We start from the raw sequence: 57,671 nt of genomic DNA on the forward strand, positions 1-57,671 counted from the left end.
CGAGCAGGGCTGTCCGAGGCGTGATCAAAAGAGCAAGGAGCGCCTCTGACTTGGGACGATGGGACTTGTCTAGGGACCCGGTCGTCGTCAAGAAAGCTGCACATCTCAGGGGACTGCCTGGCCGATGTCGCGATGCTGCAGGCCGAATCCGCCGTGTTCGGGCCGGTGGCCTCGGATCCGACCGTCTCCCGCTTGGTCGACACCTTCGCTGCGGCCGGGCCTCGTGCGCTAGCGGCGATCAGGCGGCCACGGACCGAATTCCGCGCGCACGACGGCCCCGGACGCGGGCGGCGACGTGCTCGTGGAGCGGGGCCGGTGTGGGGTCCAGGCAGGAGGCTGTCTCGCTTTATCGGTGCTGTACGGGTGCACCTTGTGGGGCGATCGCTCTGGTCGTCTGGAGCCGGCACCTAGGGTGCCCAACGACGGCACAGCTACTACGGGTTGACCGCCAGGAGCGAAGCCGGCATCGGTGGGTGATTGGAGGTCGGTGACCAGGGCGGCGAGCTGCACCAGCAGCCGTTCGCGGGCGATGAGCTCGGAAGAGACCGCGCGAGTGTCGTGATGGACCAGCAGGCCGGCGGCATCCCATAGCTGGTGTCGGCCGATCTCGGCGGAGCGCCGTGCCTGGTCCAGGTCGCTGTCGGCGGCGACCTGGATGAGATGGTTATGCAGGCCAGCCAGGCGCTGCAGGTACCGGCAGGCGGCGTCGCCCTCAACCATCCGGACGTGCTCGCCTGCGCGGGCATCCAGCCGGTCGGGCACGTGCTCGGTCAGCAGCGGCAACAGCAACATCAGCGGCACCGCCACACCGATCGGTGTGCCGTGGCTGATGGCGGCCGCGGCGGCGACCAGGCCGAGCACGGCAACGGCTGCCGCCGAGCAACGCACGGAGGCGGGCAGCAGGGGCAGACGCTGGGCGGGGCGTCGGCTCAGCCAGCGCAGTGCGAGCCGCTGCAAGCGGGTGGCCGCCGGTGTGAGGACGCCGATGCGGTGGGGGCGTTCGGGCAGACAGTCGCCTGCGGGGACGGTCCAGTCCACAAAACCCCAGCAGGTCCGCTCCCGGATCAGCACGGGCTCGCATGTCTGCGTGCACCAGGTGCCGCAGCACAGGTGACCGGTGCGCCGGGCACGGGTTCGCAACTGCTCCCAGTGGCCAGGTTGCTGGTCGAAGGGCCGCAGCCCGGGAGCGGGTGCCGCGGGCGGTGGCGTGCGGCTCGTCATGCGCTGGTGCCTTCCAGTCGGCGAGTTGAGGCGGTGGCGCAGGTGGTGCAGGTGGTGCAGCGGCCGTCGCTGTCGGGGTGGGCGCGTCGAGGTGTGGGGCCGGTGCAGCAGCGGCACAGCGGCCAATTCAGGCAGGTGGGGCAGAGGTTCTCGCCTGGGGCGCATCCGGGCAGGCCGCAGCCAGCGCATTCGGCGAGCGCCCGGTAAGCCAGCGCCTCGCGTACCGGGCGGTGGTCGGCGAGGGCGGTTTGGGAGGGCCGCGCCGCAGGGCCGGTATCCGGGCAGGCGGCCGGGGGCGGGTAGACGTGGACGGCGTTCAGTCGGGCGGCGACGATCGCGTCGACGGAGCTGCGGATCCGGCCCGGCAGCGGTCGGCTGGCAACGATGCGGCGCACCTGCTCGGGGCTCCAGCCCGTCTCCAGCATCGCGGTCACGACCTGGCCCTGGTCCCGCAATGCGGGTCCAGTCAGCAGCAGTTCAGGATGCTCAACGCCGATCGACAGCAGCAGTTGGGCGCCGGCAGAGGGCTCCCCCGGTGGCGTGTGACGGGATGGGCTTTGCCTGCCGTCGGGCGGTGTTTGTGTGGCGTCGTCGTTCTCGCGCCTGTGCGCGTGAGGGGCGGATGGACGGAGGGGGTTGGTGTTCTGGCGGGTGGTCTTCTTTCTGTTGGTGTTCTTTGTGGGCGGTCCAGCCTGCGCAGGTTCAGCCTGCGCAGGCTTTTCCGGCTCTGGCTCCGACCTGCGATTGTCTTGGCCGGTGGCCGGCGGCGTAGTGGAAGGCGGTGGTGCCGGGTTGAGGCCGCGGGGGGCGGGGGGTTCGGGCATGTCCGTGATGAAGTAGGCGGCGGCGCCGAGCGTGCCGTCCGCGCGTCGTTCACGCTCGCGGACCAGGTAGCCGTGCCGCTCCAACTCCTTGAGCGCGACGGTGACGGCGTCCTTCCCCTCCGGGCCCTGCCGGGCCAGTTCGGCCACGCTGACCCGCCAGCCGTCCCGGTGGGTGGAGATGAGCCCGAAGACTCCTTTGGCGCGGTAGGAGATCTTCGGGTCGCGGAAGAGGCCGTTGCGGATCTGGGTGAACCGGTCCGCCGCCATCGCCCCGCGGCGGATTCCCGCGCCGTAGCCACTCATCACGCCCTCGCCCGCACGAACCGCGCACGGCGGCGAGGACGGCGAGCAGACTGCGCGAACAGGAGGCGGCCGGTGCCGGCGGGTGCGGAAACGGGCGTGGGTTTCATGCCGTCAGCTCACGCGGCACCCCCGACCAGGCCGTCGGCCACAACCCCCGACCAGCGGTCACAATCGGACAACAGGTCCGGTGTACTGCCGTGGTCCACCTCGTGGCCGGACCGACCATGTGCGCTTCCGTGGCGGCTTGGCACCACCGAGACGTCCTGAGCGACGATCCCGTTCCGAGAAGTGGCTTCGTTCACTCCAACCGACGGCAGTCGTGTTCCGGCGCCGTCGGCTTCCCTGCTTGTCCTGTGTGGCGGATCGGTCGTAATCATGGACGCATAATGATTGCTGCCCCGCCTTCGCGCAGTGCTTGCGCCGCCGCCACCTTCCAGCGCTCTCTTCGAGGTCGAGCCATCACGGAGCGTCACTCTGCACGGAAGTCGAGCCAGAACCGCAACTCGTGCACAAAGCCAGAGAAGACGCCCGCAGGGCTGCCGTTGATCGGGCCCATGGTCGGGCCGACACGCTGTGTTCGGCGTGCCTTGGCAGTCCGCCCCCGGAACCGAGGCGCTCCAGGACCGGCTGCGACGGTGTTCAAGCTTGTCGACTCCGCGGGGACCCGCTGGTACGCGATTGCGGGAGCGCACCTGGCGCCCCGGGCCCGGGGCGCCAGACTCGGGCATGGCGTCCTGGCCAGCCGCCAAGAGCAGGCCAGGTCATTGGGAGGATGGCCCCGAGCTGGGCCCGTCTCGCCAGACTGCCTATTCGGTTGTCCAGTCCCTCAACGTCCACGACCGAAACAAGGGTGATCAGACATGGTTCCTCGGATCGGCGGAGAAGTGATCATCTCCTGTGCGCCTGCAACCGCTCGGGTGGCCGGGGTACGTCGCTACATCACTTTGGAATGGCCATGGAGAGCAATCGACAATTCCTCCAATGTCCGATGGAACGGGCAAGTCGCTCTCCCGCACGGCGATGCCCACCAGGAATGGAGCCCCTACCGTCTTGAGCCGGCAGCTTCCGCCCTCCGCGTGGGAGACACTTGCACCGTGTCCATCCCGCCGACCCGGCTCTACGTGGGGCACTACGAGGAGTACGACCCTCCACGCCACCTCGGCTGGGCTCCCGCACCCACCGCAGGGATCTACGTCATCCCTCCAGAGAGGATGGACGTGGACCTGGAGAACGCGGGGTGCATGCTGTACCTGGGCGGTGCTGACCCCCTACACGTGGAACCGGTCAAGGACTGAAGTCGCGGCGCACCGGGCTCCAGCACCACAGCGGCCAACATTGCCGTATCTGGGAAGCGCCGTCGCGGTAACAGCGACTCACACAGTGAGGCGCGGATGGCTCCTGGTGGGCACAGCCGCAGGACGAGTCTCGGCTGGTAGTGAGGCGTCAGTCAGGGGCCGCTACTTGGCCACAGGAAGGCCTCTTGCCCAGCTGAGCTGTCAGCGGAGGTAAAGCCGCGACACCCCACCGCCGATGAACCTCGGGGCATCCTTGTCGCCGTGCTTTGAACCCTGACCCTCAGCGGGGCCGTTGCCGCGGCAGTGGAGGTCGCACAGCACAGATCCGGCTGTCACGCATCGCTGAGCCACCTGGTCAACATGAATGAGAGCCAACCAAGCAGCCTGGTGAGCGACGCCTCTGAAAGGACGCCTCGTGCTGATCGCCGAAGCCGACATCCGAACCGAGCGGCCGAGCCGGTACCTGGAAGAGCTGCGTGAGCACTCCATCGAGGTGTGCGGCCACATACCCCACCGGCTCCACCCGCACCACGATGGCACAGCACCGCCCCAGATCCGAAACGTCGAATGGACCGACACAGGCGGGACTATCGACCTCGTTGAGGGCCGTTGCACCCTACAAGCCGGCCCCGACTCGCTGACACTCCGTGTCGAAGCCGCCGACCGGGACAGCCTGCAGCGTATCCAGCACCTGGTCACAGGACGCATGCAGAAGGTCGGCAAGCGCGATGCACTGCAGGTCACCTGGCGACAGGCCGACGCCGATCACCAGCCCGATGATCCCGTTACTGCTACTACCGACTCGGCGAGGAAGGCGGCGTCCCCTCCGCGACGCCGGGCGGCGCTCGGCCTCATAGCCATCATCGTGTTGGTCGTGGCCGTCCATCTCGGCCTAGGCGGACTTCTGATGGCGTCCAGTCCGGGGACGCACTGGGTCATCGGAGTCGTAATGGCAATTATTCTGCTCCATGTCCTCAGCGGCTTCGTCATACGCCGCAGGAAGACTCGCAGAACCCGCTGACCGCACCGTGCGAGAAATCGGCTTCTGAATCGCCGCCAGCCCGATGGCCTGAAAGGTCGTTTTCTCCCTTCGTCATCCCGTGATGCAGAGTGAGTCCGGGGGTGTCGACTCGCGCCAGGAGACGGCGTTCTCGCCGGTGAGAGTGAAGGCCCCGCGCTCCCTACCGACCGAGCTGCCTGCTGTGGTGTGCGCGCGTGTTCTCCCCCCTGCTGCTGGTCGGCGGGGCCGCCGTATCCCCGGCGCGGTCCCGCTCCGGCTGGACGCCCGGAGGGTCGCCCCCCTTGGTCGGGCTGATGGTCGGGCCGACCAAAGGGGCGGCCCCGGCAGGCTTGTCGGTGCGCCTGGGAGTGCGCATCGGGGGCGGGCGGCGTGCGCAATGAGCCTGCGCACTCGGCTGCGGACCGGTGCGCAGCCGCATGACGAAGTGCTGATGCGCATCCCAGCTCGGCCCGGGTGCGCACGCCGGCGGCCGACTGCGCAGCCTTCCTGGGGTGCCGCGTTCCGTGCGCAGCCGGACCGCAGTCTGCTTGCCCGATAGCAGTGCGCATTATCTACGGCAGGGGTGGCCTGGGCAGTGCGGTCTGTCGCCGGTTCGTGGTCGGGGCTGTGGTCGGGCCGACCATGGAGGCCACCACGGGTTTCGTATCCCTGTCGTGACTGTGGTCGGGGCTTGGTGGTCGGTGGTCGGGTCGGGGTGGGCGGGTTTCCTCAAGGTCAGCAACAACCGTTCTGACCTGGGAGTGTGGAATGTCTCCTGGCAAGCAGGCCCCCGAGGGCCAAGCTGCTGCCGCGGGCGCCCGGCTGGAGGCGATGCGGCGCCGCGTACGCCTGTCGCGTCTGGTGGTGTGGGCGGCCATCGCGGCCGGGCCCGTCGCTCTGACCGTCGCGGTCACGTCCGCCCCGGCCGTCGTCGAAGCAGCAGCTCCGGCCAAACCCGCCACGGTGCGCACCGGGTCCGGTGCCGCCGATCCGGGCGGGTATGCGCAGCTGTTCGTGGGCGCGTGGCTGCGCAGCAGCGCGGGCGATGCCACCCGTTGGCAGGCGCGGCTTGCGCAGTCGATGGCGCCGGACGTCGATCTGCCCGACCCGGCCTCCGGTGCGCAGCTCAGGCCTCAGTCGGTGACGGCGGTGCGCAGTGCGCAGCGTGAGGCCGGCGGGTGGTCGGTGACGGTGGCTGCGCAGTACGCCGAGGCGCCGGTGCGCTACTACGTGGTGCCGGTGGCCGTCGACGACGATGGCGGCTCGTTCGTGGTGACCGGTGCTCCCGCTGTGGTGGCCGGCCCGGACCGCGCCCAGGTGCCTGCCTCGCCGTACTCGGTGAGCGTCCCGTCGGGGAGTGGTCTAGCCGTCGGTATCGGGGAGTTCTTCGCCGCGTACCTGACGGGGGCCGGGGAGGTGGACCGCTATCTGGCGCCCGGCGTGCGCCTGTCGGCTGTCACCCCTGCCCCCTACACGGCGGTCACGGTGCAGCAGTTGCTCGCCGTCCAGGATGCGGCGGCCGCCGAGCGGGTCCCGGCCGACGGCACGACGGTCCGCGTATGCGCGCAGGTAGAGGCCCGGGATGCCGCAGGGCGGTGGCCGCTGGCCTACGAGCTCACGCTGAAGGCCCGCTCCGGGCGGTGGGAAGTCACAGCGCTCGAGACCCCAGCACCGTCCGGCGGGGGTGGTGGGGTGTGATGGCGGTGCACAGCCTGGTGCTCGCCGGGCAGCTCAACGACCTCGGCAACTCGTGGATCACCATGTTCCGGGACTGGGCAACCAAGGGCCTGCAGGCCGGTCTGGTCGTCCTGGTCGTCGTCATCATGATCCAGCGGTTCTCTCTGAAAGCCGGCATCGGCGCGCTGCTGCTGATGGTGATCGCTCTGGGTTTGTACAACGCGCGCAACGACCTGGCGACCATGGTCACCGACGAGGTCAAGCACCCCTCCCGGGGCGCGCCCGCCCTTCCCCACCTCGTGGACGGCACCGGTCCGCACGCGCACGACCGCTCCGCCCGTACAGGGGGCTGGCAATGAGCGCGGCAACTGCGGGGCGGGTGGGGCGGTTCTATACCGCCGCCCGCCGCCATCCTTGGGTGTTGGGGAAGGTGGCCGACTGGCGTATCCCCCTCGGCCCCTACACGCCCGCGCAGCTCACGGTCGCGGTCGGCGGCGGCTTTGTCCTGGTCAAGACGATTCCCTGGTGGTCGTGGATGGGCCCGGTCCCGATCGCCGGCTGGCTGCTGGCGATCTGGATGGTGCGCCGTGCGAAGGTCAAGGGGCGTGCTCCGCTACAGGCGGCGTGGGGCTGGGTGCTGCTTGCATGCCAGCCGCCCGGCGGCCGGATCGGCGGCCGCGCGGCCCGCGACCGTGCCTGTCGCGCGCTGCTCGGCGGTTTCACCCTCGAAGACGCCCCACCCAGCGCCAGGTCCGCATCGCCCCACGCGGCCGTGCCCGTGCCCAAGGCTGCACGGCCGCCGCGACTCCACGCCGGTACGGCCCGCGTGTCCGTGCGGCGCCGGCCGCCGGCTGAGGACCCTTTGCTGGTGCAGCCGGTGTCGGGTGTGCAACAACTGCTGGCCTGCGCCGAGCCGAGGGGTGTGCGGTGAGGGTGCCGATCCGTCACATCGCCGGCCATCTGGTGTGGTCGATCCAAGGGGGCGTGTGGGCCCTGTACCGGCTGCATCCCGGCCCGGATGAACAGGGCCGCCGCGAGGAGACGGTCCAAGGCACCTACGTGCCGGCCGCCGTCCGCGACGAGCAGCTCGCCCAAACCACCCATCTGATCCGCTCACTGCCGGGGGCACCGCGCCTGTTCGGCCTGTGCGCGCAGGTCGATCCGGGCGAGATCGCCCTGCGCATGATCGACGGCCTCGAACCGGCCGACCAGCAGCCGGGCGAGGATGTGCATCCATGGGTGGAGAACGTCGAAGCCACTCTGGACCTGCTCACCGGGCAGGAGATGCACCGCCGCACGCTGTGGCTGGCCGTGCCCCTGACCACCGACACCACCAGCGGACAGGTGACCGCCTCGCTGGGTGCCGTGTGGGCGGATATGGCCCCGCTGCTGGGCGTTCGGCCCGCGCCGGTGGCCCGGCGCGAGGTGGCCGCCTACCGCGAGCAGGCGGCGGCCGTGGAGGCCGCGCTCGCCGGCGGTATTGCGTTGCGTGCGGCACATCCGGCGGAGATCGTCTGGATGATCCAGCACGCCCTGCATCGCGGTCTGGCCGAGCCGTTGCTGGCCGAGGCCGAGGCCAGCGACCTGTACGAAGGGCGCTTGCGTGCTGGCACGCTGTACTCCCCCAGTTACGCCGACCTCGGCCAGGTCCGCCTGCAGGAGGGCGGCCTGGACCCGCACCAGGACAGCGATCCGGGCAGCGCGGATCGCCTCACGCGGTCGGGCCGCACGGCCTGGTGGCGTCGGACAACGTCCTCGCCGCTGCGGCGGCGCTGGCTGCAGGTGGAGTCCGAGACGGGGATCGGCTACCAGGCCCACCTGGCGTTGGCGGAGTGCCCGCCCGCGGTCAGCCAGGAGGCCGCCGACCTGTTCGCCCAGTTGGAAAGGCTCGACTTCCCCGTCGACTACACCGTCGACCTCACGCTGGTGCCCGCGGAGAAGGCGCGGGATCAGGTACGGCGCAAGAAGAACGAACTGATCGACCAGGCCGACCAGTACGACGCCCGCCCTACCGGCATGCCCGCCTCCTTGACCGACGCCGCCCGCGATTTGGGCGAGCTGGATGCCCGCCTGTCCCGCACCAGCGTGGAGGTGGAGGTGCAGTCCGTGACCGTGCTGACGGTGTGGGGGCCGACCGCCGCCGTCTGCGACGGGCGGGCCAGGGCGTTGGCGGCGCTGCTGTCCGGCGCCGACTACCGGGCGGTGCGCCCGGCCGGCCTGCAGGAGGCCCTGTTCACCCTGGGGCTGCCCGGCACGGTGCGACCCGGGACAGCACGGGAGTTCACGCAGCATCAGGTCTCCGAGGACTGGGCGCTGTCCGGCGCTTTCACCACCCTCGAGGTTGGTGATCCGGGCGGGATGTTCCTCGGCATCGATCTGGACTGCGGCACGACCCGCCCGGTGATGATCAACGTGGCGGATGCGCCGAAGCAGGATGCGTCCGCGTCCCTGGGGATCGTCGGGGATCTCGGGGCGGGCAAGAGCGTGCTGCAGAAGCTGATCGCGGAAGCGGTGTGGGCGCGTGGCGGGGTCGCGATCTGCATCGACCGCACCCCGGTGCGCGAGTGGGCCACCTTCGCGCAGGCGGCCACCCAGGGCCGGTGCCAGATCATCGACGCCGCCCGGGCGAAGGTGTCCATCGACCCGCTGCGCATGTTCGACGGCCCCACAGGCCGCCACTACGCGCTGTCCTACCTCACCCTCCAACTCGGGATCGGGCCGATGAGCCAAGGCGGTGAAGTCCTGCACCACGCCGTCGAACAGGCCGCCGACAGTGACGCCCCTTCCATGCACCGCGTGCTTCAGGTCCTTCAGGAGATGGCCGGCCGTGAGGGGGGCAAGCGGCAGGATGCGGCCGCCACGTTGGCCGGCCTCATCCGAGTCGTCGCCGGCAATCCCCTTTCCGCGATGGTGTTCGACCCGGCGCTGCCGCCGGTACAGCTGGACGCCTCCCCTCACACCGACATGATCGTCATCACGACGGCCGGTCTGCGGCTGCCGCCGAAGGCAGCGTTCGACCAGCCCGAGGTGCTGCGCCAGCAGCCGCTGGAGGCCCTCATCGGGCGGGCGGTGCTCTACCTGATCGCGGCGATCGCCCGGCAAACCGCGTTCGAGGACCCCAGCCGGTTCACGGCGGTGGTGCTGGACGAGCTGTACTGGCTGACCTCGTCGGCCGAAGGCACCGCCCTGGTCCACGAGATCCTCCACGACGGCCGCAAGCACGGCGCAGGCCTGCTCGCTGGCAGCCACGACGCCGAGGAACTCGGCCCCGACCGCGGCCTGATGGCCTACCGGGCCCTGGCCCGCACCACCAACCGCGAACGCGCCCGCCGGGGACTGGAGTTCGTCGGACTGAACCCGGACGACCCGGAGTTGCTGCGGCTGGTGACCACCGGCCTGTCCCCTGTCGGGCACCAGGGCCGCGAGGGCGAGTTCCTGCTGACCTGCCCGCGGCAGAACACCGGCCGCATCAAGACGATCATCCCCGCTCTCCCGCGTATCGCCGCCTCCATCACCACCACGCCGCAAGCCCGCACCGACACGGGCGCGCCCCCGGCCCGCCCGTCGGCGCCTGCGGCTGACGGTGAAGCGGCCGGTGGGCGCCGTGGATAGGGGCGGTGCTGAGATGCGGCGGTTGGATCGCGGCACGGTGCGTGCTGCCGGTTTCGTGGCGCTGCTTACGGCCGTGTTCGTCATGGTCAACAGCCAGGTCGTGTATGCGGCCACGAGCAGCAGCGGTGGAAGCGGGGATCTGCTGGCCCCGCTGAACATCACCTCCTCCGAGGGGGTGCCGATCGACGGCTACGAGCTCACTGCCGATGGCGGCTCCATCGTCGCCTTCACCTCCCAGGCCCTCGCCTTCGCCCTGTCCGGCCTGTTCACGTTGATCCGGCTGCTGGTCGGCCTGGCGGGGTGGGCGATCGAGCTGGCGTTCCGCTTCCCCCTGTTGAAGATCCTCCTGCAGCCGGCGCAGAAGACCGCCGACGCATATGAGCATGTGGTCGTTGACGCGCTCGGGCTGAAGGGGCTTCTGCTGGCCTGGGCGTTCGTGTTCGCCTCCTTCATGATCGTGCGGGGGAAGGTGGGCCGCGGCCTGGGCGAGATCTTCCTGACTCTGCTTCTGGGCGCCCTGGCCGCATCCGTGTTCGTCCGCCCCGACTACCTCCTCGCCCCAGGCGGTCCGCTGGGGCAGGGCCAGCAGGTGGCCGCCGAGGTCGCCCAGCAGAGCGTCAACTCCTACGACTGGGGCGGCAAGATCGCCAGCCGGGGGCCGTGTGAGGGCATGGCCGGCAACGCCGAACGCGCCTGTCTCGAGCGGGAGGGCGAGGGTCCTGTCTCCGCGGCCGAGGTGGCCCGCCCGATCCAGGACTCGATTACCAATGCGCTGATCGTCAAGCCGTACATGCTGCTGCAGTACGGGCGCATCCTCGACCCCGGTAAGCCGTCCGATCGCGCGGCCTATGCCGTCCACCTGAAGTGGATCACCGGCGGCTACCAGCCGGGCGCCACCTCGCAGAGCAGGAGGAAGGCGTGCTCGCTGGTCCACGGCCCCGGCAAGCAGTACTGCCAGCGCGACACCGGCGACGGCCCCCACCGGAGCACCGGCCTTCCCTCCCTCACCCCGGGAGGTGAGCTGCTGGATACGGCCAGCCCCCTGGTCACCGAACAGGACCAGCAGTTCGCCGCGTTCCTCGCCGACCTGAAGAAGGCGGGCCTGGTCGGCAAGGATTGCGCCGACTACGCACAGGAGCCCACCTGGTGGCGGGTCGGCGGCGCGGTGCTGCTGCTGATCGCCGCGCTGTTCATCTGCGGCATGCTGCTGTCCTGCGTGATCGTGCTGCTGGGCACCCAGGGCATCTGCGCGGCCGCCGCGGCCGCCGGAGGAGTGACCTTCATCGCCGGCATGCTGCCCGGCCCCGCCCGGCAGGCGGTGTGGAAGTGGCTGTCGTGGTGGGGCATCGCGATCCTGGCCATGGTCGGCGTGTGCGCCTTCATCCCGTTCTTCGGCATCGCCGTCGACGCCACGATCACGAACGGGCCCGACCTGGTCGTGGAGCGGATCCTGCTGATCGACGTGCTGGCCATCGCCGGTACGGCCGGGCACCGCCGGCTCCTGGCCGGCATCACCTCCTTCGGCCGGCGCATGGCCCTGCGGATGCGCTACGCCAAGGTCGGCGGCACCCACCTGCCCGGCGACACCTCCGACCTCGGCGCCGCCCTCGCCCTCAACTCCCCCACCCTCGGCTCGGGCGGCGGGCTGCGTGCCGTCACCGGAGGCGGCCGGTACAGCAGGCTCGGCACCCGCCACCGGCTGATGAACGCGCTGACGGCGATGGCCGACGGCACGGGCATGCCGGTGGACACCGGCAGAATGCTCGCGGATGCCACTGCCGAAGCCGGACGCGGTCTCGCCCCGCTCACCGCTGCCGCGGTGGGCGCCGGGATGGCGGCACGGCTGGGCGCGAGGGGTGCGCACGGGCTGCTGATCGGCACGCAGCCCAACGAGGACCGGTTGGCCAGGTGGCGCAAGCCCACCGCTGGCGGCGACGCCCCGGCAGGTGGCGCACCGGGCAGCGGCGGGCCGGTAGGCCCGGGCAGTAGTGGCGGGCCGGGCGGCCGGGGTGGTTCCGGTCCGGGCAGGCCCAGCGGGCCCTCCGACCGCTACCGCAACCCGGAAGGCCGGATCATCGACCCCGTCTCCGGTCGGGTCCTGCACGACCAGAACACCGACCGCACCCTGCTGTCCACCCGCGCCCACAACCGGCTGGTGCGCTACCGGGGTTACCGCATCCTCCACCGCACCGGCCGCGCCGCCTACGGCACCACCTTCGGCCTGCCGGCCGGCTTTCGCCGCGCCGGCTCGGGCGGCTCCCGCTACGCCCAGGACGCACGCCAGCAGGTACGGGTGTGGGGGAACACGCTGCGCGAGGACGGCCGGGCCTGGGCCGATGCCGGACGCCACGCCTCCCGCGTCGTGCGGGAGGAGAGCGACGACCGCGGCGGGATGGGCCCGTTCCTCAGCGGTCGCCTGCCCACCCGCACGGCACCGGCCGCACCCGCACGCAACCCCACCGCGCGGCCCGGCACACCCCCGTCCCCGCCCTCGTCGGCCGGGAATCCTCCCGCACCCACCCCCGCGCCCGATCCTGGTTTTGGTTCTGGTGCCGGCGCGGCCTTGCGGCGGGAGGCCGGGCCGGTTCTGCCCGGCGGACGCGGCGCCGGCGATGCCACGCGCGACCAGGCACGCGCCCGGTTTCAGGACCTGCTGCGCAGGACCGCGCCCGACGCCGAGCGGCGCCGCCAGGAGCAAGCCCGGCGCCGGGGAGAGGGCGGTGAGGGCGCGTGAAGTCCCAACGTCGCCGCACCCGGCGTGCAGGATGCGCGGCCGTGGTGGTGCTGGTGCTGTTCGCCGCCCTGTGCTGCGCCGCTCCCCTGTCCGGCGCGATCAGCGCCGTCATCGCCCTGCAGACACGTGCCCAGGCAAGCGACGTCACTGGCGGCAGCGCGGCGGACATCCCTGCGCGCATGCTCACGGCCTACCAAAAAGCCGTCCACCTCATCGGCCGGTACGTGCCCGCGTGCCGGGGCATGCGCTGGCCGATCCTCGCCGGGATCGCGAAGGTCGAGTCCAACCACGCCATCGGCCACACCATCACTGCGGGCGGGGACATCCACCCGAAAATTTATGGGGTGCTCCTGAACGGCTCCGGCGCCGGCGGCAACACCACCGCCTTCCCGGACACCGACGGCGGCAGGTGGGACGGCACCGCCCACGGGGAACGGGCTGTGGGCCCCTTCCAGTTCCTGCCCGCCACCTGGGAGTCGACCGGCAAGGACGCAAGCGGTGATCACGTCGCCGACCCGCACAACGCCGACGACGCCGCCCTCGGTGCCGCCGCCTATCTGTGCGGCCACGGCCGTGACCTGACCCGACGCGCCCAACTGAGGGCGGCGATCTGGCAGTACAACCACTCCGCGCCCTACCTGTCGACTGTGCTGGGCTGGATCGACCAGTACACGGCGGCCGCCTCACGCCCGGACCTCACCGGCGTGTCCGCGACGGTCCGCACGGTGCTCCAGGCGGCGCTGTCCCAGCGGGGTGTGCCCTACTCGTGGGGCGGCGGCAGCCCCCACGGGCCCAGCACCGGCAGCTGCTGCTCCCCAGGCGGCAAAAGCGGCACGCGCATCACGGGCTTCGACTGCTCGGGCCTGACCCTGTACGCGTACGCCAAGGCCGGCATCCGGCTGCCGCGCACCGCGGCTGCACAGGCCGGCATCGGCCACAGGATCCCCGCCAGCCGCGGCATCCGCGCGCTCAAGCCGGGCGACCTCGTCTTCTACGCCTACGTCCCCGGCCGCGACACGACGATCTACCACGTCGGTATCTACACCGGCGGCGGCCAGATGATCAACGCCGCCCGGCCCGGCACCCTCGTCCGCCTCGACGCGGTCGCTGCACTGTCCGGCTATGCGGGAGGAGCACGCCTGCCGTGACCACGCCACCGCCGCGCTCCCCGCGCCTGCTGCTGATCACCACCGTGCTGCTGGCCCTCGCCGGCACCCTCCTGCTCACCCTGCCCCACGACCCGAACTCCCCCGCCGCCCGGCCGCCGACCGCCGCCGCTCAAGGACGCCCGACCGCGCGCACCACCCCGGCCAGCCATCTGCCGCCGGCCGGCAAGCCCCCGGGGACGGCCCCGGCCAAACCGTCAGCGTCCTCGTCTTCCGGAGCGGCGCTGCCGCCGCACGGCGACGGGACCGCAGGCGACCGGGCGATCCAAGAGGCCCTCGAGGCCGCATGGCCCGCGGACCTACCGGCGGGCGACGCACGGCGCCTGCTCACGCTGGGCTGTGCGCTGCTGCGCGCGGACGCCACCGGCATCGGCCGCACCGCTTGGCCCGCCCTCTTCCCCGACCGCCAGCAGGCGGTGACACCACCGGCGTTCACCCGGTTCCGGATCCAGGCAAGCATCGCGCGCCGGGGCCCCAGCCCCCGTCAGGCGGTGGTGCACCTGGTGTGGGCGGGCGCCGACCGCGGCGGCACCTATACGGACGGCCGCATCACCGACTGGCACTTCACTCGCACACGGAAGGGGGGATCCGCGTGGACGGTGCAGCCGCCCCGTATCTGACCCAGCAGGCCGCGATCACCGGCCCTGGGCCCGTCCTCGGCCCGATCACCTCTATCGCTCAGATCGCAAACTGGCTGGCCGCCCACTGGTACCTCCTCGCGGTGGCCCTCGCCGCTGCTTGGGGTGCGGGCGAAGCTCTCTTGCGGTACCTGGCCAGGCGGGCCTCGGCCGAGCGGATGGCCCTCGAGCTCGTGCCCGACCGGCACTTCGACCCGAGCCTTGAGGAGATCTTCCGGCGCGGGGTGCAACTCGCCCGGGCCTCCACCAGCATGCCGTGGTGGGCGCCGCGCCGATCGAAGGCGGTGCAGATCCGGCTGCGGGCGGACGGGACCCGCCCGCTGCGCTACCGCATCGAGGGCCCGGCCGGCGGCGAACGCCTGCTGTCCATCACCCCCTTCGGCGCGCACGTGGCTGTAAGCCGGGCGCGGCCGATCGCGGACAAGCCGCGCGAGCACGTGGTCCGCGCGGAATTCCTCCTGCGCGGTAAGCCCACGGCCCCGCTGCGGGAGGTGCCGCTGGATCCCGACCCGCTGCAGCCGCTGGTCGACGCCGTCTGCGACCTGCGCGCCGAACTCGGGGACCTGGCCGAGATCCGCCTGGACATCCAGCGCGCCCCCAAATGGGCCCTGCGCGCCCGCCGCCTGCAGCTGATGACCGCCGCCCGCCGTGCCGAACAGAAGGAAGCCCAGCGCGCCGCCCGCTGGATACGGCGGGACGCCGCCGGCTTGGAGGACTCGCTGGCCTGGCAGCTGCAGCAACTGCTCCACGGCACCCGGCGGCCGGCCGGCGAGCGGCGTCTGGTCATGCCGCCCATCCCGCGCCGGGTGGATCCGGCGCAGGCGTTGGGCAAACTCGCCGAGGACGACCAGCTCGTGCGCGTCCAGCTGCTGGTGATGTGCGCCTCCCATATCGAAGGCCGCGCCGAGGCCCGCCTCGCCCAACTCCAGGCCGCCCTGGATGTGTTCGGTGGCCACTCGAGGTGGGCCATGCGCGGGCTGCACGTCGGCCCGTGGCGTCTGGGCGCCGACCGCTGGCCCAGTCGCCGCGGCTTCGAACGCCGCTGGAAGCTGGGGCACTGCCAGCCGCCGCGGGCGAACTGGGTCCGCCTGGAAGAGCTGACCGGCCTGCTCAAGCCGCCCACCGTCCAATGCCGGCTGCCGCTGCTCGCCGACTCCCTGCCTACCTTCACCTTCGGCGACCCCGACCTGCTGCTGCAGGGCATCTACCGCAGCCCCGACGGGCGCAGGCGGCTGGTCGCCACCCACGCCACAGAGACCCTGTTCGAATGCGCGGTCGGGCGGGCGGGCGGCGGAAAGACCGAACGCGCCCTGGCCCAGGCGATCGGCTGGGCCCACGCCGGCGGCGCACTGATGTTCCTCGACCCGCACCGCGACTCCTGGCCGCGCGCCGCCCCCTTCCTGGCCCACGACCCCCTGATGCAGCGCATCGCCCTGATCGACCTCAACACGGTCGGTCCGACACCGCTGTTGAGTTCGTGGAATCCGCTGGCCATGCAGCACGGGCCGGCACCGCACGACGTCATCGAGGCGGTCACCGACGCCTTCGCCTCCGTGCTCGGCTGGGACGACGCATCAGCCCCCCGGGCGATCACCATCCTCACCGCATGCCTGACCGTCCTGGTTACCGTCAACCAAGCCGCCTGCCACGCCGGCCGCCCCCGGGACCAGGCCACCCTCTTCCACGTGCGCGCGCTCCTGGGCGACCCCGCCTTCCGCACGGCCGCGCTCACCGCCGTGTCCGGCCGACTCAGCGAGGAGATCCGCGCGTGGTGGCAGACCGTCTTCCCCACGTTGCCCTCCGACGCATTCGCCGTCGTCCTCAACCCCCTCGCCCGCCTGGCCGCCCACCCCGTCACCCGCGCCTTCCTCGGCCAGCCGACCGGCATCTACAACAGCCGCGCCGCCATGGACAGCGGACTGATCGTATGGATCTGCCCCGCCGGCAACGGCCCCACCGACCGCCTGCTGACCGCCCTGCTCGCCCGGGACCTACTCCGCGCCGTGCGCTCCCGCCGCGACACCCCCGAACACCACCGCAGGCCCTTCCGCCTCTACTTCGACGAACTGATCACCCTCACCGGCGCCGCCCCCGACACCATCGCCTCCATGTTCGAGGACTTCCGCAAATACAAGGTCACCGTGCACGGCATGACCCAGCTCCTGGCCCGCCTGCCCGCCCCGGTCCGCATGTCGCTGACCCAGAACGCCTCCACCCTCGCCTCAACGGCCGGTTCCACCACCGCCATCGCCCCCATCACCGCCGAATGGGGCGACACCCCCAGCCCCGCCGAGGTCGCAGCACTGGACCGGTACGAGCACTACATGACCCTCACCGTCCACGGCCGCCGCATCGGCCCCGTCCAGGTCACCGGCCCGCACCTGGACGACGTCTTCGCCGACTACGCCCGCCCCCGCGACGTCGCCCGCCTCGAGCACACGGCCCGCACCACCGCCGGAGCACAACCCCTCGACCAGCTCACCGAACGGGCCGCCACCCAACTGGACCGCGTCAACGCCTTCCTCGCCCAGCACACCCCCACCCGCCGCACGCCGGCCGTATCACTGGACAAAGCAAAGGAATACACATGACCCTCACGCCCGCCCTCGAACCCGTGCATGCCCGGCACACGCCGCGTCCCGGCGAACGGCTGCCCCACCAGCTCCTGGCCGCGCTCGCCCAGCACCGCATGGCCACCACCAGCCAACTCCACACCCTGCTCCGGCCCGAAGCCACCCGCCAGAGCATCTCCGCCCCGCTGAACAAACTGCGCCGCCACCACCTGGTCGACTACACCGTGCTGCCCCAGTCGAACCGCACCCGCGCCTGGTACCTCACCAGCGAAGGCGCCCGACTGGCCCGCGACTTCCCCGAGATGCGAGGCCGACCCCCCTACCCCGTCACCTCCGCCACCGCCGCCTCCCTGAAGACCCCGCACACCCTCACCGCGGTCCGCGCCCACCTCGCCTTCGCCCAAGACGCCCGCCGCCGCGGCGACGAACACGGCCACCTCGACTGGACACCCGAGGTCGCCCACCCCTTGAGCGACGGCGAGAAAGTCATCACGGACGCCGTCCTGCACTACACCCTCATCCGCGGCGAACAGCGCACGAAACTGCGGGCCTTCATCGAAGTCGACCGGGCCACCATGGGCAGCGAACGCCTCGCCACCAAGCTCATCGAATACGCCCGGCTCTGGACCTACGAACCCCAGCCCGCCGGCCGCCAGCGCGCCCGCCAGCCATCCGGCGCCGCCTGGCTGCGCTGGTACCCCGTCTTCCCCCGAGTCCTGTTCGTACTGACCGGCGCCTCCCCATACGTCCTGCACCACCGGATCAGTGATCTCCAAGCCATGGCCGCCCAGCACCCCCTCGTCGCCGCCCTCGCCCGCGACGTGCCCCTCGGCGCAGCCGTGCTCGAGGACCTCGAAGCACACGGACCCTCCGCAGACGTATGGACACCGCTCGCCGGAGGCGAGGACCAGTGCCCGTGGTACGCCCTTTAGTGGCGTCTGAACCCGAGCAGCCGACAGCGAAGGCAGTACAGAGACGCTGCGGTCGTATCCGGCACCTGCAAAGCCTCCATCACCCCTCACACAGTCCCGCCGAGCAGGGATAACTACGGGCCGACGAAAGGGATGAAGTGGGCTGCCGGGTGGTCGAATGGGCAGGTCGGGACGCCAGACGGTCCGGACCTGCGCGCTACGCAGAGGCTGCCGGGAGCCACCGAACAGCACGAAACCCCTGCCGACGACCGAGCAGCAGGGGCTCCCTCTCGCCCGGCTACAACCACCGCTCCCTCACACGTAGGTCTGGGCCTGCCCTCCAACGGGATGTGATCGAAGCTACAGCAAACCGCCGGGCTTCCCGAGCGGCAGCGAGCTGACCTCGTAGACCTCCCCGTTGTCCTTGTGACCTCTGACAGCCACGTTCCCGACCTGTAGGAACTCTGGCTCTCTGACCGCGTCCCCCCGCCATATCACCGCTGCCGCTACTGATAGTTCCGGTCCCCCCAAGTCCCGTTCGGGCGAGCCGAGATGTAGTGCGTGCGGCTGGACGGCTGGTGTTGTCGGCGATTCGATCACGCTGTTACGCTGCGCTAGCGTCCTCGATCGCAAAAGGAGGTGGGAACCGTGAGCCAGCTGACTCTCATGCGCTCCCACCCCGTTCCGAGGGCGCCGAGGATCTGAACGGGAGCGCATCGCTGCCCGAAAGGACCTCTCACATGACCGATCTGGTCATCCGCCCCCTCGCCGCGGGCGAGGAAGCACTTTTCGAATCTCTGCCCGATCCCGGTCTGGTCGGCTTTGCCGCCTTCGGTGACACCTACAGTGGGATGGCCGCCGCCGGCGAGTACCGCCCCGAGTGGACCTGGGTGGCTCTGCGCGACGGTATCGTCGTCGCGCGCGCCGCCTGGTGGGCCGGGCCGGAGGACGACAACCCGGTTGCTCTGGACTGGTTCGACTTCACGGATGCCAGTGCAGCCGCACAACTGCTCCGCGCCTCGCCGCTGTACGCCCAGTACTCCCTCAAACTGCCGCCCGGCTGGCGCGACATCCCCGCGGTCCGGGAACAAGCCCAGGCCCGGATCGACGCGGCCGTCGCCGCGGGTCTGTCCCCTCTGGTCGAGCGCTTCCGCTACCGCTGGACACCGGACTGCGGCGTGCCCGTGCGCCCGGACCGCCTCGAATTCCGTCCCGAGCCCGACGACGCGGCGGTCCTCGACGTCTTCCGCCGTATCCACCAGGGCAGTCTCGACGCCCATGTGCGCCGCACCATCGCCACATCAGGGCTGGAAGCCGCCGCCCAGGAAGAACTCGACTATCTACGCTGGTTGCCGAGCCCGCGCGAGTGGTGGCGCCTGGCCTATGACCCCGCCGGGGAACTCGTCGGCCTGAGCGTCCCCGGCCGCCACTATGGCGACCCTCTCATCGGCTACATCGGCGTGGTGCCCGAGCACCGCGGCCACGGATACGCCTACGACCTGCTCGTCGAGGCCACGCACAAGCTCGCCGACGAGGGCGTGGACCGCATCGTGGCCGGGACGGACCAGACCAATGTCCCGATGGCCGCCCACTTCGCGAGGGCCGGTTACCCAATCGCCCAGGAACGCATCGACCTGATGTAGCCCCGACCTCGCGAGACAGGAAGCGGGTGCGGGACTCCGGCTGCGACAACCGAGTCCCGCACCCTCGCTGCTGCGGCTCCTACGTCGCCGATGCATTCGCCGACCAAGAGGGCACGTCACTCTCTGCAGTTGATGTACGCAGTGACCTGAGGAACTCGCGACAGTTGAATATGTGAGCCCACCAGTACCAAGGGGCCTATCTGCGTGACCTCTAACGACTTCGGGGGAAATTGAGTTTCGGGCGTGCCAGCCTGGCGGCTCGTTCACAGTCAGGCGGTGTCACGGACGGTCCATCCGGGACGATCACCGTGTCCGCCGAGTCCGTAAAGCGGTGGACAGCCTTGCGGTGCTGGGCGAGCATCTCCGCGATGACTAGCGAACTTCTCTCCATCCCCAAACGCGTCCGCTTCGTCGAGCTCAGCGCAAGGGCGCTCCGGGCGCTTGCCGAGGGTGACCTCGCTGGCGGCAGCGCCGAGGCCGGGGTCGCCCTTGACGAGTACTTCGTCTCTGACCGGGCCCGCGGGATCTTCGGCTATCGCGCTGGCCAGCTCGCCGAGGACCCCTCTGTCGCGCCCTGGATCGTGCGGGCCGCGGTGTCCGAGCCGGACGGGGCCGTTGTCGGCGACGCCGGGTTCCATGGGCCGCCGGATGAGGCCGGCATGGTCGAGGTCGGCTACACCGTCGTGCCCGGGTACCGCCGCCAGGGCTATGCCCGCGCCATGCTGGCAGCGCTGCTCGTCAGGGCCGCCGCCGAACCCGGTGTCAGGACCGTGCGCGCCAGGATCGGATCCGGCAACGACGCCTCCTTGGCCACCATCGCGGGCTTCGGTTTCACGTGCGTTGGCGAGCAGGGGAACGAGCGCGACGGGCTCGAGCTCGTCTTCGAGATCCCGGCTGACGCGATCCAGGCCGGGTAGCTGTACGGCCGCGGCGGAATCGTGGGCGTCCTTGTCGGGCCGTGACATGAGAAGGGCCGCACAGGTTGGGTGAGTTGTGAAGCTGACCTGGGCCCGCGCGGCCTGTTCCCATCCTGCCCTGTCCGGCGTCTCACGCGCACATTTCGGCGAGTTGTTCGCCGAGCTCGCCAGTGCGTGGGAGGCCGCCCGGCAGTCCGCGCTCCGCGAGGCCCGGGGCGAGGAGCGTCGGAGGGCGGAGGGTGCTGGCCGAAAGCCCAAGCTGGTCTTCCTCGATCGGCTGCTGGTCACCCTGGTCCATCTGATCAGTTGCCGCACATGGTGCTCGCCGAGCTCTTCGAGGTGGATCGCTCCACCGTCTCCGCGGCCATCCGCCAGGTCCGCCCGCTGCTGGCGGCCCGTGGTTTCGCAGTGCCGGACCGGCCCGGCCTGCGGCTGAAAATGCTGGGGGACGTCTTCGCCTATGCCGAGGCGGAGGGTGTTGAGCTGCGGCTCGACGGGGCCGAGACCCAGGTCCGCCGCCCGCAGGCCGACCGCCCCGGGCGCCGGGCCTTCGTCTCCGGCAAACGCAAGCAGAACACCATCAAGACCACCACGTTCAGCGACGGCCAGGGCCGCCTGCTGCTGTCCGGCGTGGTCCGCCCGGGCCGGATGCACGACCAGACCGCCGTGCGCACCGAGGGCATCGCCGAGCAGTTCCGCATCCGTCTCGGCGTGAAGGCGAAGGTCGACTCCGGCTACCTCGGGCTGGCCAAAGAATTCCCCGGCCAGGTCAGCACCCCACCGAAGAAGCCCAAGGACGAGGCGTGCGACGGTGACAAGCACGCCTGGCGCGAGACACGGCGGCGGCAGTCTCGGCGAGAATCTGCGTGGAGCACACCAACGCCGAGCTCCGCCAGTGGGCACCCCTGCGCCGATTCACCGGACGCCGCGATACCTACGCCGAGACCCATCTCGCGATCGCCTCGCTCGTCTCCGACCGATCCGCGCAGCGGGCCACCCGCCGCCGGACGAGCACCGAACTCGTCCTCGTCCGCGACACCACCCGCTGATCACCCACCAGCCGAGCCTCCAGGCGAGCACGCCCGAAGCTCAATTTCTTCCGAGACCGTAAGGGCGTGCAGCTGCGCGGATCCTTGCTTCATCGAGGTGACTCGGGCGAGTGCTGAGGCGAAGTTGGCTACCTGCGTAGCCGCCGACAAGGGTGAATACGGAGCCGACCGCCGACCAGTTTGCAGGGTCGATGTAGCCATCGGCGATATCGACTCGGTCGACCACGCCAATCTCCCCTGACGCAACTGCACCCTCAGCCGGTATCCATGTGCTTGATCACTTTCCCCCCAGAGACCATTCCCTCAGCTGCTCAGGCGCATCCCAAGCCTTCCAGGACTTCTGCAGACAGAGGGCCGTGATCGTCCGACATCACGCCTTCAAGTTCAGTAGAGGCGTGGTGGTGCGTCCTGTGTTAATCAGAGTGCGCTGCTTGCACATGAGAGGTTTGGCTTCGGGTGGCACGCTGCTGTCTCTTGCCCCGCCTACCCGCACTCCGCGTCGGGTGGCACGGCGGACACAAACGGGAGGGAACATGCACATCCGCTCGCGCGGTATCACGGTTCTGGCAGCAGCGGCCCTTGCAGCAGGCGGGCTCACGGCCGCGACCGGCACATCGGCCAACGCGGCACCTGCTGTAGCAGCGAGCTGCTACGGCAGCGCGAAGAGTTTCAGCACGGCCAGCGACAACACGTGGCCTGCTACATCCTATGCCCGCACCACCTCCAACTGCGGGGACATCAACGTCAAGCCCAACGCCGGCATGTGGGTCCAGACATGCTTCCTTACGACGGGAGCGTGCAACAAGGCCACCTGGATCACCGGCGGGACCTGGGGCACGGCTGCCACCGACGTCCTCGACGGCACCTACTTCTACTTGCACTTCGACCGCCCCACCAGCGGTCTCGTCGCCTACTGAGCCCAACGACCCTGGTTCCAGGGGGGTTAGGGATGGGAGCACGGAGATCCCCTGGGCGTGGCGGATATGCATCGACTCGGCCCTCGCTGCGCGTCGCCGGTGCGCGCTGCTCTCCGGGCCTCTGAACAAGTTGCGCCGCGACAGTCTGGACTACACAGTACTACCGGCCTCCAACCGATCCCGCGCCTGGTACCTGACGAACGGTTGGTGTCGCCACCGCCCGGGTAACGACAAGCCGTCTATCAACTCTCGCACCGACCTATGACAGTTGGCTGATAACTGGCCATGAGGACTCCTGACCGGCTTTTGATCTACCGCTAGGTTCCGGCCGCGACACGTCTCCCGTCGGCCGGCGCTATTGAAACAGTCCTGGTGTTCTCAGCACGCCAGGTCGGCAGGGCGGCCGCTAGGCGCACTAGCAGCCGCCCTGCCTCATCAGCTCACGCGACCGGCGCGACAGCCGCGCAGCACCGCGTCGACGAGAACTGAAACCGCGTCCTGGTGGCGGCCACCCTGGACGCCGAGGCCGGACGCGAGGCCGCCTGGGCTGTCGGAGACGTCGTCACGGCGTCCGCCGTGGGCCGCACCGTCAAGATGCTCGCCGCCCTGCTACTGGCCTGGGCAAGGGCAGCCACCGGCTCAGCATCGTTGTCGAGCGCTCGAACAGCAGGACCGCCACCGACCTGTCCCTCTCTGTCGGAACTGCTCTGCTGGGCGTGTGACCCGCCGCGCCGACGAGTACCTGCGGTTCCTTGGGCTGCTGACGTGCGTCTGGGAGTACAGCACGTGCGTCACGCCGTTGTGGTTGCTACCGCCGACGAGCCCTATGCCCGGGCATGTGGCTGAGCCGTGCGGGCCGGGTGGATGCATCCGCTGGAGGTCTGCGTGCTGCGGGAAGCAGTCATTGCCTGCCCTGGTCCATAATCCGTTGTATCTGGCTTACCCCATGCCCGTCCTGAACCGTCCCGACGAACCCGCTGAGGGCAACAGGCATGCGTGACAAGCCTGCCGTCACGCCGGACGGCTGCTGCACGGACAGGGAGCCGGAAAGTGATCCCGAACCTTGCAAGGAGCTGGCGCCGTTGGCGGGTGCAGAGATGCGCATCACGGATCGCTTCCGGGGATGCAGGGGCACAGTGACCTGATGAGGGGGGTGAGGCGACTGAACCGGCCCTTACGTCGGGAGCTAAGCTTGTTCTTTATCTACCAGGATCTTCCGGGCTTGCCGATGGCCTTGAGGGTCTCGGGGCGTTTGACGGTCTTTCCGACGTCGTAGCGGGGTGCCCGGTGTTTGTTCTTGGCGCCGGGTGGCCGTCCGGGGCCGGTGCCTCGGGGTTTGGGAACACGGGCCGGGCAGGCCAGGTGAGCGCGGATGTTCCTGAACCCTCGGCGGACGCGGGCGGGGGTGAGCCGGTCGGAGGTGGCGGGTTTCTCCCAGGGTCGGCGGAGGTCGGTGGCGAGTGGCCGGGCGAGCCTGAGTTGGGTGTGGGCGACGATCAGGATCCAGGTCCAGCGGTCCGCGGCTTGAGGGGTACGGAGTTTCGGAGTGGTCCAGCCCAGGGTCTGCTTCGCGAAACGGAATGTGTGCTCCAGATCGAAGCGGCGGAGAAATGCCTGCCAGAAACGGTCCACGTCGTCCGGGGTCGCGCCGGTCTTGGAGGACCATAACCACACCGGCGGGGCATCCCGACCCTTCGACAAATACTCTACCTTCAACCGCGTCAACGTTCCCTCGCCCAGCGGGAGTTCACCGTCATGGTCGAGCCAGGAGGAGCGGTGGGTGAGCCTTGGGTGGACCCGGTCCCATGCCTGGGTCTCGGCCTTGCCGTAGTTGGTGGTGTCGGTGACGGTGGTGATCGCGGGTTCGGGCCAGGTCTCCGGCTTGGTGAAGCGGAATTCCGGGCCGTGTTTGGGCGGCCGGCCGTTGACGCCATGCATCCTTGGCGGCTTCGGCAGACGCATGACACGGTCGGAGCGGACGCGGCCGACCAGCTCGACGGGCAGGTCGCGCAGCACCCAGGCCAGGCGGGTGACGTCGTAGCCGGCGTCGCTGACGATCACGATGGCCGGGTCCCCGGTCTGCCACTGGCCCGCGGTGACGAGCCGCTCGACGACACCCCGTAGCTGTTCGGCGGTGACCGCTGTCGCGTCGTCCGCAGGGCCGAGCCGCACCGCGTCCAGGATCGCGGTCCAGGACGTGGCACCCGGCTCCAGCACGGCCACGAAGGAGTAGGGCCAGCCCGGGATGAACTGTGACGCCGCCTTTGCACGGCCATAGACGTGGCAGAACAGCCGCTCCGCCGAGCACGGCGCGTCCGAGCGAAGCCACGGCGACACATCGACCGCCTGGACCAGGCGCCCACCGTCGAAACGCGGCAGCGACAGCCCGGCCAGCACCGCCCGCAGCCGGCCGACGTCGATCCGGCCGTGGTTCAAGCCGCCGTACAACGCTCCGTGCCCACGACGATGCTCGGGCAACAACGTCAAGTCCACCGGGGACTTCACCGCATCGTCCGCACACAGCACCGCGTCGGTGAGTTCGAACAACGCGTCGCGCCGGGCAGTCAGACACTCGTAGAACTCTCCCCGGAAGCATGACGCTTCCGCGAACGCTTCCCTCCGGACAGCATCAGGCAGCAGACTCACCCTCACGGCCTTCGTCGTGGTCACGTGCACCTTGGTCGGAGCACATGATCAGACGAAGGCCGCCCCCACGTCCGGCGAACCCCCAGGTGAACGACCCAGTTCGAGACGCCTTTCGAGACCGGAAGAAGCAGAACAAGCCGAGTTCAGGCCGCGGTGCCTTTGGAATGTTCTGCGGTCAGCTCATCGAAGAACCGGTCGATGACGTCGCTGTTGCGGGCGAAGACGTCAAGGGGCTCTCCGACGATTCGGCTCGCAAGCTCCACGGCGAGATACCTGACGTTCTCGTTCAAAGCGGCTGTGGCGAGGGCCCTGTCCACGTTGAGCTGGGCATGGGCGTCCGCCACCAGGGCATCCCGCTGCCGCTGTCCTTCTTCTCGAGCGGCGGCGATGATCGCGGCTCCCTGCTCTCGGGCCTCTTGGCGAGTTGCAGCGAGTTCTCGGTAGGCCTCAGCGAGTTGCGCTTTGTACTCGGCATGGATGCCGTCGGCTTCGCGCCTGGTGGCCGTAGCACGGTCACGGGTACCGACGATGGCGTCGTCGCGTTCCGCCATGACCTTCTCGATGCGTGGAAGGAGGAACTTTGCGAATACGCCGAATACAACGCCGAAACAGGCGAGCCCAGTTATGAGTTCGACACCATGGGGCTCAAGGGGTCCTAGGTCCATGGCCGGAGCCTACAAGACCGCGAACATCGGTCGCTCGGGTGCCAAAGGCGCTTTGGGGAAGCCCTGTTGGGCGGCTCGCCTGATCCAAACGGTGACGTACCGCCACGTCCGCTCTGGCTACGTGGAGGTTGCGCACACATGGCAGATGTTCGCCCGGCCTCAGCTGTCCGGACAGGGTCCGAAGCCTGATGTCTGCGGCTACGCAAGACAAACACCGAGCACCCCGCTACGACGCCGGCCGGACCGTCAAGCGCCCCGAGACCCTCAAAGCCATCGGCAAGCCGGGCAGATCTTGGTAGATAAAGAACAAGCTCAGTGCCTGGTTCTGAGCTGGGCATGACATGACCACCTGCGGCGTCTGGGCGTTTGCCCAGCTCAGAGTTCGAACGGCGGGGTCTGGGTGGCGGGGGCGGCTGGTCGACTGCTGCTTGGCACCGCACCCGGCTCATATTCGGTGTGGTGCGGCTCCGTCCTGCCAGCGGTAGAGGTCGCGCAGCAGGGAAATCTCGGCGCCGTGATGGATCAGCTCCCTGTTGACGTGCAGGACCCTGTTCTCCATGGGAAACGGCTCGGGACCCATCGCGGGCGGATTTTCTAGGTCGGCGTCCGAGAGTTCGCGGACCCCCGCGTTCCATCTCCCGTACATCTCATCGAGCTGTTTTAGCGCCTCGTCAGCGGTCCCCGCGTAGGCGAACGCCTCGGCGTCGAAGTCCTGGCCGTCGAAGTACCATTCGACCCGATAGGCCAGGCACGAGACGATGATGTGCGCCAGCCGCCAGGCAATCGTGGTCACCGGCGCTGGCTCCGGGGCAGGGGACGCGGAGTCCATCGTCCACTCCCCTGAACCCGCCGACGTCGGTGCGGCCGACGTGCCACGTGGGCGAATGCTCCAGCAGCCGCGCACCGGCTCCCAGAAGTACTCCTCGTCGGTAAGACCGTCCAGCCGCGGCCGCAGGTTCTTGCGCCAGTACCAGTCCAACTGCTCCGCGAGCCTCTCGCTTCTTGTCATTGCCGCACACTACAGACCCCGTCGAGCAGAGCGTGCCGGCCTGGTGGACGCAGGACGACTCCGGCCATGCTGTCCGGCAGCGCGACCTGGGATTTCTGGGCAACAGGACACCGGTCTCGATGTTGCCGGTTGCGCTGATGAAGTCGTCGTGGTGGTGCGAGAATTGGGCTGACTTGAAGGCCCGGTGACTTCTCGGTGGCACTGCTGACCGTCAGTGCCGATCGGATCAGTCGCGGTGGGCCTCGCGGAAGGCCGGCTGTCCGCTCCTGCGAGAGCTTCGGCGGGTGATCCGCCTGGTCATCAACGTGATTGCAGCCCAGGTGATGAGCGATTCCTGTTGACTGAACTAGCTTGGGCGTTTTCCCAGTTCAGGCACGGTATGGAGGATGTTGCTGCTAGCTTCCGGGCATGCCTGAGAACGAGGGAGCCGAGCGTGATCTATCTGCTCTGGAGCTGCCGCAGTGGGGTCGCTTACGAGAGACCGGTAACCCTTGGGATCCGTACCAGCTGATCGACAAGGACGGGCAGGTCTGCACGGAGGCTCAGGCGTTCTTCAAGGACCTCCAGGCCGCCGGCCGCGAAGACACGACCCTACGCTCTTACGCGCTGGATCTGCTGCGCTGGCTGCGATTCCTTTGGGTGCTCGACGTCAGGTGGGACCGGGCGACCAGCGTCGAGGCGAGGGACTTCATGCGCTGGATGCTGCTGGCCGACAAGCCCGTGCGTGTGCACTGGCGTCGCCAGCTCCAATCGGAGACGGCAGGACCGAAGGGGTCTGCAGCCGTAAGGCCGGCACCGGGGACACCGAATCCTGTGACGGGGAAGTCGTCGCCGGGCGTCAAGTACGCGGCGACCACGAGGGCTCACAGCGAGACAGTCATGCGGACCTTCTACGACTTCCACCTGCGCGAGGGCACCGGACCGATCATCAACCCGTTCCCCCTGGACCGCTCCCGCCAAGCCGGCCGGGCAAACGCCCACCACAACCCGATGGAGCGGTTCAAACAGGAGCGGAGCGGCCGCTATCGGCCTAAGGTCCCGAAACGGGTCCCGCGACGAATCCCGGATGAGATGTTCAACGCGATCTTCGCTGCGTTGAAGTACAACCGCGACCGCGCGATGCTCGCTTTCTGGATTTCCACGGGCGTACGCGCGGAAGAGCTGCTGACCAGTACGAACCGCGATGCCCTGCCCGGCGAGCAGGTCATCGGCGTCATCCGCAAGGGCACTCGCGACTACCAGCGGGTGCCGGCTTCGCCGGACGCGTTCGTCTGGCTGAGGCTCGCCCAGGAGGAAGCCTGGCGCCGCGGGGTGCCCCGGGGGCGCAATGCCCCACTCTGGTGGACGCTCCGGCGCCCATGGAGACCGCTGGAGTACCCGGCGGCCAGGGCGATGTTCATCCGTGTCCAGGAACTTCTCGGGTCGAACTGGTCCCTGCACGACCTCCGCCACACGGCGACCTACCGCATGACCAGCGATCCCCTCGTCCGCCTCACCGACGTGCAGTGGGTCCTCGCCCACAAGCAGCTGACCACCCTTCAGATCTACCTCACCCCCGCCTCCGACGAGATCGTCGGGCACATGCTTGCCCACCACGCCCGGCAGGAGAAGAAGGCCACCGAGCAGCCGCGACCACCGCTGCCCGCCCCCGGCTACGACCCCGCTTCGATGGACATCCTGTTCGGAAGGCCCAACGCGTGACCACCATCGAGGACAACCCGTCGACGCTGAAGGCCGTAGAACGAGGGCGATTCGGGGAAGCACAATCAGCGCTGAGAGAGAAGTTCCCCGCTCGGGCCCCGTCCGTCTCCTGGCCAGCCACCCAGGCGTCCATGGACGAGGTCGTGCGCCGCTTGGCACAGCGTCCCTTCACCGCGCAGAACGAGGCCACGACGAGGTCCCGGTGTCGCGGCGTCCGCTACGTACTGGCCTGGCTGGAGGCTCAACCCGGAGACACGTGGCAGGAACGCTGGACCTCCACGGGAGCCGAGAGGCTGCCGAGGGAGGGCTGGCTCGACCTGCCCCGGCAGTGGTTTACCCGGACCCACGGGCTGGTCCTGCGCGACTCGCAGTTGTCGCCGGGGCTCCTGATGCTGATCTGCGGGGACGTCATCCGTCCCACGTCGGCATGGCTCCTCAGCCGCACTTCACAGCATCTCGGACGGGCGATGGCATCGGCCCGTGACCTGGAGGGCTTCGAGCGTCTGAGTGCCCAAGCGGCGTCCGACAAGGTCCCGTCGGCCGTACTGCGGATCGCCCGGCACCGAATCGCGGTCATCCTCGCCAGCAACGGCGGCGGCATCAGCGACATCACGGTCGGGGACTGCGTGAACATCCTGGAAGCCCAGGACGTCGCCCACGCAGCGACCAGCGACCGAACCGCGTTCTACCGGCTACTGCACAAGGCGGGCGTCTTCCCTCCGGACGCGCCCTCAACGATCCGGGCCTTCACCGCAGGACAAGGCCAGCTCAGCGTGGCGGAGATGATCGACCGCTACGAGATCGCCTGCAAACCGGTACGCGACCTGTTCGTGGACTACCTGTGCGAGCGCCAGGCCGTCCTGGACTACACGTCGCTCGCGGCCGTCTCCCGCGTGTTGGGGAGCCTCTTCTGGAGGGACCTGGAAACCCACCACCCGGGCATCGACTCCCTTCGACTGCTGCCGGAGGTTGCCTCCGCCTGGAAGACACGACACCGGACGAAGACGACGAAAGTTCGAAGGGCCGATGGCAGCACGGTCTCAGTCACCAGCCCGCGGGAGAGCGCGCGATCGGATCTGACGACGGTGCGGGCGTTCTACCTCGACCTCGCGCAGTGGGCCGCTGAGGACCCCGCACGCTGGGGTCCCTGGGCAGCCCCCAGCCCCGTCACCAGCGCGGAAGCGAACCAGAAGAAGCACCAGCGCCGCGTCAAGGCCAAGATGGACCAGCGCACACGGGAACGACTGCCCGTACTCCCGCTCCTTGTCAGCACTAGCCAACGCAACCGTCTCCGGGCCGCGGCGCTCCTCGCAGCCGCGCGGCAGGCCGAGCCCGGCACCGTCTTCAGCGCCGAGGGCCAGAGGCTCTTCCGGCCGGTGCTGAAGTCCGCGTCTGGCGCCAGGGTCTGGGCCCAGGAGCTTGAAGCGCCCAGGACCGCAGCCCGGGCCGTCCGGCGTGACCTCACTCACGAGGAGCACAAGGCGTTCTGGGCCTGGGCCGCCGTCGAAGTCCTGCGTCACACCGGCATTCGGATCGAGGAACTGTGTGAGCTGAGCCACCACTCGCTCATCCAGTACCGGCTGCCGACCACCGGCGAGCTCGTCCCACTCCTGCAGATCGCCCCGTCGAAGACCGATCAGGAGCGCCTGATCCTGGTGACCCCCGAGCTGGCCGACGTCCTGAGCCGAATCATCATGCGGGTCCGCGACAGCGACGGCATCGTCGCATCGGTTGCCGCCTACGACCCTCACGAACGCGTCTGGAACCCGCCGATGCCGCTGCTGTTCCAGCACCGCATCGGCATCGAGAACAGGGCGATGCACCCGACTTGCATCCGGACCTACGTCACCCATGCCCTGGCCGACACAGGTCTGACCGACGCGAGCGGCGAGCCGCTGACCATGCAACCGCACGACTTCCGAAGAATCTTCATCACAGACGCGGTGATGAACGGAATGCCGCCCCACATCGCCCAGCTCGTCGCCGGCCACCGCGTGATCGACACGACCATGGGATACCTCGCGGTCTATCCCCGAGAGGTCATCGAAGCTCACCGGGCCTTCATCGCCCGCCGCCGAGCCTCCCGGCCCAGCGAGGAATACCGCACACCCACCGATGAGGAATGGGACTCCTTCCTCGGCCACTTCGAGAAGCGCAAGCTCTCCATCGGCACCTGCGGCCGGGCCTTCTCCACCCCTTGCATTCATGAGCACGCCTGTTTGCGATGCGCCATACTCCGGCCTGACCCTGCCGAACGACCCCGGCTCATCGAGATTCGCGACAACCTCATCGACCGCATCGCCGAGGCCAAGCGGGAAGGCTGGCTCGGCGAAGTCGAAGGCCTCGAAACCAGCCTCGCCGGCGCCAACGACAAGCTCGTCCAGATGGACGCCGCCACAGCCCGCGCGGCTTCGGCGGTCGATCTCGGGATGCCCACCTTCAACCAGATCGCGGGACGCGCCACCGACACCTGACGGCCGACACCGTTCTCCGCGTCATGAGCGACAGGTCAAGCGTCCCAAGGCCCGCACCATGCGTCGATCGCTGCTCTGGAGCCGTCCGCCCACGCGGTCGCGGTCCCGCGCGTATGCGGAAGGGCATCAACCCACCGTTCCCAGGGGCCGTCCGGAGCAACGAATCGCGCGGAGTGACTTGTGCCCAGCTGGGAATCCAGCCTCATGAGAGCTCCAAGGGCGGGTCCCTGGTCATACCTGCATTCCAACTGCGGAAGATACCGGTTCAAATAGGACACAAGGATGTCCGCATCATCTTGGCTGCCGAACCGGGCGAGCGCAAAGCAGTAGCCCTGACCTGCATAGGTGAGTTCACTAGCCAGCAGAAGGCCGCCGATGCGTTCACGCCACTCAACCCGCCGGGCCACGCCGACCAACCACGCAGCGGTCAGTCGGGAACGCCATTCATACGCAAGGAGTGCTCTGATCTCCTGGTCGCTCACCTGGAGAGAGTCAGCTTGCAGCGCGCTTACGAAGGCAGCCCGTGCCTCCTCCCCGAGGCGAAGGAAATTACCTCCCAGCAGTTCGAGATATCGCCGTTCACCAGCGACATACCGGGCCACGACGTGCTCGTGGCCAACTTCCCGGGGATGCTGCATGCTCATCGCCGCATCATGACCTACCAAGGAGGCAACCCCACAAGCGGGGTCCCGCGAGATCCGATCCATAGTTCAGAGAATTCCGAGTGCTGGACGAGCCGTTCGTAGTCGCGCGCGTGTCTGCGGGCATGCATGACCCACGCATGCGAACGTTCGACGACCCAGCGCCGGGGCAGGACGACGAACCCGGGGACGTTCTTCGGCCGGCTGACGGTCTTGATCGTCAGGCCCAGGAAAGTCTTCGCCCAGTCGACGAGCTGTCCGGCATAGGCGGAGTCGGCCCAGACGATGGTGATCTCGGGGTGCATCAGCCGCAGCCGGAACAGCACTTCCTTGGCCGCGTTGCGGTCGGTCATGTCGGCCGGGGTGACCATGACGAACAGTGGCAGGCCCTTGGTGTCCACGACCAGGTGTCGCTTGCGGCCGTTGATCTTCTTGCCGGCGTCGTAGCCGCGGGAGTCCTTGCCGACGGTCTCGGCGGCCTTGACCGACTGCGAGTCGATGACGGTGGCGACCGCTCCGGGCGCCTTGCCCATCTCGCGGCGGATCCGCTTGCGGAGCTGGTCACGGATCTGCCCGATGACGCCGCAGGCGGCCCAGCGGGCCATGTACCCGTAACACGTGCGCCAGGGCGGGAAGTCCTTGGGCACGGCCCTCCACTTGCAGCCCGTATCCACGACGTAGCGGATGGCGTCCACGATCTCCCGGCGGGGGTGCTTCTCCGGACGGCCGCCGGCCGGGGTCTCACAGGCCGGAACCGGCAGCAGTGGTGTATTGACTGAACTAGCATTGATGTTTCTGCAGCTCAGTGACCTATTCAGCGTGTTGGCGTTAGCCGGTGCGCGAAGGATGCTGAAGGACTGAGCCGGAACCTGGCGGCCTTCGTCGTGCCGCAGATCGGGCGCCTGGAAGAGACCGGCGAAGCTGCCGAGCCATACCAACTGCTAGACGCCGACGGGCAGTTCGTCCTGCCAGTAGCGATGTTCTTCGCTGATCTGCAGGCCGCATCGAAGCCGGCAACGACGATCCGCTCGTACGGGATGGACCTGCTGCGGTGGTACCGGTTCCTCTGGGCCGTCGATGTGCGCTGGGATCAGGCGACCAGAGCCGAGGCCCGCGACTTCTGCCGGTGGCTCCAGCTCACCGACAAGCCGGTACGCGTGCACTGGCGCCACCAGCGCAAAGGCATCACTGCGCCCACGGTGCCGGCCCCGAGGGCGGAGCCGGGGGCGCCGAACCCGGTCACCGGCAGATCAGCCCCGGGCCGGAAGTACGCGCCTTCCACGAGGGCCCACTGCGAAACGGTGCTGCGGACCTTCTACGACTTTCACCTCGACGAAGGCACCGGCCCAATCATCAACCCCTTCCCTCTCGATCGCTCACGCCGCACCTCCCGGGCTCACGCACACCACAATCCGCTGGAGCCGTTCCGTCCCGAACGGCACGGTCGCTACCGGCCGAAGGTGCCCAAGCGCATCCCGCGGCGGATCCCGGACGAGCTGTTCAACGCGTTGTTCGCCGCGCTGAAGTACAACCGCGACCGGGCCCTGCTCGCGTTCTGGGTCTCCACCGGGGCCCGCGCCGAGGAATTGCTCACCAGCCGGCATCACCCAGTACACCCTCCCCTCTACCGGCGAGCTCATCCCGCTTCTGCAGATCGCCCCGTCCAAGACCGACGAGGAGAGGCTTCTGGTTGTCAGCCCGGAACTCGCTGACGTCCTCAGCGCGATCGTCAGCCGGGTCCGTGAGGCCAGTGGGGCCATCCCCTTGGTCCCCTTCTACGACGGCCTGGAGAAGATCTGGCTTCCGCCAACTCCGCTGCTTTTCCAGTGGTCCAGTGGTGGTCAGCGGCGGGCTGTCTCTTCCAAGACCATCCGGAAGGCGCTCAACGAGACCCTCCAAGCTGCTGGCCTTACCGACGTGGCCGGCCAGCCTCTGAACTATCAGCCACACGACTTCCGGAGAATCTTCACCACAGAAGCGATCATGAATGGGATGCCGCCCCACATCGCCCAGCTCATCCTCGGCCACAAGAACATCAACACCACCATGGGCTACAAGGCGGTCTACCCCGAAGAAGCAATCAACGGCCACCGGGCCTTCATCGCCCGCCGCCGGGCACTGCGGCCCAGCGAGGAGTACCGCACCCCAACCGATGCGGAGTGGGAGGAGTTCCTTGGCCACTTCGCGCGGAGGAAGGTCGCTCTGGGCGACTGCGGTCGCGCCTACGGCACCACTTGCCAGCATGAACACAGCTGCGTCCGCTGCCCAGTTCTCCGCGTCGACCCTGGTCAGCGACCTCGTCTAGAAGAGATCCGCGGCAACCTGCACGAGCGGATCACTGAGGCCGAACACGAAGGTTGGCTAGGCGAGGCCGAGGGTCTGCGCGTCAGCCTTGCCGCCACCGAGAGCAAGCTCGCTCAGCTCGACGACCGTCGACGCCGGGCCACGACCATCAACCTCGGGATCCCGACCTTCGGCGAGATCGCCGCACGAGCCACCTGATCGGCTCCGCCAAGCGACTGGCGGAGCTGCTCAAGGTTGACGACGTGCGAGGATGATCCCTCCCAGCTTGCTCTCGGCGGAGGTGAGAGTCTTGTGCGTCTCGACGGCGAAGCCAGCTTCGTTAAGCCACTCAATCGTCTGGTCATGCTGCCGGCGATGGACATAGACCTTCATCGGGTGCCCGCCATAGCCCTCAGTCTTCAACCGCGACTCATCGCCGACATGGAAGCTGAGCAGCAACGGCCCACCGGGCCGAAGCACTCGATGGAAATGTGCAAGAACCGAGCTGATCTCGTCGTCAGGAATGTGGATCAGTGAGTACCAGGCGACCAGCCCAGTCACCGAGGCGTCAGCCAAGCTGAGGTCCGTCATGGAACCGAGATCGAACCGCACACCCGGGTGATCACGACGGGCCACATCGATCATTCCAGGTGACAGATCGATGCCGAACGCATCCAGGTCCAGCTTCCGCAGGTGGCCTGTGATCCTGCCCGTTCCACATCCCACGTCCGCGACCAGCCCGCCGCCTTGGGCATGCACCAGGTCGGCAAACAGAGCCAAGATCGCGCACTCTTCGGGTGTTTCGTCCAAGATGTGACGTGTCAGCTCTGCGTAACTTGCAGCGACGGTGTCATAAGACGTCCGCGTATCTGCCAGCCAGTCATCTGCGTTGAGTCCCATTTCCACCGACCGCAGGATACCCAAGTCATCAAGCGGCGTGACGGCTTAGTTCAGAGAAGGTTCGATCAGCGCCCATTCGTCGTCCCAGGTGTCAGAGGGGTAGCAGCGCCTGCGCGGCATCCTTGCCTCCCTCAAAGACGGGGGGCGGGCCCGGCGATCAGGCGTCGGCGTCGGTGTAGTCGGCGATGACGTCGAGTGTCGACTCGACCGAGTTGAGCTGGGTGTTGAGGTGTTTGATCCACCGGCCTTTGGGCTGGAGGGCCGCGTGCGGGGCGACGGTTCCGGTGATGAACCGACGGATCTCGGTGAGCTTGCCCCGGGTGATCGCGATCTCGTATGCCCGGAGTTCGGCGGGGTCGGCGCCTCTGCAGTGCTGAGCGCACCTATGCCGCCTGATGAACCGGCAGCTCGCCGTCCAGGAGTCCCGCCATCGCCTGGCCTGCGCGAGGCTGTTGGAGACCGCAGTGGCTCCGCTTCACGGAAGGAACTTCACCTCTGGGAAGGCCGCGCTCGGGCCGTCGAGCAAGTGTCTCCGGCGGTGCCGTAGGTGCGGGTCGAAGAAGGCGAGCGGGTACGCCTGCTGGACCCGTACCGTCCGGGCCGGATCGAGGGTGCCGACCCAGTCCTGGATCTGCTGGTCGGTCATGCCGAGGATCTTGCCCGCTTGCGGGATCAGCGTCGCGTTGTCGCCGTAGGAGTTGTGGATGGCTCCGTCGGCCTGGATGTCGAGCCGCCAGCCGCGAAGGTGCGTCCAGAACTCGGCGACGTCCGGCATGGCGGCCCGGGTGAACTCGGCGGTCATCATCATGAACGGCCGGTCTAGGTCGGCGGTGATGGTCGGCTGCATCGGGCCGTCGATGCTGAGCCCGGCGCGGACGCGCTGGTCGGCGAGCATGGTGAGCGCGGTGGCGGTGCCGCCCTTCGACCAGCCGAACGCGCCGATGCATTGCGGGTTGAGGGCGCCGAGCAGGCCCTGAGGCAGTGGCTTGCCGTCGACGTCGGGGTTGCGCCCAGCGGCGAGCCCCTCCACGCAGTCGAGCAGGAAGCGGAGGTCCGCGGCGAAGTCCCTCGGGTACATCGGGGGGAAGTCGGCCGGGGTCACCACCCGGCCGTCGGGGAACTCGGTAAACGTGTCGTAGGTGTGGTCGACGGTGACCACGGCGTAGCCGTGGCTGGCGAGTTCCTGGACCATGATGGTGTGGTCGCCGCGGTGGCTGCCCGAGCCGTGCGAGTACACGACGACGGGGAGGCGCTGGACCGCATGGTGCACGGGCGCGCTCACGTGCCCGGCGGTGAGCGGGCCGAGGGCGGGGTCGAGGGGGAAGCCGGCGTCCGCCAGGAACGCCCGCAACGCGCCCTCGGCCATCCAGGGAGCGCGCGGCAGGTCCTCGGCCTTGCACGCGGGGTACCAGACGCTGGCCATCAACTCGCGATGGTGCCCGGGGCCGGCCACGGGATCCGGACGTGAGGTGTCGACGAGGTGAAGCGCCACCGTGCCCACGGGGTACGGCCCGGTAGGCCTGGGCAGCGTGAGTTGGGACGAGCCGGGGGCGGCCGGAGCCGCCCACGCCTGGCGCGCTGCGCTGATGGGCACGGCGGCCCCGACCCCGCCGCCAGCCCGGCTGCGAGCATGCGGCGGCGCGTCAAGTCCGTCTTGGTAGCCGATGTGATGGTCACGTGTCCTCCTCAGGTTTCATGGCCGGCGTCCGAGGTGCTGTCCGGGTCGTCCGGACGCCAGCACGAGCCGCTCACGGCTCACCACGGTTTTCAGGAGTCCAGATCAGGACTCCTGGACTGAGCCGCCTTGCTCGATCTGGTGGATGAGCCGCTTGAGCTGGGTGACCTCGTCCTGCAGAGCGCGGTCGCCAGCCGGGGTGAGGCAGAGCCAGGTGCGGGCGCGCTTGCCCTCGTAGCCCTTCTCGATCTCGACCAGTCCGGCCTTCTCCAGGACGGCCAGGTGCTGGCTGAGATTTCCGGCGGTGAGGCCAAGCGCCGTGCGCAGAAAGCCGAACTCGACCCGGCGCGCCTGGTGGGCGACGGTGAGGATGCCGAGGCGGACACGCTGGTGGACGACGTCGTCCAGGCCGGTGACGGGGTGCGGGTCGCGCTGAGCGGTCATGAGACGTCGCGCTGACGGGACAGCTCGACCAGGCCGAACCCGAGCGCGCCGAGCAGGAGCAGCACACCGGGTACGCCATAGCGGGGCACGCCGGACCAGGACGAGGTGAGCGGGATCCCCGACCAGCCGCTGGTGAGCGGCACCAGCTCGATGGCCAGGTACAACGCGGCGAGCAGCAGCAGGGTGCGGCTGCGTTCCACCCAGGACAGCACCAGCAGCGGCAGCCCAACGGCCGTGGCGTTCCCGGTGAGTCGCAGGAGGAACCCCGTCTCCCCGGAGCGGGGGTCGAGGTGCAGGCCCCAGAAATCGATGTGTTCGCCGGCCTGCGGGATCCCGTGGCGGGTGGCCCACATCTGGGTGGCGATCACCACGCCGAGCAGAGCGATCCCGGTGAGGATGTACGGCCGGACCGGGGTGCCGACTCCGCGGTTGCGGGAGCGGCGGATGTAGAAGGTCGCCGTGGCGGCGTAGGCGAGGGAGAGCCCGATGAGCCAGTAGACCGGCGAGCCCTGCGCGACCTGGGTGCAGCCGGCGCCTGGCGCAGGGTTGGTCGCCGGGCAGGGCACGGTCTCGACCTTGAAGGTGAAGTGGCTGACCAGGATTCCGCCCAGCGTGAGCACGCCGAGCAGCAGGAGGGGGAACCAGGCGCCGCGCTGGGCGGCCCGGACCCGGCGGGTCAGGTCACCGAGGCCGGCGAGGACTTCGTGGGGAGTGCCCGGCGAGGGCACAGATGCGTCTGCCATGGCATCAGCTTTGCATTACAAACTAGTTATGGCAAGAAATCTGCGTGTGTCGCAAGCTCAGGCCCGGGGAAGCCGGCGGTCCGAGGTCGGCCCCGCCGGCTTGCGGTGATACCCGTGGGCTACCAAGCCCTCGTTCCGACACCTGCACGCGCGTGCCGACAGAAACACCGGCTTCAACAAACCGTCGATAGATGAGCAGGGGCCCACGAGTGGCCGAAACGCAAAGGGTTCTTCGCGAAGAATCCTTTGCGAAGAACCCTTTGTTGTCTAGAGTTGCCAGTGATCAGTAGCGGCTTCTGTCCGAAGCGGGCCACCAGCTTGGGGGCGATGCGTGCCATGGCGAAGATGCCCAGCGTCATCGGCAAGAACGCGGCCCCGGCAGCGATGGGGCCGAAGTGCAGCACCCGCTGGACGTACTGCACGACCAGGAAGGACGTGGCGATCTGGGAGCCGAAGACCAGGGTCGTCACGGCGAGAGCGCCCAGGCGGCGTCGGTCGCGCAGCAGGGCGGGCACCAGCATCGGGTGGGCGACCCGGCGTTCGGTCATGGCCAGGGCGGCCAGGAGCACGACGCCGACTGTGAGAGAGCCGATGGTCTGAGCGGAGGCCCAGCCGTGCTCGGGTGCGCCGATCAGTGCCCAGACGATTGCCACGGCCGCGCCGGTGGCGCTAAGTGCGCCGACGAGGTCGAAGCGGCTGCCGGGCCTCTACCAGCTCGCGCATCGCGGCGTCGACGTGATGGGTGGGTGTAGTTGTCCCACACCAGCACGACGGGGCCGCCAAACTGTTGGTGAGCTGCATTGCATCCAGCAACGCGGCGAAATCCGTCTCCCGAGACCCCTTCCGCTCGCCCTTGCGGCCGTCATGCACCAACATCCGGAAGATGAGCCGGGTGCGCCGGCCCGACCGGCGGCACACCAGGCCGGCGAGCGAGATACTTCCCGAGCCCTCGCCCCGGACGGTGACGCGGGGCGTGTGGCCGCGCCGGGACCAGGTCTGTGCTTTCGGCGGCCGCAGCACCTGGCCCGACTCATCCGCGAAGCACAGCCACGCGTCCTGGTCCCTCACCGTCTTTCCACGCAGGGCCAGGTCTGCCTGATCCAGGTGGCCACCGCGTCCTGGTCACGCTCGGCGGCACAGCGCATGGGGACCTGCACCGTGAATCTCATCTGATGCAGAATGCGCCAGGTCTGCGCCGGACTGAACCGGACATGGAAGCACCGTGCGATCACCGTGGTCACCCGAGCCAGGGTCCAGCGTTGATCCTCTACCCAGCCGTGTGCGGCAGGCCCCTTCTCCAGTTCCCTGGCCAGCCACTCCCGCCAGTCCGCCGTCATCCGCGACGGCCACCCGGACGGCCCCTTGGACCGCAGTGCCTGCACGCCGCCCTCCCGCCAGCAAGCATGCCAGGCATAAGCGGACTTCCGGGAGACCCGTAATCGCCGCGCGACCTGCGGCGGCGTAACCCCTTGCGCGAATAACTCGGCGGCCTCGATCCGCACTTGCTCCCACTGAGCCCGCTGCTTCGCGGTCGGACCGCCCCATCGGGATACCGCATGACACCGGGATACACCCACCAGCGAGATCACCGTCACCCTAGGCCGAAAACCTCGGTAGCGCTCTACACCCACACCATCGAGGCACTCCAACAGGCCGCTGTCCGGTCCCGGCCACATCCCGTGAATTTCAGCCCAGGGCGGGATAGTCGCCGGCAACAAGGTCGTCGATCAGGCTCGGGTGGGTGGGCTGCCAGCCGAACCGTTCCCGGGTCAGTGCACTCGACGACGGCATGTCAAGGGCGAACACCCGACCGACTACGCCGAAGCGCTCAGGCCGCACCGACTCGACCGGCACCGCGAGAACGCCGCCGATAGCCTCGGCCAGCGACCTCATGGCGTCGCCTTCGTCGGCTACCGCGTGCAGGACTGTGCCCGGCGCAGCATCCTCGAGTGCGATGCGGAACAGACGAGCGGCGTCAAGCCGGTTGACCGCCGGCCATCGCTGTGTGCCGTCGCCGATGTACGCTGACACGCCCGTTTTCTGCGCAGCGGCAATGAGTACCGAGCAGAAGCCGTATTGCGACCCGCGCTGGTGCACGGACCGTGGCAGCCGCACGACAGAGGACCGGATGCCTTGGGCGGCCAGGGTCAGCACCACATCGGAGGTGCGGCCGCGGCCACCGACCAGACCGTCAGTGGTGTTGGAGTCCTCCTCGGTGGAGGTGTGGCCTGGCATCATCGGCGTGAGGCCGGCATGTACGAACGGCTTGCCACTGCCTGCGAGTGCGGCCGCGAGAGTCTGCACGGCGCGCCCCTCCTCGTCGATGCCCTGCTCCAAGTTGCTCCAGTCGTTGCTGAAGGCCAGGTTGATGACACCATCAGCCTGCGTGGCGCCGGAGCGGAGGCTGTCCAGGTCGGTGAGGTCGCCGCGGAGCGGTGTCCCGCCAGCGGCAGCAACGGCCTCAGCCGACGCGTCGGAACGCACGAGACCGAGGACCTCGTGACCAGCGGCAATGAGTTCAGGAACTACAACCGAGCCAATGCTGCCGCTGGCTCCAGTGACGAACACGCGCATGGAAGGCTCCAAATGACTCCTGCGACACTACGTCGCAGAATAAGAACTGACGATCCGGGCCGCTCGAGTAACACGCGCCACTGGAACATCCCCGATAAGGCGAGCGTATCTCCTCAGCCCCAACTGCCAATTCATCAGTGCATACGTGTCACACGGGGAACCCGAAGCGACTCCTCGTGGCTGCGCTTCAGACGTTCTCTGAACAGAGGTGGCGCGAGACGACCGTCGCGGTGATCGCCGACTGGGCCAGCCAGACCAAGAGCACCTTCCACCGGCCGCCGGAAATACTCACCGCAGGTCAGGAGACGCCGGGGTACCGCGCGCTGAGGCTGCGGCCACCGGTTGCCACTTGAGGTCATTGTCGGTGGCGTTCTGCGGTAGCGCCCTCGGGGGGTCGGGAACCGCGGCCGCGGCCGTCTCGGTCAGCGGCTTGACACCGGCCATGACTCCCTTGTGAGGAGCACCGACGAAGATCCGTTCGCTGAACCTGTCCTTGTCCGTCTCATCGATCTGCCAGGCCAGCGCCAAGGGACTCTTGAATCCCTTCCTCGGAGAGGCAGGGTAGACCAGCAGCGAGGGTGACGCGGTTGTCTTGGCATGCCGCATCGTCTTGCCGGACCGCGTCCTTCTGGCTCACCGTCGGATCCGTCGAGGCCGGGGGATCAGATCAGGGCGCAGCCCATTGGTGACGGCCGTCACCAATGGGCTGCCGGCGTTCAGGTGCACTCCCAGCCGGGCGTTGTACACCGGCATGCCGTGGAGCGACTGGTCGTACCAGACATGCTTGCCTCCGCTCGAGTCGGGCAGTTGGACGCGGTCGGTGACCTTCGCCAGCATGCCGTCGGTATCCGCGACACCGAAAAGCTTCGCGTGCGCATGGAGCCACGCCTGAGCGTCCTTGCCTGCCAGCCGGCTGCGCAGACCACCCAGCGTCAAGGCAGTACCCGTCTGCGGATAGTCGGCCACGTGGAGCTTGTGGCCGGTCTCGGTCTGGAGATCCTTCAGGGCGTCACTGACGCCTGAAGGACGCCACTTCTGCAGCGGCTGCGCGCGTGCGGGCGCCACTTCTGCCGTACTCACGGACAGCACCGAGGCGACCACCGCCACCGCGGCCGTGACCGCCGCACCCTGCACGCCCCGCTGGCGCGCGGCCCGCACGGCGCGAGCCGAACGCTGCCCCGCCTCGGGGTAGAGGCGCACGACGGCACCGCCGACAGCCACAGCCCAGCCGGCCGCCGCGGTGACACACCCGGGCCACCCCACTGGTGCTCAGGGGCCTCCCAGGCCGGCTCACCTTCGTTTCCCAGCCCTACCACTGAGTTTTTTCGTTGGCTCTGGGGAGGTTGGGGATGGATGGTCACGCCGGTGTGTGAGGAAGGATCACGAGCGTTGCTCGCTGGAGCAGATTCGGTGGATGCCGCGTTCGACTGAGTCAGCGACGCGGCCTCCTGCACGACCTGAATGCCACCTGCCAGGACTTGATCCGCACCGCGCTGGCCCCGCACTCCAGGCACCACGGGGTTGGTACCACCTGCACGACGACGTAGCCCGGACTCAAGAGCAGCGATCAGGGCCGCCACCTGGGCGGATGATTTATCGGCACCCCGCAATGCTCCAGGATCCAGGTACACGGTGCCTGCCCCTTGTCCGTGAGCTTGTGAGGCACCCGAGCTCGTGCCGTAGCCTCCGTACACCACGCCGAGTGGGCTTGACAGCCCAATCGCGGGTGCTGTTAACTCCGCGGAGTGGGCTGCCAAGCCCACAAGAATACTCGGCCCGACCCGGGCTCGGCGACTACTCACACAGCTACCGGAGGATGATCCGTTATGTCGCGACTGAACGTGCCCCCTCTCGACGACGCAGACATATCACCAGTGATCAACCGGCCTCGCCAGGGCAGAACGCTCCGGCTGGCATTCTCAGCTGCGATCGTCTCCCTGGTGGCCTCGTTTGCCGCGTCGGCCGCACCTATCCCCCTGTTCAACACCTACCGCGCTGAGGACGGGCTCACCAACGCGGGCATCTCGCTGGCCTTCGTCACCTACTCCGTCGGCATTATCGCCGCGCTGCTGGTGCTGGGACGGCTGTCCAGTCATCTGGGCCGACGGCGCACCGCGATCGCCAGCCTCGGCCTGCTCCTGCTGGGCTGTCTGATGCTGCTGAACGTGCACGACATCGGCACTCTGCTGGCCGGTCGGCTCCTCATGGGCGTCGGTACGGGGTTGGCCAGCAGCAGCCTCACCTCCTACATCGTCGACGCTGCGCCCACCAGGCCGGCATGGTTGGCCTCCGTCGCTTCCAGCCAGGGACCCATGCTCGGCCTCACCCTCGGCGCCATCACCGCCGGTGCCCTCGTGCAGTTCGCCCCCTGGCCACGCGAGCTCATCTACCTGGTTTGCTCCGCTCTCCTCGTACTGTCTGCCGCACTCATCGTCATCAGCCCGGAAACCGCGAAGCCGACGCCGGGCGTTTGGCGATCGCTGCTGCCCCGCGTCCGCGTACCGGCTCGGGTCAGGCGTCTGCTCCCTGTCGCGGCCACGGTGTTCGTGACCACCTATGCGACCGGGGCTTTCTACCAGTCCTTCATGCCCGCGTTGGTCGAAGATCAACTCCACACCCACAGCCCGCTCATCCTCGGACTGGTATTCGCCGCCTACATGGCCCCCAGCGTTCTCGGCGCTCCCATCGGCGGCCGGTTCACACCGGCGGCAGCCCAACGCATCGGCATGGTCATCGTCCTGATCGGATGGATCGGCATCATTACAGCCATGGTCATCGGCGCACTGCCGTTGTTCATCGCTGCAACCATCGTCACCGGCGTCGGTCAAGGCATCGCCGTCAGCGCCGCCACTCGGGGCCTGCTGCACGGCAGCACCCTGACCGACCGGGCGCCGATCTTCAGCGCGATCTATCTTCTCTGCTACAGCGGCGCCGCCTTCATCAGCCTCATCTTCGGCCAGCTCTCGAACGCCTTCTCGCTACCACAGATCGCACTCGGATACGGCACCCTCGCCGTTATCGCCACCCTGTTCACTGTCCTCGCTGCACGCAACCCGCATACGGACCCGAACAGCCAACAGTGAGTAATCACATGACGAACCTCACCGTCAAAGCAATGCCGACGTGCCGTGCCACCGCGTCCGGGCCTCCACCGTCCTTCCGAAACCACAGCGTCCCGACGCGGCGTGAGCTCGTACGCGCCCAGGCTTCCGGACTGCTCGCCGCCGACTCTTTCACGTGGACACCGTAGCGTTGACCAGGCCGTACACCTTCGTGGTCATGGAGATAGCACACGCACCGTCCACATCCTCGGGCGTCACCACCCATTGCACCGCAGGCTGGACCACCCAACCCGCCCGCAACCTCCTCACCGATCTCGAAGACGGCATCACCGGCTTCCGCAACCTGCTACGCGACCCCGACAACCGCTACACCCAGGCGTTCGACGCCGTCTTCACCACCCACGGCATCAGAATCCTCAAGTACCCGCCACAGACACCACGGATGAACGCCCACGTAGAGACGCTCATACGCACCAGCAGGGCCGAGTGCACCAACTGGCTGCTCTCTATAACGAGCGGCACCCGCAACGCGTCCTCATCCAGTACGCCGAGCACTGCAACACATCGCGCTTCCACCGCGCGCTGCAGAGGCTCGGTGGGGGCGACTTAACTCACGGGAGGGATGTCCAGCTTCCGCTCCGCGTTGGCGGGGCGCCAGCGCGACGATGGGCTGCTCGCTCTCGCCAAAGCCAAAGCCCGCTGACGCCGGCGGCGCGGCGGAGCTGCTCGTTGTTCGTCGCGTGGACGCCCTTGGCGTAGATGAGCTGCGCGGCGTGCTCCAGGATGCGGGCCCGCGCCGCCTGCCCCTTGCCGGTGAGCTTGTGGGGGTCCCGAGCCCCTGCAGTGGGTTTCATGCTTCGGACGATACCCGGATTGGGCTTGACAGCCCAGTCACGAGCAGCGTTAACTCCACGAGTGGGCTGACAAGCCCAAAACAGCTCGGGTGTCACCCGCGTTGTCAACGACCACTCACCAGAGGCTGATTTGCCATGTCACGTCTGAATGTTCCTTCTCTTGACGAGGTTCCTGCGGGTGCGAAGGGTGTCCTGGACAACGTCGGCGCACAGTTCGGCTTCGTCCCGAACATGTTCATGACGCTCGCGTCGAACCCGGTCGTTCTAGACGTGGTCATGAAGCTGCAGGGCAGCTTGAGTCGGGTTCTGGACGCGAAGACGCGGCACACCATCGCCCTCGCCGTGTCGCAGGCCAACGGCTGCGACTACTGCCTCGCGGTGCACACGTACGTGTCATCGGAGTTCGGCGGTATGTCGAGCGAGGACATCGACCTGGGCCGGGCGGGGAGTTCGGTCGACCCGAAGCGCGCCGCGGTCGCTCGCTTCGCGCAGCAGGTGGTGGCCACTCGCGGTCAGGTGAGCGACGCCGACCTGGCGGCTGTGCGAGGCGCCGGATACACCGACCCGCAGATCCTGGCGATCGTGACGGTCGCGGTCGCAGCGCAGCTCACCAACTTCATCAACAACGTCAACCAGACCGACATCGACATCCCCGCCGCCAGCTCGGTCGCTACGTCCGGCTGATCGCGCGAACCCCCGTGACGGGCCGCGCACGCGGCCCGTCACCCCCTCTCACCGATCCGATGATCTTTCAAGGAAGGGCTTCACGCGCCGGGCTCTGAGCTCTACGAGAAATTCATGGCGCTGCACACCCGCGATGGCGGGTTCGTCATGCCGAACGCCTGGGACGGCCTGTCGGCGTTGATGCTGGCCGATGCCGGTTTCGAGGCGATCGCGACGTCGTCGGCGGCACTCGCCTTCACGCTCGGCCGCCTCGACGGGCGCCACGAGGTCACCCGCGAGGAGCACCTCGAGCATGCGCGGCTGCTCGGCCGGCTCACCGCACTGCCCGTCAACGGAGACTTCGAGGACGGCTACGGCGACACGCCCGAAGACGTCGCAGCGACCGTCGAAGCCGCCGTGGCATCCGGCCTGGCCGGGATCGGGATCGAGGACACCTCGGGCAATCCCGAACGGCCGATCCGGGACTGACCTGTTGGTCTGCGTACGCATCCTGCAGGACACCACTGCCGCACTGATAGAGCCTCAGGTCCTCGCCATCGGGCCTGGACGTGAACTCGTTGACCATGCCTTCACCGACTAAACGCACAACGAGCGCCGCCTACTGAACCTGCTGACGCCCACCGAGACCACAACTCTCGAAACGCAACACGGGTGATCGTCGCGTGCTTCGCGTCGACTTTCGGATTAGGAGAACCCACTTCATGCCCAGCCCCACAGTCTTCCGATCAGCTTCCGCCGTCCCCGGCGATCGAGGACTGCTCCTCGGCCGCGCCTTCCCGGACCAGATCCGGCGGACCCGGGAGTTCTACGACGAACTCTTCGCGACCGCCGGGGCGGCTCCACAGGACATCACCAAGTGGGGCGAGGAGGCCTTGGAGCACATCAGCACGCTGGCCCCCGACCTAGCCGCCGAGATCGACGGCATCGCCCGTGGCGCCGGCCTGCCGCCGCATCAGATCGCCGCGCTCAACGCCCGCACGGAGATCCTCGGCCGACTCGGGCAGCAGCACCCGGAGTGCTCGACCGTCGTCCACACCCCGGCCGACGGCGGCCCACCGGTCACCACCCAGACCTGGGACTGGCACGACGGCATGCGCGATAACTGGTTCGTGTGGACCGTCGAGCACCCGGACGGCCGGGTGGTACGCACGCTCACCGAATACGGCATCGTCGGCAAGATCGGAGTCAACTCCCGCGGACTCGGCCTCCACTTCAACATCCTCGGCCACCGCTCCGACCAGTCCCCCGAACACCACGGCCCATGGCTCCCCGTCCACGTCCTGGCCCGCCTGGTACTCGACCGCTGCGCCACCCTCGACGAGGCGAAGGCACTGGCCATGGGCACCCCGGTCGCGGCCTCTTCCGCGCTCACCCTGTGCGACTACGAGGAAGGCCGCGCCCGCGCCGCCACCGTCGAAGTCAGCCCGGCCGGTCCTGCCCTGCTCCAGCCCGGCAACGACGGCTACCTGCTCCACACCAATCACTTCCTCGCCCCGAACCTGTCCCCCGGAGAGACCATCGGAACGCAGGACCCCGACACCTACCACCGCTTCGAGGCCCTGCAGAAACGCACTCGCCCGTTGGATGCCCCGGACCGCGGCGCCTTGCTGCAGACCCTCACCGTCCACCTCGCCGAGGGCGCGGCCCTGTGCTGCCACGTGGCCCCGACCGCGCCACTCGGCCACCGCTGGGAAACCCTGGCCACCGTCTCCCTCGACGTCACTACAGGCCACCTCGCCGTCCACCCTGGCGGCCCCTGCACCGCCCAGCCCCTCACCTGGACGCAGGTCTGACAGATCGCCCGCACAACGCTCCGGCGCTCACCTGCCCGCCCAGGACGCCGACCGCGGACCGGCCCATCAACGCACAGTCATCCGCCGTCCGGCGGCCGCACCGAACAGTCCGAAGACCTTGCCGCGCTCCTCGGCGGGCAAAGTGGCACGCACGATGGCGGCTCGGGGAAGCCGACCTTCGAGCCTTTGCGCAGGCGGGCGGCCTGGGTGTCAGGTTTCTCCGGGATGGTGTGCCGGATTCCCCGGCGTCGCAGGTACTTGCGGATGGGCCCATTGCTCTAGGCCTTGTCCGCGGCGAGGCTATCGGGCTTCTTGCGGGGCCTGCCCGGGCCGAGCTTAGGAATGCGGATCTTGTCCAGCACCTTCGTGAACTGGGTGCAGTCCGCCCGCTGGCCTGGTGTGACGATGAGGGACAGCGGGCGGCATCGGCCGTCGGCACTCAGGTGGAGTTTGCTGGTGAACCCGCCCCGCGAGCGGCCCAGGCCCTCACTTCCTGCACCACCTCCACCAAGCGAGCAGAGGGGTGGTTGTCATGAGGGCTCCTGGTCCGGTGTGGGCGGGAGACTCGCCACGGTCGGGGGCCGGCGGGCGCCGACCACACGCATCACGCGGTCTCGCCCGGATGCGTCCGGTCGATCGACGGCCTGCTGGCCTCCAGCCAGGAGCGGAGCGGCCCGGCGCCCCGCGCGGGGTCGAGCGTGAGGTGCAGACGCGTCCCCCTGCCCGACGGGAGCGCCGGATAGCTGCGCTGCTCGCCCCCGGCGAACAGTAGCCGGAGAGCGTCCGCGACATGCCGGGCCGCTTCGGCATCCAGGGAGACGATGCGGACCTCGACCCTGTCCTCGGCGGGAGGGTCATCCGCCTCCACAGTCAGGGATGAGTACGCTGGGTGCAGGGATTCGGTGGTCATCGTGCCGAACCTGTCTCGGGCCGTGAGAACGTCCCGTGAGTGTCACGCTGCCTCTGCGGCGCCGCGCGCCGAGGACGAGACCAGCCCTGTCACCGGTGTACGAGGTACCCTCGACACTCCCCACCGTACTCCTTGCACCCTCGGCGCTGCCGCTTCCGGTTGCGGACGGCGTACGGTTGGAGTACTGAGGATTTCACGCATACCGGGCGCCACGCCGGGTCGTCCTCAGCGAGAGACGAATCCGGGCCGCCCCAGTGGTCGGCGCGGAGACGGGTCGGCATCATGTCCGCCGCGGTCGAAGCAACTCCGCGCAAGCTCTGCATCGCTGCGCCAGCACCACCTACCCGTACCGGCCCGGGCCCCTGCCGAGGGGAGGCGTGATGGTCCTTTCCCGGCTGGACATCCATCGGCGGAACCGCGGGGAGCGGACGCTCGTCACGCTTGCCGGTGACATCGGACCGGCCACGACACCGCTGCTGCGGGCCGCATTGGAGCAGTGTCTGCTGGACGGCGTCACCGCGATCGACATCGACCTCGCCACGGTCGGCTCCTGCGACGCCAGAGGCTTGGACATCTTCCTGTCGGCGTCACGGCGCGCCGGCCGGGTACACGCCTCCCTGCTACTGCACCACCCGTGCGCGCAGATCACCCAACTCCTCGCAGTTACCGGATCTGCTTCGCTGCTTCTTGCGTCCCCCGGGGGCCCCGCGCCGGCCGCCGTGCTCGGCGACCTCACGAGCACCGAGACGCGGGCGCCCGAGGACCCCGCTCGTCGGTCGGATCAGCCTGCTCTCAAGGACGGGATCCGCCTTCGCCAGCTGACCCGTTGGCAGGCCGAGGGTGTACGCGAGGACATCGCTGACCTGGCTGCGGAGTCTGTCGGGAGTACCCCCGGCGAGGCGTGCCACAACCGTGAAGACGTCCTGCGCCGCCTGGCGGTCAGTGCCCACCACCCCGGCTTCACGCTGCTGCTCGCCGAGACGACGGTGCTGGTCGGTTGCGCCTTCGGTTTTCCGGTGGGCCCCGACAGTTCCGGGCGCCGGGGGTTCGACGGAACGCTCCAGGAGAGCATCCAACGGCTCACTTCCCACGTGCGGTTCGTGGTCCTCACCCAGGTCGTGGCCCATCCGCACGCTCAGCACCGCGACATCGCCCGTCGTCTGCAGCAGCGTCTGCTCACAGTCCTGCACTCCTCCCTTGGAGTTGCCCTACTCCATCCTGCCGACCAGGCGGGACAAGCCGCCTTCTCGAACTGGGGCTGGCAGAACATGGGAGAGGTCCTTGGGCTGCCCGGTCCTGTCGCCCCCTGCGTGTTGATCCTGCTTGCGGAAAGGCTGTCCCCAGAAGGCCGATGATCAGGCAGAGGGGCGATGGGCCGGCGGCCGCACCGGCCGGTGGGGTCACTCCACCCGTCGTCTGCCGTACGGACAGATCTGCGGGCGACGGCTGCGCGCCGCGCCGTCCCCCCGACGGCCGGGAGTAGCCTGGCGCGTACCGAGAGCTTTCGGGCGCATGACCACGCCGGCGCCGTTCCCGGCGAGTGGCAGAAACGGGCAGCCGGAAGCCGCCCGGGACGGGATTGCACGATGAACGCCATCACCGAGCCCGCCGAAGGTATGCCCCCAGGTGACGCACACACCTACCGGATGCCTGTGCCCCGGCTGAACCTCACGCCGGACGTCAGCCACGGCCCGCTGGACGGAGCGTGGTGGCCGCGCTGCGACGCACTGGAACTGGAGCTGCCCTCGCTGGTCGGCTCATTGGATCCGAGCGTCGGCACGGTCACCCGCGTCACCGTGGGGACCGCCGCTTGGCCCGATGCCCCGCAGAAGGTGATGGCGCCGGACCACGTGATCGAGGTGGTCCTGACCGACCTCGCCGCCGGGGCGCATGCCATCACCTTGGACTGCGGCACCGTGGGACGCTGGGAACTGCTGGTGATCCCACCGGACGAGCCGGCCGGAGCGGCTGCGCGGCTGCTGACCGCTGCCGCCGACCCCGGGAACCCGCTGTCGGCTCCGCGCCTGCTGGCACTCGTCGAGAACGGCTCCGACGGACAAGACACATGGGAGTCAGAAGGAGGACCAGGACTCAGGTGACAGGCCCGATGCTGTCGGGCCCTCGTGACCGACCGGCCCGGGCGTCGAAGGCCTTGATGGAGCAATGACACTGGCAGCCCCTTCGTTGTCCCGGCCCGCCGCCCCGATCGGCGCGAATCATGGTGGGTGAGGGGATGACGGCCGGACGGCCGCGCGGATCGCTCCGAGAGCTTCGGGGAAGCTCTGCTGGGCGAGGTCCTCGATCGCGCGCATGAACTGCCGCCCCATCTCATCGGGCCCTTGGCCGCTGACGTAATGGAGCGGCTCGGCAGCCGCCAACCGCAGGTGCTGCTGCAGGACTACGGGCAACTGCTGCTGGTACCTCTGCCATGCGACGGCCTCACGGACGCCGAAGCGCAGGTGATCGACGACACCGAGGCGGGCCGCTGCTTCCTCGACGCTCACCCCGCCGAGCTGCCCAAAGACGACGGCGTGCGGGTCCACCTCCCGCTGCAGGACGGCGGCGCCCAGGCCTGGGTCATGGCAGTGACCTTGGACAGCATCGATGACCACGACCGCCACATGCTGCTCGCTCCGCAGTGCGCAGAGCCGGACGCCCCCGACCACGAGGATCCCGATCTGGCGGCAGACCCCATCCCCGACACCGCCGGGCTGGAAGTGCTGCTGGAGGCTGGGCGCGCGGCCAGTCCCGAGCACTGGGATAAGCCGCTGAGCAGCCGCGACGTCCACATCGCCATGTCTGTTTTCGAAGGTGGTACTTCGGCGCAGGGCGTCATGGATGCGCACGTCCACGATCGTGTCCGGGAGTCGCGGGCACCTTCTTCGAGCCACACCCCACCCCCCACCCCGGGGGCACTTATTCAACCCTGCACAGGTGCTGAGTTGAATCAGTCAAAGGTTCTGCTCTTGGTAGCTGCCACTGGGACTTTCAGCCAGGTAGCCAGTGTGGCACCGGGCACCTGTGTCTTGGCGTCAACCCGTCACGCACGGCGGACCCGTGATGGCATCAGGAACGCTCGCGTCGCTCCTTGCCAACCCGGGCCAAGGCTTATGCAGCGGTCGGGTCCTGGTGTGCCCGGGCCGTCCCGATGGCCAGTTGCTGGGACCAGTCGATGGGGGCTTCCTGCAGGGCGGCTTTGGCGAGGTGGATGCGCTGGAATTCACCGGTTCCGGCGGGTGGGTAGGTGTGTTGGATATCCCGCCACAACCGCTGAAGGGGATAGTCGGTGTCGAGGGCTTGGGCGCCGTGCAGTTCCATCGCGTCGCGTCCGGAGCGCACCGCCCATTGGTGGCCGAGGTATTTGGCGTTGATGAGGTCGGTGTCGCAGGGCAGGCCCTGGTCGAGGAGGTGTACGGCCTGGTAGGTGAGGGTGCGGGCGGCCCGTAGGCGGGCTTCCATGTCTCCGATCCGGTCCCGGACGACGGCCAGGTCGGAGAGGGCCCCGGTGTAGCGGGGACGGTGTTTGAGGTATTGGCTGGTGGTGTGCACGGTGGCTTCGTGGAGGCCGAGGCTTAGGGCGGTCAGGTTGGGTCTGCCGTACAGGATGCTGCTGGACTGCGCTACCGCCAGGCCTTGGCCGACATCTCCGAGCACGTTGCCGGCGGGGACGCGGACCCGGTCGAAGTCGAGGCGGCCAAAGGAGAAGCCGTGGAGGCCGAGGCCGGGCCGGTGCGGTCGGACGGTCAGGCCTTTGCGGTCGTGCTCGACGAGGAAGGCGGTCAGGGCGCGCGAGGTGCGTACCTCGCTGGTGGCAGTGCGGGCGATGACGATGTGCATCCGGGCGAGGTGGCTGTTGCCTATGTGGGTTTTGCTGCCGGTGATCACCCAAGTTTCGCCGTCCCGCTTGGCGACGGTCTCCATGCCGCCGATGTGCCCGCCCGTGTCCGGTTCGGTGACGGCGATGGACGGTAGAACGGTGCCGTCGGCGACTTGGGGCAACCAGAGACTTTTCTGCTCGTGGCTGCCCCAGTGCACCAGGGCGCCCACCGGTATCTGACTGGCCTGGAGAATCGCCGCGGCTGCCCCGGACACGGTGGCGATGCGGTGGATGAGGATCGTTTTGGCGACGTGATCGATCTCTAACCCTCCATAGGTTGCAGGGGCGGTGATCGCGAACCAGCCGCGGGCGGCCATGAGTTGTGCGATCTTCCGCTCGACCTTGCGGGGTGAGGCTTCCATGCGTGGCACGCGTGGTGCGACGTGTTCGGCGGCGAATGTGTCGGCCTGCTGCCACAGCCGCTCGTTGAGAGCGTTGAGGTGGGGGTGGAGTGCGGTGGGTGGGGTGGGCATGGTCGACTCCCTGATGGGGTGGCACGGCGGGTGCGGCCGGATCCGCGGCTGGGGCTGACGGAGCCGGGGCTACTTACAGGCGTGTGGCATGGGTGGTGATGGCCTGCATCGCGGTGTCGCGGGTGTTGAGGACGATGTCCCGCAGTCGGAGGGCGTCGTTGAGAGGGCGCGGGTCGGGGTCGATGACGCATACGGTGCCCACCGCAATGCCGTCGTGGATCAAGGGTGCGCCGAAGTAGGACTGGATGCCGACCGCGTCGACGACGTAGTTGCTGCTGAAGCGGTGGTAGGCGTGGACGTTGTGCAGGGGGAGGGCCTTTTTGCGATCGACGACTTCGGGACACCAGCCGTGGTCGCGGTTCATGGTCCGGTCGACGATGAGGTATCCGCTGTCGGCCGGTGGGTTGTGCAGGCCGATGAACGTCTGTTCTTCCAGGAACAGGTTGACCATGCCGTAGAGGAAGCCGGTGCGCTGGGCCATGTCGTTGGCGAGGTGGTCGAAGTATTGGGTGGCCTGGGTGGGAATGCCGAGGCGGCGGATCAGTTCGATGCGTTCGGTCTGTTCGGCCAAGGCGTGTGCCTGCTCGCCGGTGACGGTGTCGTGGCTGGGGTGGACGGTCCCGGGAGGAGGAACGATCACGTCGCGGTCGGGCCGCGGTGGCAACAGCCGGGTGGCCGGGTCGGCGTGAGGCGGGAGCGTGGTGGGGTGGGGGGTGTGGGTCATCGTGCGTCCTGGGGTGTGGGGTGGGCCGGGCGGATGGTCGGGGTCGGGGGTTGGGAGAGGGCGTGGTCGACGAGGGTGAGCAGCACGCCGGCGACGGAGGTGGCCGCGCGGGCGTCACAGAGCACTACGGGCAGGGGTGCGGGGAGCTCGAGGGCGTCGCGGATGTCGGCTTCGGGGTAGCGGTGGGCGCCGTCGAACTGGTTGACGGCGACGATGAACGGCAGGCTGATTCGTTCGAAGAAGGAGATGGCGGTGAAACTGGCCTCGAGGCGGCGGGTGTCGGCCAGGACGACCGCGCCGATCGCCCCGTGGGACAGGTCGTGCCAGAGGTCGACGAACCGGTCCTGGCCTGGTGTGCCGAACAGGAACAGCTCTAGGGGCAGGGGTACGTCCAGGCTGAAGCGGCCGAAGTCAAAGGCCACCGTTGTGGTGTCCTTCGCTTCCACCCCGTGCAGGTTGTCGACGGGGACACTGGCCTGGGTCAGGTACTCCTCGGTGGTCAGCGGTTCGATCTCGCTGACGGCGCGCACCAAGGTGGTTTTGCCGACGCCGAACCCGCCCGCGATCACGACCTTGAGGATCGCCGGTCCGTGGGCGTCCGTCAGCCCGTACCCGCCGCGTGAGGAGGGCGCCGGGTCAGCCGGCTTGGGCGTAGGAGACGGCATCGGGCCACCTGGCCTTGAGACCGGCACTGAGTGCCTCCAGCAATTGGCGAGTCGGGTCAGCCGAAGCAGCGGGGATGGTGGCGGGCACCCGTAGGGCACGTGCGTCCAGCAGATCGGAGATGAGGATGCGCACCACGCTCACCGGGCGGCCGAGGGTGCCGGCCAGTTCGGTGACCGAGCGGCGCCTCTGCTGGCACAGCGACACAATCCGCGTGCATTCCTCGGGCAGGGCAGGCCCCGGCCTGCCCGGCCCCGTCTCGAGCACACTGTCCAGACTCAGCGTGTAGCGGGGGCGGGTACGGCCGGCGGTCAGCGTGTAGTTGCGCACCACCAACGATTCGTCGCCCACGGTGTCGGCCGCTAAGGAGGCGTGGGGAGGATACGGGTTCATCGGGCGTCGTCGCTGGCAGCGGGATGACGGACGGGAATGGTCATGTAGGGCGCGAACCGGTTGATCAGGCGTTCCATCTCGAAGCCGACCGTGCCGGCCTCGGCATCAGCCCGGGAGATCACCCCCAGAACGGTGTCGACCTCCTTCTGACTGCTGCCGAGGGTGGTCTCGAACGCGGCGCTGCGGCCTGCGCTCTGGAGGAAGAACAGGGCGTCGTCCCGTTCGAACAGGATCTGCTGTGTGGGGCGTTTCTTCCGGGTGGGGCCGGTGATGTTGTGCGCCAGGGAGGCCAGGCCGCAGAATGCGGCCGCGAGTTCGTCCGCCCAGTTGCGGTCCAGGCCGCTGTCCAGCAGCTTGAGGCCGTCGCGTGAAAGCAGGAGGGCGTGCGTGACGCCGGGGACTGTGGTGGCGAAATCGCGTAGCAGCCAGGCCATGTCCGTCGTCGCGTCTTTCACCTGGGGCGCACGCGCGCTTGTGGTGCCGTCGGCCGGGCCGGTCCGGTCAGGGGTGGTCATCGTGAATCTGCTCCATGGGTATGAAAGGCCAACCCGGCATCCCGCGGCAGGGCAGGCCACATGGGTGGGGGGTCAGGGCTGCGTGGACGGCTGCTGCCCGTCACCAGCGGCTGGCTGCGGTCCGAAAGCTTGGGCAGTTGCGATGTTCTGGGCGCGCGCGGCCTGCCTGCCTCCGAGGAAGGCTGCCGCCAAGCCTGCTCTGGCAGCAGTCGCAGGGCTCTGAACCTGATCAGCGCGGACAGCGATCTGGGACGGCGTGCGCCGCGGCAACGGCGGCGGCTCGGCATCCGGTCCAGCACCGTAGACCGGCACACTCGCCACGGCGGGCGGCGCCTGGGCATCGGGCGTATTTACGGGTGCCGGCATCGGTGGCGAAGGATCGAGTGTGTACTGCTCCCCTGCGGTGGTCGACGCCGTGGTGCGGACTGCGGCGGGAGGCCGGATTGCGACCAGTTGGCGTTGCGGTACCACCACCAGCGCGGTTGTACTGCCCATCGGGTTTTCCCTGAGCATCACGCTCATGCCGTGACGCTGGGCGATCTTCGCGGCCGTCAGCAGCCCGATATGCCCCTCACGCACCTGGGTACTGACATCGACCGTGTCCGGATCGGTCAGCAGCGCATTCAGCCCGGCGCGCAGTCTGGCCGTCATCGGCATGGCACGGTCCTCGACCTCGACCGCGAGCCCGGCGGCCACCTTCTCCGCCCGCACCTGCACCCTTGTGTCCGGTCCGGAGAACTCGATCCCGTTCTCGATCAGCTCCGCCAGCAGATGCGACAGGTCGGGGCCCACGTGCCCAGGCAGACCGAGCTCGGCTCCAGCAGTGCTCGCCGAGACCCCCACGCGCGCGTACTGCATGACCTCCGAAACCGCTCCACGCAGCATCGTCGTCACCGTCATAGGCTTGCGGCTACTGCGCAACGACTCCCCGCCCAGTACGGCCTTGCTCTCCACCAGACGCCGCATCCGTGTGACCAGGTGATCGATCTCGTAGATCTTGGCCAGCAGCTGGGGGTCGTCGGTCTGCATCTGCAGCTCGGTCAGCGCATCCAACGCCCGGTCCACCAGGGCGTGCTCGCGCCGGGAGAAATGCCGCAGCATGCCCAGCAACACTGCGGCCTGCGACTCCTCGTGTACCCGCACCAATGAGGCTGCGGCCTGTACCTGCAGCTCTTCCAGCAACCCCACCATCCTGGCGGCCCCATGCGCGTCCTGCGCTGGCCCGGGACAGTCAGGAATCGGAGGCTTCTGGCCCCGGCACAGCTCATCCGCCGTCCACAGCAGCAGCTTGTCGACTGCCGTCACTGCGTCCGTGATCTTCTGCAACTCCACGGCCCACGCCGCTTCCTGCTCCCGGTGAACCGCTGTCGCAGCGACCTGGGCACGCCAGGCACCTACCAGGACCAACCCGACCGTCCCGCAGGCCAGCACGCCCAACAGCCGTCCCGTCGAGAGCAGGGGATCGGCCCATGCCCAGGCGACCGCCGCACCCAACATGACCGCAACCATGGCCAGCGGGAGGGTCACCGCCAGGCGAATCTGCTCCAGCACGACGCGATCCGTCAGGGTGCGACGCCGCCGGCCACGGCGGCGTCGCCGTAAGAGGGGACGTGAAGAGGAAACACGGCCAGACATGAGATTCCTTCGCATAAATAATCAATCACGGATGAAGCGTGGTCGCCGAACCCGCCTCCAACGACTCCGCCGCAGAGCATCCCTGGCTGTGCAGCCAGCCATAGACGCCACCACTGGAATCGCTCGCGAACACACCCTGCGTATGCGGCTCGCCTTCGCGGATCTCCTGACAGCACGATGCGCAGACCCGCCGGCGGACCGCCGCCGCGATCTCGTCCACACCGACCGGGACACCCAACGGGCCTGCATGCTCGTACAAGGCCAGGAGGGAACGGGACATCACAGCAAGGTCTTGGACATAAACGGCCTGTTCCTGAGGCGAAGTACCGCCGTTGCCGTTCATGACGTGGTGGGCGCGGATAAGAACGTGGATGCCCATGCGACGCCACTCCCCACGCATACGCGCCGTCACGTCCTCCACCTCCGGCAGCAGCAGCGTGACGTGCCCTTCCAAACGGTCACGAAGGACTAGAACGCTCTCCTGCTCCTCCTCGCCACCCACCCACACCTGGAAGCCGGCGTTGTACGCCTGCCGAATCGCCGCAGCATCAATCAACGGCCGCCCGCTAAACATCAGACCACTCCTCGCCCACTGCAAGCAGGCGCCGGCCGTGCACGAGGAGTTGCTCCACCGCCACCACCTCACACAGGACACCCGGCCCTCTTACGGGTACGGCCCAGTACGACGCCGTATGGCCCGGGTGTTCGGTGAGGTCGAGACTAGGAACTCCGAGGTCGTAGCCTCGACCGAGGCATTCCGTATCCCACACGTGCCATCGCTCAGCTGCGCTCGGCTCGACGAGGGCATAGAAGAACCGGCCAGTGTTGCAGCGAATGACCGGGCCTCCCTCCAGCACCTCAGCGAGGAATGCGTCGACCATCACGGGGGCTCTACGAGGCGAGGTCATGGCTTCCACAAGCAGGACGGGCAGGCGGATCGCGCAGAATAGCGCGCCGCATTGGAGGACTGTCATGCCGTCCCTGCCCCATTCCTGGACTGCCCTCCGCGGGTCGCGTGTGGCGGACAGCAGCCAGTTCGTGACGGCCATGCGCGTCTCCCCAGGCCTGGTAGCCGTCTGGATCATGGAGCTGTCTTCTCTTCTCGCGCTGCCGAGGACATCGCTGGCGGTGGGCTGGATGACCTCACTGCGGTGAGATTGGGACGTCCCCGCAGGTTTTTCCATGCCTACCGGGCCGAGGTTGCCCTTAACCGGCAGTGCAGGTGTGCTAGTTCTAGTCACGATGCCTCTGCCCAATCAGGAATGACGTCGGTAAGTGCGGCAAGCAGCGCAGCGTCGTCGGTGAGCCTGATGGTTCCTCGCCGTGGGGGCACCAACCAATAAGTGCCGGGCGGGGTCCGGCGTCCGGCTGCCGGAGCCTCAAATTCCTTCGTAACGGTGAGCGCCATGCAAGTCGGAGCCACAGGCCAGCTGCTGGTGGTTCCTGCCAGTACGAAGAAGTACACACCGGGCAAGGTTGGGTCGATGGCTACGGTGCCATGAGCGCGCAGGCGGCCCAAGGCCTGAAGGCCGTAGAACCGGCCGACCTTGATCGCCTCCCAGTCCTGCCGCGCCTCGGTGGGCGTGGAGCAGGAAGAGACACATGGCAGATTTGCCATCACGGTGCGCCTCATTTCGTCGCCGCTGCTGTGCGCCAGACGGTAGGACGAGACACACGCACCGACCCGAACTGAGAGTTCGGGTGAACTGGCAGTTCGGGTTACGCGAACCTGAGCCGCTCAGCCAGGCCTGCCACCTGGCCGCGGTAGGTGGGGCGAACCCGCTGAAGCAGACCAGCCACCATTTCAGCGGCGAGATTGCTGCGCGCCATGTCTTCCGGGCTGATCCTCTCCA

General features: G+C 68.6%; 51 protein-coding genes and 5 pseudogenes (1 of these 56 only partly in view). 27 read left to right on the top strand and 29 right to left on the bottom strand.

Going from position 1 to position 57,671, the window contains the following annotated elements; translation table 11 throughout:
• Positions 1-102: 102 nt before the first annotated feature.
• Positions 103-307, top strand: a pseudogene (locus ACSHXN_RS47035) (IS1380 family transposase); the annotation flags it as partial.
• 910 nt (positions 308-1,217) lie between these two features.
• Here the strand turns inward: ACSHXN_RS47035 and ACSHXN_RS47040 are convergent.
• On the bottom strand, positions 1,218-2,312 hold the full coding sequence (locus ACSHXN_RS47040) for a hypothetical protein (protein WP_438307026.1): 1,095 nt from the start codon (positions 2,310-2,312) through the stop codon (positions 1,218-1,220).
• A gap of 1,130 nt (positions 2,313-3,442) precedes the next feature.
• Between ACSHXN_RS47040 and ACSHXN_RS47045 the strand changes: the two genes are divergently transcribed.
• The 15 genes from ACSHXN_RS47045 (at position 3,443) to ACSHXN_RS47115 (ending at position 22,480) form a co-directional block, all read left to right on the top strand.
• Positions 3,443-3,643 carry a hypothetical protein gene (locus ACSHXN_RS47045; protein WP_382695930.1) on the top strand — a complete coding sequence of 67 codons (201 nt, stop codon included), beginning with the start codon at positions 3,443-3,445 and terminating at the stop codon, positions 3,641-3,643.
• Between the two features lie 415 nt (positions 3,644-4,058).
• Positions 4,059-4,664 carry a DUF2218 domain-containing protein gene (locus ACSHXN_RS47050; RefSeq protein WP_438307027.1) on the top strand — a complete coding sequence of 202 codons (606 nt, stop codon included), beginning with the start codon at positions 4,059-4,061 and terminating at the stop codon, positions 4,662-4,664.
• 747 nt (positions 4,665-5,411) lie between these two features.
• Positions 5,412-6,341 (top strand): conjugal transfer protein, encoded by a 930-nt coding sequence (locus ACSHXN_RS47055; protein ID WP_438307028.1) that lies wholly within the window; start codon positions 5,412-5,414, stop codon positions 6,339-6,341.
• A complete protein-coding gene (locus ACSHXN_RS47060; RefSeq protein WP_384541606.1) occupies positions 6,341-6,679 on the top strand; it encodes a hypothetical protein in 339 nt (112 codons plus the stop codon). Before ACSHXN_RS47055 ends, ACSHXN_RS47060 begins: the two co-directional genes overlap by 1 nt.
• Positions 6,676-7,251, top strand: coding sequence for a hypothetical protein (locus tag ACSHXN_RS47065; protein WP_438307029.1), 576 nt, complete (start codon positions 6,676-6,678; stop codon positions 7,249-7,251). Before ACSHXN_RS47060 ends, ACSHXN_RS47065 begins: the two co-directional genes overlap by 4 nt.
• Positions 7,248-9,932: an ATP-binding protein gene (locus ACSHXN_RS47070; RefSeq protein ID WP_438307030.1), complete on the top strand. Its 2,685-nt coding sequence runs from the start codon at positions 7,248-7,250 to the stop codon at positions 9,930-9,932. The genes ACSHXN_RS47065 and ACSHXN_RS47070 overlap by 4 nt, the downstream gene beginning before the upstream one ends.
• 13 nt (positions 9,933-9,945) lie before the next feature.
• Positions 9,946-12,666: a hypothetical protein gene (locus ACSHXN_RS47075; RefSeq protein WP_438307031.1), complete on the top strand. Its 2,721-nt coding sequence runs from the start codon at positions 9,946-9,948 to the stop codon at positions 12,664-12,666.
• Entirely contained in the window at positions 12,663-13,814 is a 1,152-nt protein-coding gene (locus tag ACSHXN_RS47080; protein WP_438307032.1) for a C40 family peptidase, read from the top strand. Before ACSHXN_RS47075 ends, ACSHXN_RS47080 begins: the two co-directional genes overlap by 4 nt.
• The gene (locus ACSHXN_RS47085) at positions 13,811-14,452 is read left to right on the top strand and encodes a hypothetical protein (RefSeq protein ID WP_438307033.1); all 642 of its coding nucleotides are present in this window, start codon (positions 13,811-13,813) and stop codon (positions 14,450-14,452) included. The genes ACSHXN_RS47080 and ACSHXN_RS47085 overlap by 4 nt, the downstream gene beginning before the upstream one ends.
• Positions 14,453-14,628: 176 nt before the next feature.
• Positions 14,629-17,061, top strand: a complete 2,433-nt coding sequence (locus ACSHXN_RS47090) for an ATP/GTP-binding protein (protein ID WP_438307106.1) — start codon at positions 14,629-14,631, stop codon at positions 17,059-17,061.
• Entirely contained in the window at positions 17,058-17,975 is a 918-nt protein-coding gene (locus ACSHXN_RS47095) for a replication-relaxation family protein (protein ID WP_438307034.1), read from the top strand. The genes ACSHXN_RS47090 and ACSHXN_RS47095 overlap by 4 nt, the downstream gene beginning before the upstream one ends.
• Positions 17,976-18,694: 719 nt before the next feature.
• Positions 18,695-19,597 (top strand): GNAT family N-acetyltransferase, encoded by a 903-nt coding sequence (locus ACSHXN_RS47100; RefSeq protein ID WP_438307035.1) that lies wholly within the window; start codon positions 18,695-18,697, stop codon positions 19,595-19,597.
• Positions 19,598-19,965: 368 nt separating this feature from the next.
• Positions 19,966-20,514, top strand: coding sequence for a GNAT family N-acetyltransferase (locus ACSHXN_RS47105; protein ID WP_438307036.1), 549 nt, complete (start codon positions 19,966-19,968; stop codon positions 20,512-20,514).
• Between the two features lie 315 nt (positions 20,515-20,829).
• Positions 20,830-21,804 (top strand): transposase family protein, encoded by a 975-nt coding sequence (locus ACSHXN_RS47110; RefSeq protein ID WP_438307037.1) that lies wholly within the window; start codon positions 20,830-20,832, stop codon positions 21,802-21,804.
• A 292-nt stretch (positions 21,805-22,096) separates the two neighbouring features.
• Positions 22,097-22,480 (top strand): hypothetical protein, encoded by a 384-nt coding sequence (locus ACSHXN_RS47115; protein WP_438307038.1) that lies wholly within the window; start codon positions 22,097-22,099, stop codon positions 22,478-22,480.
• A 1,203-nt stretch (positions 22,481-23,683) separates the two neighbouring features.
• On the opposite strand, the gene ACSHXN_RS47120 is transcribed toward ACSHXN_RS47115, so the two are convergent.
• From ACSHXN_RS47120 to ACSHXN_RS47130, 3 genes are all read right to left on the bottom strand, one after another.
• Positions 23,684-25,126 carry an NF041680 family putative transposase gene (locus ACSHXN_RS47120; RefSeq protein WP_438307107.1) on the bottom strand — a complete coding sequence of 481 codons (1,443 nt, stop codon included), beginning with the start codon at positions 25,124-25,126 and terminating at the stop codon, positions 23,684-23,686.
• Between the two features lie 143 nt (positions 25,127-25,269).
• Positions 25,270-25,791 carry a F0F1 ATP synthase subunit B family protein gene (locus tag ACSHXN_RS47125; RefSeq protein ID WP_438307039.1) on the bottom strand — a complete coding sequence of 174 codons (522 nt, stop codon included), beginning with the start codon at positions 25,789-25,791 and terminating at the stop codon, positions 25,270-25,272.
• Positions 25,792-26,236: 445 nt separating this feature from the next.
• Positions 26,237-26,800: a DinB family protein gene (locus tag ACSHXN_RS47130; protein ID WP_438307040.1), complete on the bottom strand. Its 564-nt coding sequence runs from the start codon at positions 26,798-26,800 to the stop codon at positions 26,237-26,239.
• A gap of 408 nt (positions 26,801-27,208) precedes the next feature.
• Here ACSHXN_RS47130 and ACSHXN_RS47135 point away from each other — a divergent pair, with 408 nt between their 5' ends.
• Complete coding sequence (locus ACSHXN_RS47135) at positions 27,209-28,501, top strand: tyrosine-type recombinase/integrase (RefSeq protein WP_438307041.1); 1,293 nt, start codon at positions 27,209-27,211, stop codon at positions 28,499-28,501.
• Complete coding sequence (locus tag ACSHXN_RS47140; protein WP_438307042.1) at positions 28,498-30,975, top strand: tyrosine-type recombinase/integrase; 2,478 nt, start codon at positions 28,498-28,500, stop codon at positions 30,973-30,975. The genes ACSHXN_RS47135 and ACSHXN_RS47140 overlap by 4 nt, the downstream gene beginning before the upstream one ends.
• Positions 30,976-31,010: 35 nt before the next feature.
• Here ACSHXN_RS47140 and ACSHXN_RS47145 read toward each other — a convergent pair whose 3' ends face one another.
• Together ACSHXN_RS47145 and ACSHXN_RS47150 are read right to left on the bottom strand one after the other, a co-directional pair.
• Positions 31,011-31,619 carry a DUF6000 family protein gene (locus ACSHXN_RS47145; RefSeq protein ID WP_438307043.1) on the bottom strand — a complete coding sequence of 203 codons (609 nt, stop codon included), beginning with the start codon at positions 31,617-31,619 and terminating at the stop codon, positions 31,011-31,013.
• A 14-nt stretch (positions 31,620-31,633) separates the two neighbouring features.
• A complete protein-coding gene (locus ACSHXN_RS47150) occupies positions 31,634-32,434 on the bottom strand; it encodes an IS5 family transposase (protein ID WP_438307108.1) in 801 nt (266 codons plus the stop codon).
• Positions 32,435-32,500: 66 nt separating this feature from the next.
• Between ACSHXN_RS47150 and ACSHXN_RS47155 the strand changes: the two genes are divergently transcribed.
• Positions 32,501-33,328, top strand: a complete 828-nt coding sequence (locus ACSHXN_RS47155; protein ID WP_438307044.1) for a hypothetical protein — start codon at positions 32,501-32,503, stop codon at positions 33,326-33,328.
• On the top strand, positions 33,303-34,118 hold the full coding sequence (locus ACSHXN_RS47160; RefSeq protein ID WP_438307109.1) for a tyrosine-type recombinase/integrase: 816 nt from the start codon (positions 33,303-33,305) through the stop codon (positions 34,116-34,118). The genes ACSHXN_RS47155 and ACSHXN_RS47160 overlap by 26 nt, the downstream gene beginning before the upstream one ends.
• Before the next feature lie 30 nt (positions 34,119-34,148).
• Here the strand turns inward: ACSHXN_RS47160 and ACSHXN_RS47165 are convergent, their stop codons facing one another.
• The 10 genes and pseudogenes from ACSHXN_RS47165 to ACSHXN_RS47210 form a co-directional block, all read right to left on the bottom strand.
• Positions 34,149-34,799 (bottom strand): class I SAM-dependent DNA methyltransferase, encoded by a 651-nt coding sequence (locus ACSHXN_RS47165; protein WP_438307110.1) that lies wholly within the window; start codon positions 34,797-34,799, stop codon positions 34,149-34,151.
• A gap of 157 nt (positions 34,800-34,956) precedes the next feature.
• Positions 34,957-35,160 (bottom strand): annotated as a pseudogene (locus tag ACSHXN_RS47170) (RacP protein); the annotation flags it as partial.
• 114 nt (positions 35,161-35,274) lie between these two features.
• Positions 35,275-36,393: an alpha/beta hydrolase family protein gene (locus ACSHXN_RS47175; RefSeq protein WP_438307045.1), complete on the bottom strand. Its 1,119-nt coding sequence runs from the start codon at positions 36,391-36,393 to the stop codon at positions 35,275-35,277.
• Positions 36,394-36,579: 186 nt separating this feature from the next.
• Positions 36,580-36,918 (bottom strand): winged helix-turn-helix domain-containing protein, encoded by a 339-nt coding sequence (locus tag ACSHXN_RS47180; protein WP_438307046.1) that lies wholly within the window; start codon positions 36,916-36,918, stop codon positions 36,580-36,582.
• On the bottom strand, positions 36,915-37,661 hold the full coding sequence (locus ACSHXN_RS47185) for a hypothetical protein (RefSeq protein ID WP_438307047.1): 747 nt from the start codon (positions 37,659-37,661) through the stop codon (positions 36,915-36,917). The genes ACSHXN_RS47180 and ACSHXN_RS47185 overlap by 4 nt, the downstream gene beginning before the upstream one ends.
• 173 nt (positions 37,662-37,834) lie before the next feature.
• Positions 37,835-38,314 (bottom strand): hypothetical protein, encoded by a 480-nt coding sequence (locus ACSHXN_RS47190; protein ID WP_438307048.1) that lies wholly within the window; start codon positions 38,312-38,314, stop codon positions 37,835-37,837.
• Positions 38,315-38,360: 46 nt separating this feature from the next.
• Positions 38,361-39,219: pseudogene (locus ACSHXN_RS47195) on the bottom strand (IS630 family transposase); the annotation flags it as partial.
• 128 nt (positions 39,220-39,347) lie between these two features.
• Positions 39,348-40,235: an SDR family oxidoreductase gene (locus ACSHXN_RS47200; RefSeq protein ID WP_438307049.1), complete on the bottom strand. Its 888-nt coding sequence runs from the start codon at positions 40,233-40,235 to the stop codon at positions 39,348-39,350.
• Positions 40,236-40,523: 288 nt separating this feature from the next.
• On the bottom strand, positions 40,524-40,763 hold the full coding sequence (locus tag ACSHXN_RS47205; RefSeq protein ID WP_438307050.1) for a hypothetical protein: 240 nt from the start codon (positions 40,761-40,763) through the stop codon (positions 40,524-40,526).
• 105 nt (positions 40,764-40,868) lie between these two features.
• Positions 40,869-41,435: a hypothetical protein gene (locus tag ACSHXN_RS47210; RefSeq protein ID WP_438307051.1), complete on the bottom strand. Its 567-nt coding sequence runs from the start codon at positions 41,433-41,435 to the stop codon at positions 40,869-40,871.
• A gap of 626 nt (positions 41,436-42,061) precedes the next feature.
• Between ACSHXN_RS47210 and ACSHXN_RS47215 the strand changes: the two genes are divergently transcribed.
• Positions 42,062-43,318 carry an MFS transporter gene (locus ACSHXN_RS47215; RefSeq protein WP_438307052.1) on the top strand — a complete coding sequence of 419 codons (1,257 nt, stop codon included), beginning with the start codon at positions 42,062-42,064 and terminating at the stop codon, positions 43,316-43,318.
• Between the two features lie 196 nt (positions 43,319-43,514).
• The gene (locus ACSHXN_RS47220; protein WP_438307053.1) at positions 43,515-43,907 is read left to right on the top strand and encodes a hypothetical protein; all 393 of its coding nucleotides are present in this window, start codon (positions 43,515-43,517) and stop codon (positions 43,905-43,907) included.
• A gap of 85 nt (positions 43,908-43,992) precedes the next feature.
• Here the strand turns inward: ACSHXN_RS47220 and ACSHXN_RS47225 are convergent.
• Positions 43,993-44,151: pseudogene (locus ACSHXN_RS47225) on the bottom strand (TetR/AcrR family transcriptional regulator); the annotation flags it as partial.
• A 135-nt stretch (positions 44,152-44,286) separates the two neighbouring features.
• Between ACSHXN_RS47225 and ACSHXN_RS47230 the strand changes: the two are divergent.
• The 3 genes and pseudogenes from ACSHXN_RS47230 to ACSHXN_RS47240 all read left to right on the top strand — a co-directional run bounded on the left by ACSHXN_RS47230 (position 44,287) and on the right by ACSHXN_RS47240 (position 46,628).
• Positions 44,287-44,835, top strand: a complete 549-nt coding sequence (locus ACSHXN_RS47230; RefSeq protein WP_438307054.1) for a carboxymuconolactone decarboxylase family protein — start codon at positions 44,287-44,289, stop codon at positions 44,833-44,835.
• A gap of 114 nt (positions 44,836-44,949) precedes the next feature.
• Positions 44,950-45,297: pseudogene (locus ACSHXN_RS47235) on the top strand (isocitrate lyase/phosphoenolpyruvate mutase family protein); the annotation flags it as partial.
• Positions 45,298-45,536: 239 nt separating this feature from the next.
• On the top strand, positions 45,537-46,628 hold the full coding sequence (locus ACSHXN_RS47240; RefSeq protein ID WP_438307055.1) for a C45 family autoproteolytic acyltransferase/hydolase: 1,092 nt from the start codon (positions 45,537-45,539) through the stop codon (positions 46,626-46,628).
• 604 nt (positions 46,629-47,232) lie between these two features.
• Here the strand turns inward: ACSHXN_RS47240 and ACSHXN_RS47245 are convergent.
• Positions 47,233-47,538, bottom strand: coding sequence for a hypothetical protein (locus tag ACSHXN_RS47245; protein WP_438307056.1), 306 nt, complete (start codon positions 47,536-47,538; stop codon positions 47,233-47,235).
• Positions 47,539-47,918: 380 nt separating this feature from the next.
• On the opposite strand from ACSHXN_RS47245, the gene ACSHXN_RS47250 reads away from it, so the two are divergent.
• Both ACSHXN_RS47250 and ACSHXN_RS47255 read left to right on the top strand, forming a co-directional pair.
• Positions 47,919-48,893 (top strand): STAS domain-containing protein, encoded by a 975-nt coding sequence (locus ACSHXN_RS47250; RefSeq protein ID WP_438307057.1) that lies wholly within the window; start codon positions 47,919-47,921, stop codon positions 48,891-48,893.
• A 231-nt stretch (positions 48,894-49,124) separates the two neighbouring features.
• Positions 49,125-49,637 (top strand): DUF5994 family protein, encoded by a 513-nt coding sequence (locus ACSHXN_RS47255; protein ID WP_438307058.1) that lies wholly within the window; start codon positions 49,125-49,127, stop codon positions 49,635-49,637.
• 117 nt (positions 49,638-49,754) lie between these two features.
• Here ACSHXN_RS47255 and ACSHXN_RS47260 read toward each other — a convergent pair whose 3' ends face one another.
• The 11 genes from ACSHXN_RS47260 to ACSHXN_RS47310 form a co-directional block, all read right to left on the bottom strand.
• Positions 49,755-50,384 (bottom strand): hypothetical protein, encoded by a 630-nt coding sequence (locus ACSHXN_RS47260; protein WP_438307059.1) that lies wholly within the window; start codon positions 50,382-50,384, stop codon positions 49,755-49,757.
• A 262-nt stretch (positions 50,385-50,646) separates the two neighbouring features.
• Positions 50,647-51,888: an acyl-CoA dehydrogenase family protein gene (locus ACSHXN_RS47265; RefSeq protein ID WP_438307060.1), complete on the bottom strand. Its 1,242-nt coding sequence runs from the start codon at positions 51,886-51,888 to the stop codon at positions 50,647-50,649.
• A 73-nt stretch (positions 51,889-51,961) separates the two neighbouring features.
• A complete protein-coding gene (locus ACSHXN_RS47270; protein WP_438307061.1) occupies positions 51,962-52,612 on the bottom strand; it encodes a GAF domain-containing protein in 651 nt (216 codons plus the stop codon).
• Positions 52,609-53,277 carry a GTP-binding protein gene (locus ACSHXN_RS47275; protein WP_438307062.1) on the bottom strand — a complete coding sequence of 223 codons (669 nt, stop codon included), beginning with the start codon at positions 53,275-53,277 and terminating at the stop codon, positions 52,609-52,611. Before ACSHXN_RS47275 ends, ACSHXN_RS47270 begins: the two co-directional genes overlap by 4 nt.
• Positions 53,249-53,626: a DUF742 domain-containing protein gene (locus tag ACSHXN_RS47280; RefSeq protein WP_438307063.1), complete on the bottom strand. Its 378-nt coding sequence runs from the start codon at positions 53,624-53,626 to the stop codon at positions 53,249-53,251. Before ACSHXN_RS47280 ends, ACSHXN_RS47275 begins: the two co-directional genes overlap by 29 nt.
• Before the next feature lie 38 nt (positions 53,627-53,664).
• Positions 53,665-54,183: a roadblock/LC7 domain-containing protein gene (locus tag ACSHXN_RS47285; protein WP_438307064.1), complete on the bottom strand. Its 519-nt coding sequence runs from the start codon at positions 54,181-54,183 to the stop codon at positions 53,665-53,667.
• A 72-nt stretch (positions 54,184-54,255) separates the two neighbouring features.
• Positions 54,256-55,734, bottom strand: a complete 1,479-nt coding sequence (locus ACSHXN_RS47290) for an ATP-binding protein (protein WP_438307065.1) — start codon at positions 55,732-55,734, stop codon at positions 54,256-54,258.
• 109 nt (positions 55,735-55,843) lie between these two features.
• Entirely contained in the window at positions 55,844-56,392 is a 549-nt protein-coding gene (locus ACSHXN_RS47295) for a DUF6415 family natural product biosynthesis protein (protein ID WP_438307066.1), read from the bottom strand.
• Positions 56,385-56,867 carry a hypothetical protein gene (locus ACSHXN_RS47300; protein ID WP_438307067.1) on the bottom strand — a complete coding sequence of 161 codons (483 nt, stop codon included), beginning with the start codon at positions 56,865-56,867 and terminating at the stop codon, positions 56,385-56,387. Before ACSHXN_RS47300 ends, ACSHXN_RS47295 begins: the two co-directional genes overlap by 8 nt.
• Positions 56,868-57,055: 188 nt before the next feature.
• Positions 57,056-57,439 (bottom strand): hypothetical protein, encoded by a 384-nt coding sequence (locus tag ACSHXN_RS47305; RefSeq protein WP_438307068.1) that lies wholly within the window; start codon positions 57,437-57,439, stop codon positions 57,056-57,058.
• A 98-nt stretch (positions 57,440-57,537) separates the two neighbouring features.
• Positions 57,538-57,671, bottom strand: the 3' end of a protein-coding gene (locus ACSHXN_RS47310; RefSeq protein ID WP_438307069.1) for a helix-turn-helix domain-containing protein. It continues 1,078 nt past the right edge of the window; the window shows 134 of its 1,212 coding nt (coding positions 1,079-1,212); its start codon lies off the right edge, out of view; it ends in the stop codon at positions 57,538-57,540.

The organism is Streptomyces sp. HUAS TT11 (assembly GCF_051553595.1).
Lineage (GTDB): Bacteria > Actinomycetota > Actinomycetes > Streptomycetales > Streptomycetaceae > Streptomyces.

Coding starts and splice junctions, on each gene's coding strand:
- ACSHXN_RS47075 (WP_438307031.1), top strand. CDS start 9,946: ATGCGGCGGTTGGATCGCGGCACGGTGCGTGCTGCCGGTTTCGTGGCG.
- ACSHXN_RS47180 (WP_438307046.1), bottom strand. CDS start 36,918: ATGACCGCTCAGCGCGACCCGCACCCCGTCACCGGCCTGGACGACGTC.
- ACSHXN_RS47095 (WP_438307034.1), top strand. CDS start 17,058: ATGACCCTCACGCCCGCCCTCGAACCCGTGCATGCCCGGCACACGCCG.
- ACSHXN_RS47130 (WP_438307040.1), bottom strand. CDS start 26,800: ATGACAAGAAGCGAGAGGCTCGCGGAGCAGTTGGACTGGTACTGGCGC.
- ACSHXN_RS47100 (WP_438307035.1), top strand. CDS start 18,695: ATGACCGATCTGGTCATCCGCCCCCTCGCCGCGGGCGAGGAAGCACTT.
- ACSHXN_RS47055 (WP_438307028.1), top strand. CDS start 5,412: ATGTCTCCTGGCAAGCAGGCCCCCGAGGGCCAAGCTGCTGCCGCGGGC.
- ACSHXN_RS47245 (WP_438307056.1), bottom strand. CDS start 47,538: ATGACCACCGAATCCCTGCACCCAGCGTACTCATCCCTGACTGTGGAG.
- ACSHXN_RS47135 (WP_438307041.1), top strand. CDS start 27,209: ATGCCTGAGAACGAGGGAGCCGAGCGTGATCTATCTGCTCTGGAGCTG.
- ACSHXN_RS47240 (WP_438307055.1), top strand. CDS start 45,537: ATGCCCAGCCCCACAGTCTTCCGATCAGCTTCCGCCGTCCCCGGCGAT.
- ACSHXN_RS47060 (WP_384541606.1), top strand. CDS start 6,341: ATGGCGGTGCACAGCCTGGTGCTCGCCGGGCAGCTCAACGACCTCGGC.
- ACSHXN_RS47295 (WP_438307066.1), bottom strand. CDS start 56,392: ATGTTTAGCGGGCGGCCGTTGATTGATGCTGCGGCGATTCGGCAGGCG.
- ACSHXN_RS47110 (WP_438307037.1), top strand. CDS start 20,830: ATGGTGCTCGCCGAGCTCTTCGAGGTGGATCGCTCCACCGTCTCCGCG.
- ACSHXN_RS47200 (WP_438307049.1), bottom strand. CDS start 40,235: ATGCGCGTGTTCGTCACTGGAGCCAGCGGCAGCATTGGCTCGGTTGTA.
- ACSHXN_RS47275 (WP_438307062.1), bottom strand. CDS start 53,277: ATGCCGTCTCCTACGCCCAAGCCGGCTGACCCGGCGCCCTCCTCACGC.
- ACSHXN_RS47185 (WP_438307047.1), bottom strand. CDS start 37,661: ATGGCAGACGCATCTGTGCCCTCGCCGGGCACTCCCCACGAAGTCCTC.
- ACSHXN_RS47165 (WP_438307110.1), bottom strand. CDS start 34,799: ATGGGACTCAACGCAGATGACTGGCTGGCAGATACGCGGACGTCTTAT.
- ACSHXN_RS47250 (WP_438307057.1), top strand. CDS start 47,919: ATGGTCCTTTCCCGGCTGGACATCCATCGGCGGAACCGCGGGGAGCGG.
- ACSHXN_RS47115 (WP_438307038.1), top strand. CDS start 22,097: ATGCACATCCGCTCGCGCGGTATCACGGTTCTGGCAGCAGCGGCCCTT.
- ACSHXN_RS47300 (WP_438307067.1), bottom strand. CDS start 56,867: ATGGCCGTCACGAACTGGCTGCTGTCCGCCACACGCGACCCGCGGAGG.
- ACSHXN_RS47065 (WP_438307029.1), top strand. CDS start 6,676: ATGAGCGCGGCAACTGCGGGGCGGGTGGGGCGGTTCTATACCGCCGCC.
- ACSHXN_RS47270 (WP_438307061.1), bottom strand. CDS start 52,612: ATGACCCACACCCCCCACCCCACCACGCTCCCGCCTCACGCCGACCCG.
- ACSHXN_RS47255 (WP_438307058.1), top strand. CDS start 49,125: ATGAACGCCATCACCGAGCCCGCCGAAGGTATGCCCCCAGGTGACGCA.
- ACSHXN_RS47040 (WP_438307026.1), bottom strand. CDS start 2,312: ATGGCGGCGGACCGGTTCACCCAGATCCGCAACGGCCTCTTCCGCGAC.
- ACSHXN_RS47090 (WP_438307106.1), top strand. CDS start 14,629: ATGGCCCTCGAGCTCGTGCCCGACCGGCACTTCGACCCGAGCCTTGAG.
- ACSHXN_RS47105 (WP_438307036.1), top strand. CDS start 19,966: ATGACTAGCGAACTTCTCTCCATCCCCAAACGCGTCCGCTTCGTCGAG.
- ACSHXN_RS47145 (WP_438307043.1), bottom strand. CDS start 31,619: ATGAGCATGCAGCATCCCCGGGAAGTTGGCCACGAGCACGTCGTGGCC.
- ACSHXN_RS47265 (WP_438307060.1), bottom strand. CDS start 51,888: ATGCCCACCCCACCCACCGCACTCCACCCCCACCTCAACGCTCTCAAC.
- ACSHXN_RS47220 (WP_438307053.1), top strand. CDS start 43,515: ATGGAGATAGCACACGCACCGTCCACATCCTCGGGCGTCACCACCCAT.
- ACSHXN_RS47285 (WP_438307064.1), bottom strand. CDS start 54,183: ATGACCACCCCTGACCGGACCGGCCCGGCCGACGGCACCACAAGCGCG.
- ACSHXN_RS47215 (WP_438307052.1), top strand. CDS start 42,062: ATGTCGCGACTGAACGTGCCCCCTCTCGACGACGCAGACATATCACCA.
- ACSHXN_RS47230 (WP_438307054.1), top strand. CDS start 44,287: ATGTCACGTCTGAATGTTCCTTCTCTTGACGAGGTTCCTGCGGGTGCG.
- ACSHXN_RS47125 (WP_438307039.1), bottom strand. CDS start 25,791: ATGGACCTAGGACCCCTTGAGCCCCATGGTGTCGAACTCATAACTGGG.